Origin of the sequence: Flavobacterium aquatile LMG 4008 = ATCC 11947, from assembly GCF_000757385.1 — a bacterium.
Classification (GTDB): Bacteria; Bacteroidota; Bacteroidia; order Flavobacteriales; family Flavobacteriaceae; genus Flavobacterium; species Flavobacterium aquatile.
Map to the genome: position 1 here is coordinate 230686 of NZ_JRHH01000001.1, position 57671 is coordinate 288356.

At 33.6% G+C, this 57671-nt stretch carries 51 protein-coding genes and 1 riboswitch (1 of these 52 running past the window's edge); of the genes, 40 read left to right on the forward strand and 11 right to left on the reverse strand.

What is annotated here, in order from left to right; genetic code table 11:
• From LG45_RS01000 to LG45_RS01015, 4 genes are all read right to left on the reverse strand, one after another.
• On the reverse strand, positions 1-634 hold the 5' portion of the coding sequence (locus LG45_RS01000; protein WP_035123533.1) for a thymidylate synthase. It extends 191 nt beyond the left edge of the window; only the first 634 of its 825 coding nucleotides appear in the window; its start codon is at positions 632-634; its stop codon lies beyond the left edge, outside the window.
• 145 nt (positions 635-779) lie between these two features.
• Entirely contained in the window at positions 780-1409 is a 630-nt protein-coding gene (locus tag LG45_RS01005; RefSeq protein WP_035123535.1) for a bifunctional nuclease family protein, read from the reverse strand.
• 274 nt (positions 1410-1683) lie between these two features.
• Complete coding sequence (locus tag LG45_RS01010) at positions 1684-2652, reverse strand: electron transfer flavoprotein subunit alpha/FixB family protein (protein ID WP_035123537.1); 969 nt, start codon at positions 2650-2652, stop codon at positions 1684-1686.
• A gap of 75 nt (positions 2653-2727) precedes the next feature.
• Positions 2728-3474: an electron transfer flavoprotein subunit beta/FixA family protein gene (locus tag LG45_RS01015; RefSeq protein WP_035123539.1), complete on the reverse strand. Its 747-nt coding sequence runs from the start codon at positions 3472-3474 to the stop codon at positions 2728-2730.
• Between the two features lie 263 nt (positions 3475-3737).
• Between LG45_RS01015 and LG45_RS01020 the strand changes: the two genes are divergently transcribed.
• The 3 genes from LG45_RS01020 to LG45_RS01030 all read left to right on the forward strand — a co-directional run bounded on the left by LG45_RS01020 (position 3738) and on the right by LG45_RS01030 (position 8021).
• Positions 3738-4715, forward strand: a complete 978-nt coding sequence (locus LG45_RS01020; RefSeq protein ID WP_035123541.1) for a pyruvate dehydrogenase complex E1 component subunit beta — start codon at positions 3738-3740, stop codon at positions 4713-4715.
• 80 nt (positions 4716-4795) lie between these two features.
• Complete coding sequence (locus tag LG45_RS01025; protein ID WP_035123543.1) at positions 4796-7282, forward strand: DUF5686 family protein; 2487 nt, start codon at positions 4796-4798, stop codon at positions 7280-7282.
• A gap of 145 nt (positions 7283-7427) precedes the next feature.
• Positions 7428-8021 (forward strand): DNA-3-methyladenine glycosylase family protein, encoded by a 594-nt coding sequence (locus LG45_RS01030; RefSeq protein WP_035123545.1) that lies wholly within the window; start codon positions 7428-7430, stop codon positions 8019-8021.
• 1 nt (position 8022) lies between these two features.
• Here the strand turns inward: LG45_RS01030 and LG45_RS01035 are convergent, their stop codons facing one another.
• Positions 8023-8466 (reverse strand): DoxX family protein, encoded by a 444-nt coding sequence (locus tag LG45_RS01035; protein ID WP_035123547.1) that lies wholly within the window; start codon positions 8464-8466, stop codon positions 8023-8025.
• 200 nt (positions 8467-8666) lie between these two features.
• On the opposite strand from LG45_RS01035, the gene LG45_RS01040 reads away from it, so the two are divergent.
• The 6 genes from LG45_RS01040 to LG45_RS01065 all read left to right on the forward strand — a co-directional run bounded on the left by LG45_RS01040 (position 8667) and on the right by LG45_RS01065 (position 18295).
• Positions 8667-9200 (forward strand): inorganic diphosphatase, encoded by a 534-nt coding sequence (locus LG45_RS01040; RefSeq protein ID WP_035123549.1) that lies wholly within the window; start codon positions 8667-8669, stop codon positions 9198-9200.
• A 102-nt stretch (positions 9201-9302) separates the two neighbouring features.
• Entirely contained in the window at positions 9303-11777 is a 2475-nt protein-coding gene (locus LG45_RS01045) for a sodium-translocating pyrophosphatase (protein WP_035124243.1), read from the forward strand.
• 97 nt (positions 11778-11874) lie between these two features.
• Positions 11875-14148, forward strand: coding sequence for a glycoside hydrolase family 20 protein (locus LG45_RS01050; RefSeq protein WP_035123551.1), 2274 nt, complete (start codon positions 11875-11877; stop codon positions 14146-14148).
• A gap of 12 nt (positions 14149-14160) precedes the next feature.
• Complete coding sequence (locus LG45_RS01055) at positions 14161-15153, forward strand: isoaspartyl peptidase/L-asparaginase family protein (RefSeq protein WP_035123552.1); 993 nt, start codon at positions 14161-14163, stop codon at positions 15151-15153.
• Positions 15153-15821: a copper homeostasis protein CutC gene (locus LG45_RS01060; protein WP_035123553.1), complete on the forward strand. Its 669-nt coding sequence runs from the start codon at positions 15153-15155 to the stop codon at positions 15819-15821. Before LG45_RS01055 ends, LG45_RS01060 begins: the two co-directional genes overlap by 1 nt.
• Entirely contained in the window at positions 15818-18295 is a 2478-nt protein-coding gene (locus LG45_RS01065; protein WP_089046961.1) for a beta-mannosidase, read from the forward strand. Before LG45_RS01060 ends, LG45_RS01065 begins: the two co-directional genes overlap by 4 nt.
• A 160-nt stretch (positions 18296-18455) precedes the next feature.
• Here LG45_RS01065 and LG45_RS01070 read toward each other — a convergent pair whose 3' ends face one another.
• Together LG45_RS01070 and LG45_RS01075 are read right to left on the reverse strand one after the other, a co-directional pair.
• Positions 18456-19070 (reverse strand): deoxynucleoside kinase, encoded by a 615-nt coding sequence (locus LG45_RS01070; RefSeq protein WP_035123554.1) that lies wholly within the window; start codon positions 19068-19070, stop codon positions 18456-18458.
• Positions 19070-19858: an NHL repeat-containing protein gene (locus LG45_RS01075; protein ID WP_035123556.1), complete on the reverse strand. Its 789-nt coding sequence runs from the start codon at positions 19856-19858 to the stop codon at positions 19070-19072. The genes LG45_RS01070 and LG45_RS01075 overlap by 1 nt, the downstream gene beginning before the upstream one ends.
• 126 nt (positions 19859-19984) lie before the next feature.
• On the opposite strand from LG45_RS01075, the gene LG45_RS01080 reads away from it, so the two are divergent.
• Both LG45_RS01080 and LG45_RS01085 read left to right on the forward strand, forming a co-directional pair.
• Positions 19985-20899 (forward strand): GLPGLI family protein, encoded by a 915-nt coding sequence (locus LG45_RS01080; RefSeq protein ID WP_035123558.1) that lies wholly within the window; start codon positions 19985-19987, stop codon positions 20897-20899.
• Positions 20900-20938: 39 nt separating this feature from the next.
• Positions 20939-23641, forward strand: a complete 2703-nt coding sequence (locus LG45_RS01085) for a carboxypeptidase-like regulatory domain-containing protein (RefSeq protein WP_035123560.1) — start codon at positions 20939-20941, stop codon at positions 23639-23641.
• Between the two features lie 217 nt (positions 23642-23858).
• On the opposite strand, the gene metK is transcribed toward LG45_RS01085, so the two are convergent.
• The gene (gene metK / locus LG45_RS01090) at positions 23859-25109 is read right to left on the reverse strand and encodes a methionine adenosyltransferase (RefSeq protein WP_035123563.1); all 1251 of its coding nucleotides are present in this window, start codon (positions 25107-25109) and stop codon (positions 23859-23861) included.
• Positions 25110-25399: 290 nt separating this feature from the next.
• Between metK and LG45_RS15950 the strand changes: the two genes are divergently transcribed.
• The 10 genes from LG45_RS15950 to LG45_RS01140 all read left to right on the forward strand — a co-directional run bounded on the left by LG45_RS15950 (position 25400) and on the right by LG45_RS01140 (position 38162).
• The gene (locus LG45_RS15950; RefSeq protein WP_052087433.1) at positions 25400-26320 is read left to right on the forward strand and encodes a T9SS-dependent choice-of-anchor J family protein; all 921 of its coding nucleotides are present in this window, start codon (positions 25400-25402) and stop codon (positions 26318-26320) included.
• A 523-nt stretch (positions 26321-26843) separates the two neighbouring features.
• On the forward strand, positions 26844-28136 hold the full coding sequence (locus LG45_RS01100; RefSeq protein WP_035123565.1) for an O-acetylhomoserine aminocarboxypropyltransferase/cysteine synthase family protein: 1293 nt from the start codon (positions 26844-26846) through the stop codon (positions 28134-28136).
• A 2-nt stretch (positions 28137-28138) separates the two neighbouring features.
• Complete coding sequence (locus LG45_RS01105; protein ID WP_035123566.1) at positions 28139-28597, forward strand: OsmC family protein; 459 nt, start codon at positions 28139-28141, stop codon at positions 28595-28597.
• Positions 28598-28733: 136 nt separating this feature from the next.
• A complete protein-coding gene (locus tag LG45_RS01110) occupies positions 28734-29729 on the forward strand; it encodes an alpha/beta fold hydrolase (protein ID WP_035123568.1) in 996 nt (331 codons plus the stop codon).
• Positions 29716-30816, forward strand: a complete 1101-nt coding sequence (locus LG45_RS01115; protein ID WP_035123570.1) for a homoserine dehydrogenase family protein — start codon at positions 29716-29718, stop codon at positions 30814-30816. Before LG45_RS01110 ends, LG45_RS01115 begins: the two co-directional genes overlap by 14 nt.
• A 120-nt stretch (positions 30817-30936) precedes the next feature.
• Positions 30937-31041, forward strand: a riboswitch (SAM riboswitch).
• Between the two features lie 307 nt (positions 31042-31348).
• A complete protein-coding gene (locus tag LG45_RS01120) occupies positions 31349-32341 on the forward strand; it encodes a homocysteine S-methyltransferase family protein (protein WP_035123572.1) in 993 nt (330 codons plus the stop codon).
• 75 nt (positions 32342-32416) lie between these two features.
• Entirely contained in the window at positions 32417-35086 is a 2670-nt protein-coding gene (metH, locus tag LG45_RS01125) for a methionine synthase (protein WP_035123574.1), read from the forward strand.
• 71 nt (positions 35087-35157) lie between these two features.
• On the forward strand, positions 35158-36114 hold the full coding sequence (gene metF / locus LG45_RS01130; protein ID WP_035123576.1) for a methylenetetrahydrofolate reductase [NAD(P)H]: 957 nt from the start codon (positions 35158-35160) through the stop codon (positions 36112-36114).
• A gap of 193 nt (positions 36115-36307) precedes the next feature.
• Positions 36308-37399, forward strand: coding sequence for an acyloxyacyl hydrolase (locus tag LG45_RS01135; protein ID WP_035123578.1), 1092 nt, complete (start codon positions 36308-36310; stop codon positions 37397-37399).
• 10 nt (positions 37400-37409) lie between these two features.
• The gene (locus LG45_RS01140) at positions 37410-38162 is read left to right on the forward strand and encodes a head GIN domain-containing protein (protein ID WP_035123580.1); all 753 of its coding nucleotides are present in this window, start codon (positions 37410-37412) and stop codon (positions 38160-38162) included.
• A 168-nt stretch (positions 38163-38330) separates the two neighbouring features.
• Here the strand turns inward: LG45_RS01140 and gldA are convergent, their stop codons facing one another.
• Positions 38331-39236, reverse strand: coding sequence for a gliding motility-associated ABC transporter ATP-binding subunit GldA (gene gldA / locus LG45_RS01145; protein ID WP_035123582.1), 906 nt, complete (start codon positions 39234-39236; stop codon positions 38331-38333).
• A 324-nt stretch (positions 39237-39560) separates the two neighbouring features.
• On the opposite strand from gldA, the gene LG45_RS01150 reads away from it, so the two are divergent.
• The 17 genes from LG45_RS01150 to kynU all read left to right on the forward strand — a co-directional run bounded on the left by LG45_RS01150 (position 39561) and on the right by kynU (position 53384).
• A complete protein-coding gene (locus LG45_RS01150; protein WP_052087434.1) occupies positions 39561-40442 on the forward strand; it encodes a prephenate dehydratase in 882 nt (293 codons plus the stop codon).
• 67 nt (positions 40443-40509) lie between these two features.
• Positions 40510-41658 carry a pyridoxal phosphate-dependent aminotransferase gene (locus tag LG45_RS01155; RefSeq protein WP_035123584.1) on the forward strand — a complete coding sequence of 383 codons (1149 nt, stop codon included), beginning with the start codon at positions 40510-40512 and terminating at the stop codon, positions 41656-41658.
• On the forward strand, positions 41655-42494 hold the full coding sequence (locus tag LG45_RS01160) for a prephenate dehydrogenase (protein ID WP_035123586.1): 840 nt from the start codon (positions 41655-41657) through the stop codon (positions 42492-42494). The genes LG45_RS01155 and LG45_RS01160 overlap by 4 nt, the downstream gene beginning before the upstream one ends.
• Before the next feature lie 72 nt (positions 42495-42566).
• Positions 42567-43652 carry a bifunctional 3-deoxy-7-phosphoheptulonate synthase/chorismate mutase type II gene (locus LG45_RS01165; protein ID WP_035123588.1) on the forward strand — a complete coding sequence of 362 codons (1086 nt, stop codon included), beginning with the start codon at positions 42567-42569 and terminating at the stop codon, positions 43650-43652.
• Between the two features lie 75 nt (positions 43653-43727).
• Positions 43728-44252 (forward strand): hypothetical protein, encoded by a 525-nt coding sequence (locus LG45_RS01170; protein WP_035123590.1) that lies wholly within the window; start codon positions 43728-43730, stop codon positions 44250-44252.
• 100 nt (positions 44253-44352) lie between these two features.
• The gene (rsgA, locus tag LG45_RS01175; RefSeq protein WP_035123592.1) at positions 44353-45333 is read left to right on the forward strand and encodes a ribosome small subunit-dependent GTPase A; all 981 of its coding nucleotides are present in this window, start codon (positions 44353-44355) and stop codon (positions 45331-45333) included.
• A 48-nt stretch (positions 45334-45381) separates the two neighbouring features.
• Entirely contained in the window at positions 45382-45834 is a 453-nt protein-coding gene (dtd, locus tag LG45_RS01180; protein ID WP_035123600.1) for a D-aminoacyl-tRNA deacylase, read from the forward strand.
• Between the two features lie 162 nt (positions 45835-45996).
• Entirely contained in the window at positions 45997-46590 is a 594-nt protein-coding gene (locus tag LG45_RS01185; protein WP_035123602.1) for a Panacea domain-containing protein, read from the forward strand.
• 1 nt (position 46591) lies between these two features.
• Positions 46592-47026 (forward strand): hypothetical protein, encoded by a 435-nt coding sequence (locus tag LG45_RS01190; RefSeq protein ID WP_035123604.1) that lies wholly within the window; start codon positions 46592-46594, stop codon positions 47024-47026.
• Between the two features lie 174 nt (positions 47027-47200).
• Positions 47201-47707 (forward strand): hypothetical protein, encoded by a 507-nt coding sequence (locus LG45_RS01195; protein ID WP_035123606.1) that lies wholly within the window; start codon positions 47201-47203, stop codon positions 47705-47707.
• Positions 47708-48151: 444 nt separating this feature from the next.
• Positions 48152-48292: a hypothetical protein gene (locus tag LG45_RS16415; protein ID WP_165570780.1), complete on the forward strand. Its 141-nt coding sequence runs from the start codon at positions 48152-48154 to the stop codon at positions 48290-48292.
• Positions 48252-48695, forward strand: coding sequence for a hypothetical protein (locus LG45_RS01200; protein ID WP_035123608.1), 444 nt, complete (start codon positions 48252-48254; stop codon positions 48693-48695). The genes LG45_RS16415 and LG45_RS01200 overlap by 41 nt, the downstream gene beginning before the upstream one ends.
• Before the next feature lie 12 nt (positions 48696-48707).
• Positions 48708-49034, forward strand: a complete 327-nt coding sequence (locus tag LG45_RS01205; RefSeq protein ID WP_035123610.1) for a nucleotide pyrophosphohydrolase — start codon at positions 48708-48710, stop codon at positions 49032-49034.
• Between the two features lies 1 nt (position 49035).
• Complete coding sequence (locus tag LG45_RS01210) at positions 49036-49362, forward strand: DMT family transporter (protein WP_035123612.1); 327 nt, start codon at positions 49036-49038, stop codon at positions 49360-49362.
• The gene (gene aroA, locus LG45_RS01215) at positions 49362-50606 is read left to right on the forward strand and encodes a 3-phosphoshikimate 1-carboxyvinyltransferase (protein WP_035123614.1); all 1245 of its coding nucleotides are present in this window, start codon (positions 49362-49364) and stop codon (positions 50604-50606) included. Before LG45_RS01210 ends, aroA begins: the two co-directional genes overlap by 1 nt.
• 159 nt (positions 50607-50765) lie before the next feature.
• Complete coding sequence (queA, locus tag LG45_RS01220) at positions 50766-51815, forward strand: tRNA preQ1(34) S-adenosylmethionine ribosyltransferase-isomerase QueA (protein ID WP_035123616.1); 1050 nt, start codon at positions 50766-50768, stop codon at positions 51813-51815.
• A 294-nt stretch (positions 51816-52109) separates the two neighbouring features.
• A complete protein-coding gene (kynU, locus tag LG45_RS01225; protein WP_035123618.1) occupies positions 52110-53384 on the forward strand; it encodes a kynureninase in 1275 nt (424 codons plus the stop codon).
• Between the two features lie 109 nt (positions 53385-53493).
• Here the strand turns inward: kynU and LG45_RS01230 are convergent, their stop codons facing one another.
• Positions 53494-55305 carry a hypothetical protein gene (locus LG45_RS01230; protein ID WP_035123620.1) on the reverse strand — a complete coding sequence of 604 codons (1812 nt, stop codon included), beginning with the start codon at positions 55303-55305 and terminating at the stop codon, positions 53494-53496.
• A gap of 160 nt (positions 55306-55465) precedes the next feature.
• On the opposite strand from LG45_RS01230, the gene LG45_RS01235 reads away from it, so the two are divergent.
• Both LG45_RS01235 and LG45_RS01240 read left to right on the forward strand, forming a co-directional pair.
• The gene (locus LG45_RS01235; RefSeq protein WP_035123630.1) at positions 55466-56551 is read left to right on the forward strand and encodes an agmatinase family protein; all 1086 of its coding nucleotides are present in this window, start codon (positions 55466-55468) and stop codon (positions 56549-56551) included.
• Positions 56552-56621: 70 nt separating this feature from the next.
• Complete coding sequence (locus LG45_RS01240) at positions 56622-56873, forward strand: hypothetical protein (RefSeq protein WP_035123632.1); 252 nt, start codon at positions 56622-56624, stop codon at positions 56871-56873.
• An 82-nt stretch (positions 56874-56955) separates the two neighbouring features.
• On the opposite strand, the gene LG45_RS01245 is transcribed toward LG45_RS01240, so the two are convergent.
• Complete coding sequence (locus LG45_RS01245; RefSeq protein WP_035123635.1) at positions 56956-57330, reverse strand: helix-turn-helix domain-containing protein; 375 nt, start codon at positions 57328-57330, stop codon at positions 56956-56958.
• Between the last annotated feature and the right edge of the window lie 341 nt (positions 57331-57671).

Below are 57671 nucleotides of genomic sequence, written 5' to 3' on the forward strand. Positions count from 1 at the left end.
TGTGAATGAATTCGCCAACTTGCAAATCACAAACTTGTGCAATCATCATTGTAAATAAAGCATAAGAAGCAATGTTAAATGGAACGCCAAGAAATATATCGGCACTTCGTTGGTACAATTGACACGATAATTTTCCATCTGCAACATAAAACTGGAAGAAAGCGTGACATGGAGGCAAAGCTACTTTTCCGTTTTCTATATTTTCTGCAAATGATTTTGATGTGTCTGGTAAAACCGATGGATTCCAAGCAGAAACTAACATTCGTCTGCTGTTTGGATTTGTTTTTAAAGTATCGATTAATTCAGTGATTTGATCTATTTCTTCACTATTCCAATTGCGCCATTGGTGACCATAAACCGGGCCTAAATCACCATTTTCATTCGCCCATTCGTCCCAAATTCTTACTCCGTTTTCTTTTAAGTAACCAATATTAGTATCGCCTTTTAAAAACCAAAGCAATTCGTAAACGATTGATTTTAGATGTAACTTTTTAGTTGTTACCATTGGAAAACCTTCTGCTAAATCAAAACGCATTTGGTAGCCAAAAACACTTTTGGTTCCGGTGCCAGTTCTGTCGCCTTTTTGAGTTCCGTTTTCTAAAACGTGTTTTACTAAGTCGTGGTATTGTTTCATGTCATTGCGAGGAACGAAGCAATCTTAAAATTGTATCGTTTTTTTAGTTATACTTTCTAAATAAATTCCCTTCGACTTTAGTTTATGCTGAGCGAAGTCGAAGTGCTCAGGGTGACAAATCTGTAATCTGCAAACTGCAATCTTTTTAAGATTCTCTTTTAGAAATTTCGTCTCTAATTCGTGCTGCTTTTTCATAGTCTTCTTCTTGAACTGCCATTTCTAGAAATTCATGAAGTTCTGATAAACTAAATTTATTGTATCCATCATTCGATTTTTGATCGTCAGATTCTAAGCCAAAAGTTTCTGGTGTAGATAAAACGCCGTCATCATCTGGATTTTGACCTTCTAATTCTGATGGATTGGCATTTAAATAAATTCCGGCTTTATCAAGAATGTTTTTATAAGTAAAAATTGGAGCAGAAAAACGCAATGCCAAAGCAATAGCATCTGAAGTTCTCGCATCAATTATTTCTTCAATTTTATCTCTTTCGCAAATAATACTTGAGTAGAAAACACCGTCAACTAATTTGTGAATAATAACTTGTTTTACGACGATGTCAAATCTATCGGCGAAACTTTTAAATAAATCGTGCGTTAATGGACGTGGCGGTTTTATTTCTTTTTCTAGAGCGATTGCAATAGATTGTGCTTCGAAAGCTCCAATTACTATGGGAAGTTTTCGTTCACCATCAACTTCGTTCAAAATCAATGCATAAGCACCATTTTGTGTTTGACTATAAGAGATTCCTTTTATTGTTAGTTTTACTAAACTCATATTATATTGTTTTGCCGCAAAGGCGCAAAGTCACTAAGTTTCTTGTTTTTATGAAAGTGTATTGAAAACAGATTTCTATTCAATACAGATTACAATTTAGCCCTGATAGCAGTGGAAATCCTTGCTTTTTTATTTAAAAAAGCAAGATTGCAACGGATAGCAGGAATTGCGACTGCAAAGTAACAAAAAAGTTTCGCTTCTAAAAATTCATTTATAAAAAAAGCTACCTAAAATTACTTTAGATAGCTTTTTCAAATTTGAGTTAGTTCTATTTCTAGTGATTGCTAGCTTTAAATTCTTTTAATTTCGCAGTCAAACGAGGTACGATATCGAAAGCGTCGCCTACAATTCCGTAATCAGCCACTTTAAAAAATGGTGCTTCTGGATCGGCATTGATAACTACTTTTACTTTAGAAGAGTTGATTCCTGCAATGTGTTGGATTGCTCCAGAAATTCCTACAGCGATGTATAAATTGGTTGCCACTGGTTTCCCTGTTTGTCCAACGTGTTCGCTGTGAGGACGCCATCCAAGATCTGAAACTGGTTTAGAACATGCTGTTGCAGCTCCAAGAACTGATGCTAATTCCTCTAGCATACCCCAATTTTCTGGACCTTTTAATCCGCGACCACCAGAAACTACAACGTCTGCATCGGCAATGGTTACTTTACCTGTTGTTTTTTCTACAGATTCTACTTTTACGTTAAAATCGGCATCATTTAATGTTGGAGCGAAATCTTCTTCAGATAATGACGAAGAAGTTTCTACTAATCCGAAAGAGTTTTTACCAATTGCAACAATTTTCACGTCAGTTGAAATTTCTGTGATATTGAAAGCTTTGTTAGAAAAAGCTGTTCTTTTTACTTGAAATGGTGCAGTTGAAAGTGGTAAGCCAACAACATTTGATGCAAATCCAGCTTCTAATCCTACAGCAACAATTGGCGCAAGATATAAACTGTCTGTTGTAGAAGAAAGTACAATTACTTTTGCACCTTCTTTTTGTGCTGCTTGTTTTACAACATCGGCGTAAGCTTTGGCATTGAAATTGGCTAATTTATCATTAGTTACTTTCAAAACTTTGTCTACACCATATTTTGATAATTCAGAAACATCTGATGTGTTTACAGTTACTGCTGTTACAGTTGTGCCAAGAGATTCGGCTACTTTTTTTGCATACGATGCTAATTCAAAAGCTACTTTTTTGAATTTTCCATCGGCTGATTCTGCGTATATTAATAATGACATAATTTTTTATTTTAAATTTTGAATTATAAATTTTGAATTAATTTAAAATTCAGAATTTATAATTTATAATAATTTTTAGATAACTTTCGCTTCATTGTGTAATGCGCTAACTAATCCGTCTAAATCGTCTGCAGAGAATAATTTTACTGCCGATTTTGGGGCTGGTTTTTCAAATTTTACCGCTTTAGTTTCTACAGAAGCCGTAACTGGTTCAAGAACTGTTAATGCTTTAGTTCTAGCAGTCATAATTCCTCTCATATTTGGAATACGTAAATCTTTTTCTTCAACTAAACCTTTTTGTCCACCAATTACTAATGGAAGTGAAGCTGCAATGATTTCTTTTCCACCATCAATCTCTCTTGATGCTTTTGCAGAAGTTCCGTCAACTTTAAGTTCTGTGCAAGAATTTACAAAGTTGTAGTTCAATAATCCAGCAAGCATTCCTGGAACCATTCCACCATTGTAATCTAATGATTCTTTTCCGCAGATTACTAAATCGTAATTTCCAGATTTTACAACTTCTGCTAATTGTTTAGCAACATAAAAACCATCAGTTGCAGCAGCGTTTACACGAATTGCCTCGTTTGCTCCAATTGCTAATGCTTTTCTTAGGGTTGGTTCAGTATCGGCACCGCCAACATTTACAACAGTAACGGTTGCTCCTTGTTGTTCTTGAAACCAAATCGCTCTTGTTAATCCGAATTCATCATTTGGATTGATAACATATTGAACGCCATTGGTGTCAAATTCTGAATCGCCATTGACGAAGTTGATTTTTGAAGTAGTATCAGGTACATGACTGATGCAAACTAATATTTTCATTTTATATAAATTAAAAGATTTTTCAGATTGTAAAAGTATAAAATATATTTCTAATATTTATATGCGTGCATACTATTTTTTTAAAAAAACATCAGTATTATATCGATTTCGTAGCTATATGTAATTTCATTGCAACAGATTTAACTTTTGTTGAATTGAAAAAACAAACTATTAACATTGATTATTTACACTTTAATATGTTTTTTTGTCGTTTTAAATTTTTATTTTTGCATTTCAAAAATCCGAAGTAATACATATTATATATGAGAACGATACAATTTAGAGAAGCTATTGCCGAAGCTATGAGTGAAGAAATGCGTCGCGATGAAGCAGTATATTTAATGGGTGAGGAAGTTGCCGAATACAATGGTGCTTACAAAGCATCGAAAGGTATGCTTGACGAATTTGGTCCAAAAAGAGTTATTGATACTCCAATTGCTGAATTAGGTTTTGCTGGAATCGCAGTTGGATCTGCTATGAATGGTTGTCGTCCTATTGTAGAATACATGACGTTTAACTTTTCATTAGTTGGAATTGACCAAATTATAAATAATGCTGCTAAGATGCGTCAAATGTCTGCTGGACAATTCCCTATGCCGATGGTTTTTCGTGGACCAACAGCTTCAGCAGGACAATTAGGAGCAACTCACTCACAAGCTTTTGAAAACTGGTTTGCAAATACGCCAGGTTTAAAAGTAGTAGTTCCATCAACAGTTTATGATGCTAAAGGTTTGTTGAAAGCTGCTATTCGTGATAATGACCCAGTTATTTTCATGGAAAGTGAGCAAATGTATGGCGACAAAGGTGAAGTTCCAGATGGAGAATATATCATTCCGCTTGGTGTTGCCGATGTAAAAAGAGAAGGTACCGATGTGACTATAGTTTCTTTCGGAAAAATTATCAAAGAGGCATTTGCTGCAGCAGATGAATTGGCTAAAGAAGGAATTTCTTGTGAAATTATAGACTTAAGAACCGTTCGTCCAATGGATTATGATGCAATTATCAATTCTGTTAAAAAAACAAATCGTTTGGTAGTTCTTGAAGAAGCTTGGCCATTTGCAAGTGTTGCTTCAGAAATTGCATATATGGTTCAAGATAAGGCTTTTGACTATCTTGATGCGCCAGTTCAAAGAATCACAACTGCCGATACGCCAGCACCTTACTCACCAACTTTATTGAAAGAATGGTTGCCAAATGCAAACGATGTTGTTAAAGCTGTGAAAAAAGTAATGTACAAATAATATAAACTATTATATTTGAGGCTTCATCAGAGAAATTTTGATGAAGCTTTTTTTTTCTAAAATTTCAATGTTGTAAGCACATGTTTAAAAAATTGTTTTTTCCGATTTTAGTATTCGCCCTATTCTCAAGTGCTGTTTTTTCGCAAACAAAGATCAGCGGAATTGTTGTTGATAAAAAAAACCAACCCATTTCTTTTGCAAGTATCGCTTTTAAAAACTCTAGTGAAGGTGTTGTGAGTAATGAAGACGGACGGTTTTATCTAGAATCAAATAAAACCTATGAAGCCTTCTTCGTAGCATTCGATGGTTATAGTTCTAGAGAAGTTGAAATCACAAAATCGGTGATGTACGACTTGAAAATTGTTCTTAATGCTGAAGAAGTTTTGCAGGAGGTTAAAATCTTTAGAGGAAAAACATCCAAAAAAAATAATCCTGCTTTAGACATTTTGAGAAAAATTTGGGAACGTAGAAGAAAAAACGGACTCAAAATGTTCAATCAATACCAATATGAAAAGTACGAAAAAGTAGAATTCGATTTAAATACAATCGATAGTGCTTTTATGAAAAGCAAGATATTTAAAGGAATGGAATTTGTTTTCGATCAAGTCGACACTTCCAAAGTTACCGGTAAAACCTATTTGCCAATGTTTATAAACGAAGCTATTTCTGACGTTTATGGAGATAATAAAAAAGGTAAAGTTAAAGAAATTTTAAAAGCCAATAAAAACTCTGGACTAACAAATGGTGATGGTGTAAATACCTTTATAAAAGACTTATATAACGACTATGACATCTATGACAATTATCTAAATTTCTTCGATAAAAGTTTTACAAGTCCACTTTCTCGAACAGGAATTGATGTTTATAATTACGTGCTTTCAGACAGTACTTTTATAGATAATAAATGGTGTTACAATATTATTTTCTATCCTAGAAGAAAGAATGAACTAACTTTTAAAGGTGATTTTTGGGTAAACGATACCACATTTGCCATTAAAAATATTAATATGGCAGTTACAAAAAGTGCTAATATTAACTGGGTTAAAGAAATTTATATCGAACAAGAATTTGAAGTATTAAATGATTCTGTATTTTTATTAACGCGCGATCATATGATGTCTGATTTTGCACTCAATAAAAAAGAATCTTCTAAAGGTGTTTATGGTAAACGCACAACATTAATTAGAAACCACAAATTCAACGAAGAAAAACCTGATAAATTCTACAAACAAGAAGTAAACTTTATTGATAATGCGGTCTATGCAAGGTCTGATGATTATTGGAATGAAAACCGATTTGAAAAACTCAATAAAGACGAACAAGGAATTTACAAAATGCTCGACACGTTAAAAACGGTTAAGAAATTCAAGCAGATGTATAATCTAGTTTCCATCTTGGGAAGCGGTTACATAGAAATAGGAAATTTTGATTACGGTCCAATTTTCTCTACAGTAGGTTTTAATGAAGTAGAAGGAATCCGACTTCGAGTTGGAGGACGAACTTACTTTGGTCCAAATGATATTTGGAGATTGCAAGGTTACACGGCTTATGGTTTTGACGATAATAAATTTAAATATGGTTTATCAGGAAAATGGATGGTCGATAAGAAAAACCGAGTAATAATCTCCGGAGGAAATCGACGCGATATTGAACAAATTGGCGCCAGTTTAACTACTACAAATGACGTTCTAGGTCGAAGTTTTGCCTCATCAAGTTTATTTAGTTCTGGAAGTAACGGAAAATTAACCAACATCAATTTAACCACAGCGGCTATCGAATTTGAACCAGTAAAAAACTTAACTTTTCAAACCGGTTTTTCATACAGAACTTTAGAATCTGCGTCCAATACTTTTAGCTTAGATTATTATACAGATAACACGTTTACCACAACTAAAAGTGAAGTAAAGCAATCAGAAGTAAACCTTCAAATAGAATACACACCAGGTAGAAAAACTATTGGTTACGGAGTAGAAAGACGCGAAGTCGATAGTCCGTACAGTCGCTTTTTTATCAATTACAGCCAAGGATTTAAAGGATTAATTGATAGCGATTTCGATTACCAAAAAGTACAATTGTATTATCGACAACCCATCACAATTGGACCACTTGGAAGAACCAATTTAACAATGGAATTAGGTAAAACTTTCGGTAAAATTCCACTCGGATTAATGAGTGTTGTGCCAGGAAACCAAACTTATTTCATCATAGGAAACACCTTCAGTAACCTGAATTTCTACGAATTTGTAACCGACGAATATGCCACTTTTCAATGGGAACATAATTTTCAAGGACGATTATTATCAAGAATTCCGTTCATGAGAAAATTAAATTGGAGAGAAATTGTAGGACTTCGAGGCGTTTACGGAACCATTTCTGATGAAAACAGACAATTAAACGCATCAGGATTAACGTATCTCGCACCCGAAAAACCCTACTGGGAATACAGCGCAGGTATCGGAAATATTTTCAAAGTTTTCCGTTTAGATTTCGGTTGGAGAGCCAATTATAGAGACGTTCCAGATGCAAGTAATTTCACTGTTAAAGGCTCGTTTGGATTTTATTTCTAGAAGCCAATCCTGCTATCCATTACAAGTCCTCGCTAAAAAAAGTGTTTTTCTACACTATAAAAAGAGCTTCCGTTGGTCGCTTTTTTACAGCAAGAAAAACTACTTTTTTTAGCTCCGGGCTTTTCATTTCTATCAGGGCTAATCCATGAAGCAAGCAATAACCCATTTAGTTTCCAAAGACGAAATACTAAAATTCATTCTCGATAATTTTGGAAATCCCATCATTCAAAAACGAAAAGAAGGATTTGCTTCCATGTGCCATATTATACTCGAACAACAAGTTTCAATTGCATCGGCAAAAGCTTGTTATGTAAAAATTGAAAATCTTCTAGGCAAAATATCGCCAAGTACAATTTTAAATGCAACTGATGAACAATTAAGATCATGCGGAGTTTCTCGACAAAAAATAATTTATTTAAAAGATTTAGCACAAAAAGTAGTAGCTAAAGAAATAGACTTTAAAAGTTTCGCAACAAAATCCGAAGAGCAAATTCGTGCCGAACTAATCACCATAAAAGGAGTAGGTAATTGGTCAATAGAAGTATACTTAATGTTTTGTCTTCAATCACAAGATATCATTCCTTTGGGCGATATCGCAATTAAAAACACATTAAAAGAATTATATAAATGCCAAACTCATGAAGAAATGCAAATGCTATCTGATAGTTGGAAACCATTTAGAACATTTGCATCTTTCACTATTTGGCATTATTATTTAAAGAAAAGAGGTAAAATCTAAATTACTTTCTTAAAAGTTTAGCATCTAAACTATATTTTCCTGCGCCAGTAAAAAACAATCCTAAGTAAATTATAAAGTAAGTAAAAGCAGTATTAAATTCATATCCATTATCTCCTTTGTTTAGTATAGAACCAGGGAAAATTACTAGAAAGATATACGCCATACAAAACAATAGAAAAAACGAGCTCACTCGAGTAAACAATCCTACTATTAAAAGTAAGCTACACAAAAATTCAGCAAAAACAGTCAAAGCCAAAGGTACTGCTCCTTTCATTCCAAGAAAACTCACTTCTTTTGCCCAAAAATCTGAATTGGCCATTTCATTAAAATGAATTAATTTTTCATAGCCAATAAAAGCCATTAAAGCGCCAATTATTACTCTAATTAATAGTAACCCAAGATCCATGTTGATCGCTTGTCCCGAAAATAATTTTAGTTTATTCATACAGTTTTTAGTTTTTTTAAAGTCCAAAATCCAGACTTAATTGGTTAGTAATTATACAAATATAGTTTTTTTTGGTAATTGTAAAATCAAGATTGTTATCGAAAATAAAAAACTGCCAAAAACCGCTATAATTTTCGTGATTTTTTATTGTAAAACTTTAATGTTTACGTACTTTTGCACTCGAAAAAATAAAGAATAAAATGACTGCAGATAAATTAAAAACGTTCGATGTTTTAATCGAAATTCCAAGAGGAAGTAGAAATAAATATGAATACGATTTTGCTATAAAAAGAATGCGTTTTGATAGAATGTTATTTTCATCAATGATGTATCCAGCAGATTACGGATTTATTCCTCAAACATTAGCATTAGATGGCGATCCATTAGATGTTTTAGTTTTAATTAACGAGCCAACTTTTCCTGGTTGTGTAATTGAAGTGAAACCAATTGGAGTGTTCCATATGGCAGATGACAAAGGTCCAGATGAAAAAATAATTTGCGTTCCAGTTTCTGACCCAATTTGGAATTCATTAGAAAATTTATCAGACATCAATCAACACTTATTAAAAGAAATTGAGCACTTCTTTCAAGTATATAAAGACCTAGAAAACAAGAAGGTAGATGTGGAAGGTTGGGGTGATGTTAAAGAAGCATACCGAATCATTAAGGAATGTATAGATCGTTTTGAAGCAATTCCTGATAGACCAAAAGGATTATTCAGCATAAAAAGTTAATAACATTATTAATAAAAGACAATCTTGATAAATTAAGATTGTCTTTTTTTTTATATGTTTGTTTTATTAACAAATATTAACAACCTATCTAATCAGTTTATTATGAATGAATTTATGATTTATGTGCCAATAATTATGGCAATAATCGGTCTGCTTTTTATGGCAGCCAAAAGAGCTTGGGTTTTAAAACAAGATGCCGGCGATGGTAAAATGAAAGAGATTTCAGATTACATCTACGAAGGTGCATTAGCTTTCCTAAAAGCCGAATACAGATTATTAGCAATATTTGTAGTTTTAGCAAGTATTGTATTAGCTGGAATTTCATTTGTAGTTCCAACTACTCATATATTAATAGTAGTAGCTTTCGTTTTCGGAGCATTTTTCTCGGCTTTAGCTGGAAATATGGGTATGAAAATCGCTACAAAAACGAATGTTAGAACAACACAGGCTGCGCGAACAAGCTTGCCTCAAGCATTAAAAGTTTCATTTGGTGGTGGAACAGTTATGGGATTAGGAGTTGCAGGTCTTGCAGTTCTTGGTTTAACTGGTTTCTTTATTATCTTATTTCAATTTTTCATGAAAGGTGTTTGGACTTCAACCGAAGACATGACTATCGTTCTTGAAACTTTAGCTGGTTTCTCTCTTGGAGCAGAATCAATCGCTCTTTTCGCAAGAGTTGGTGGTGGAATTTACACAAAAGCGGCTGATGTTGGTGCCGATTTAGTTGGTAAAGTTGAAGCAGGAATTCCAGAGGATGATCCAAGAAATCCTGCAACAATTGCAGATAACGTTGGTGATAACGTAGGTGACGTTGCTGGAATGGGCGCCGATTTATTTGGTTCTTATGTAGCAACAGTTTTGGCTGCAATGGTTCTTGGTAACTACGTTATTAAAGATATGGGCGGAAATATTCAAGACGCTTTTGGCGGAATTGGACCAATTTTATTGCCAATGTCAATTGCAGGTTTCGGAATTCTATTCTCTATCATCGGAACAATGTTAGTTAAAATTTCAAGTGATGATGCTAAAGAAAAACAAGTTCAAGGTGCATTAAATGTTGGAAACTGGGTTTCTATTGTTTTAACTGCAATCTCTTGTTATGCTTTAGTAAAATATATGCTTCCAGAAGTTATGCAAATGGAATTCTACGGTGAAGGATTAAAAGAAATTTCTTCAATGAGAGTTTTCTATGCAACAATTGTTGGTTTAGTGGTTGGTGGAGTTATCTCTTCAGTAACCGAATATTATACAGGTTTAGGTACAAAACCAGTATTAGCAATCGTTCAAAAATCGTCAACCGGTGCTGGAACAAACGTAATCGCTGGTTTAGCTACGGGTATGATTTCTACTTTCCCAACAGTATTATTATTTGCTGGTGCAATTTGGGCTTCTTATGCTTTTGCAGGTTTCTACGGAGTTGCTCTTGCTGCTTCAGCAATGATGGCTACAACAGCAATGCAATTAGCAATTGATGCTTTCGGACCAATTTCTGATAACGCTGGTGGAATTGCCGAAATGAGTGAATTACCAAAAGAAGTTCGTACTCGTACAGACATCTTGGATTCAGTTGGTAACACAACTGCTGCAACAGGAAAAGGTTTCGCAATCGCTTCTGCAGCATTAACATCCTTAGCATTATTTGCTGCTTATGTAACATTTACAGGAATTGATGGTATCAATATTTTCAAAGCTCCAGTATTAGCAATGTTATTCGTTGGTGGAATGATTCCTGTAGTTTTCTCTGCATTAGCAATGAACTCTGTAGGTAAAGCTGCAATGGATATGGTATATGAAGTACGTCGTCAGTTCAAAGAAATTCCAGGAATTATGGAAGGAACTGGAAAACCTGAATATGGTAAATGTGTAGAAATTTCTACTAAAGCTGCTTTACGCGAAATGATGTTGCCTGGAGTTTTAACAATCGGTTTCCCAATTGCAATTGTACTTTTAGGTAAATTAGTGTACGGAGATAATAACCAATTAATAGCCGAAATGTTAGGTGGATATATGGCTGGAGTTACCGTTTCTGGTGTACTTTGGGCTGTGTTCCAAAACAATGCTGGTGGTGCGTGGGATAATGCTAAAAAATCTTTCGAAGCTGGAGTTATGATTAACGGTGAAATGACATACAAAGGTTCTGATGCGCATAAAGCAGCAGTAACTGGTGATACTGTTGGTGATCCATTTAAAGATACTTCTGGTCCATCGATGAATATCTTAATCAAATTAACATGTTTAATTGGTTTAGTAATTGCGCCAATTTTAGGAAATGGTCATTCAGATGAAGCTAAAAAAGCATCTTGTTGTACTGAAATGTCAGCTCAATGTTTTTCGATGTCTAAAGAAGAATGTATCGCTAAAGGTTGTACTAGCACAACTTGCGAACACATGAATGATGCAACAACTGAAGTTAAAAAAGAAATTACTAAAGAAGTTGCTATCGAAAAAGTAAATGTTGATGGTAAAGTTAAAGCTACAATCACAACTACTTCAAATGATGGTGCACCAACTACTGAAACATTTGAAGGAACTGAAGCAGAAGTTTCAGCAAAAATAGAAGAGTTCAAAAAGAAATAAGTTTTTCTTTTTTACTAAATATAAAATGCCTTACGAAAGTGAGGCATTTTTTTATGGTTTTTTATGTAAATTTAGCCATTGATAATTACGAATATTTATGTCTAAAAAACTCACATTTTTATTATTTCTAATAGTTTCTGTTTCGTTTTCTCAGAATCAATTGCCGTTGATTCCTCAACCTCAATCTTTAAAATTGGAAAGCGGAAATTTTATTTTAAATGAAAAGACAGTAATTTATTCCAATCGAAAAGATTCTTTTGAAGCAAATTATTTGAAAGTAGTCATAAAACAACAGACAGGTTTTGATTTAAAAATTGTATCGAATTCTAAAGAAAGTAATGAAATTTCATTACAACTTTTTGATGATCAAAAACAGTTTTTAGCAGATGAAGCTTATCAATTAAATATCAAAAAAAATGTAATTTTTATTGTCGCAGATAAAAATAAAGGTCTTTTCTACGGAATTCAAACTCTTTCTCAACTGCTTCCATTAGAAAAATCATCCGAAATTAAACTTACTTGTTTAACTATAACAGACGAACCCAAATACGCGTGGCGCGGTATGCACCTCGATTGTGCCAGACATTTTTTCCCGAAAGAGTTCGTTAAAAAATACATCGATTATCTCGCCATGTACAAAATGAATACCTTTCATTGGCATCTTACAGACGATCAAGGTTGGCGTATCGAAATTAAAAAATACCCAAAACTTACCGAAGTTGGTGCATGGCGAAATGGTTCCATGATTGGACATTATTCCGACCAAAAATTTGATGATAAACGATACGGCGGATTTTACACTCAAGATGATATTAAAGAAATTGTCGCTTACGCAAATCAACGGCACATCACCATAATTCCAGAAATAGAAATGCCTGGTCACGCAGTTGCGGCATTGGCATCGTATCCTGAATTTTCATGCACAGGAGGACCATTTGAAGTTGGGAAAATTTGGGGTGTTTTAGATGATGTTTTTTGTCCAAAAGACGAAACTTTTACGTTTTTAGAAAATGTTTTATCCGAAGTAATAGTTTTGTTTCCATCTAATTATATTCATATTGGTGGTGATGAATCTCCAAAAGTGCGTTGGAAAGTCTGTCCAAATTGCCAAAAACGAATCAAAGACGAAAACTTAAAAGACGAACACGAATTGCAAAGTTATTTTATTCAAAGAATCGAGAAATTTGTAAATTCTAAAGGTCGAAAAATAATTGGTTGGGATGAAATTCTCGAAGGCGGATTGGCTCCAAACGCAGCAGTCATGAGTTGGCGTGGAACCGAAGGCGGAATTGCAGCTGCCAAACAAAAACATTTTGTTGTAATGTCTCCAGGTTCACATTGTTATTTTGATCATTATCAAGGTGAGCCAAAAAACGAACCAATTGCTTTTGGCGGATATACAACGGTTGAAAAAGTCTATTCGTTTAATCCAACTCCAAAAGAATTATCAGCAGATGAAGCCAAATATATTCTCGGCGCACAAGCCAATCTTTGGACCGAATACATAGAAACTCCAAGTCATGCTGAGTATATGATTTTTCCGAGAATGTTGGCGTTGTCTGAAGTTGTTTGGGGAACTTCAAATCCAGAAAAGTTTGCCGATTTTCAAAATAGGATGATTCAACATTTTGATGTTTTCGATAAAAAAGGAATCAATTATAGTAAATCGATTTTTGAAATTACTACAAAAGTAAATCCTTCTACTTCTGGAAACGGAGTAGGATTCGAATTAAAATCGGCCAATAACTCTAACGGAATTCGATACACTACCGATGGTTCGACTCCAAATTCAAGTTCAATTCAATATTTCAATCCAATTGAAATCACAAAGGGTCAAACTATAAAAGCAGCATTATTTGAAAATGAAAAACAGAAAAGTGCGGCAATTGAACAGCGATTTTATTGGAGTAAAGCAGTTGGAAAAAAGATAACTTTAGTAAATCAACCACATGAAAATTATAGTATCGGTGGCGCATTAACTTTGGTTGATGGAATTATTGGAAATCGAAGTAAATTCGGTCGTGATTGGCTAGGTTTTTCAGGTAAAGATTTGAATGCTGTAATTGATTTAGGTGAAGCACAAACTATATATAAAGTCAAGCTTTGCGTTTTAGAAAGTCAAGGAAGTTGGATTTATTTTCCAAAGAAAATTGAAGTTTTAATTTCTTATGATGGGCAAGATTTTGAAAGTGTTGCCCAAATCAATTCATCAGAAATTAAAGATGTAAAAGGTGAAGTTGTGTTGAAAGTTAAATCAAAGAAAGCTCAGTTTATAAAAGTAATAGCAACTAATTTAGGTAAGATATCAGATGGAAATCCAGGCGCAGGCTCAGATGCTTGGTTGTTTGTTGACGAAATTGGTGTAGAATAAAAAAATAAAAGTATGGCAAATCGTAGAGATTTTATAAAAACCGCTGCAATTGGTTCGGTGGCAATGGCTTTAAATTCGTTCAAATCTAACGAAGATGAAATTCCATTTTTTGATGGAAAAGTAAATAAACCAATCGTTATTTCTACCTGGAATTTTGGAGTCAAAGCCAATGGCGCAGCTTGGGAAATTCTAAAAAATAACGGTCGCGCACTCGATGCTGTAGAAGCTGGAGTTAAAATTCCAGAAGGCGATCCAACAGAAAGAAGCGTTGGTTATGGCGGCCGACCAGACAGAGATGGACGAGTTACTCTCGACGCTTGTATTATGGACGAAAATGCTAATATTGGTTCAGTCGCATGTTTAGAACATATTAAGCATCCTATTTCTGTGGCGCGAGCTGTGATGGAAAAAACACCACATGTAATGTTAGTAGGTGATGGCGCATTACAATTTGCACTTTCTCAAGGATTTCAAAAAGAAAATTTACTAGTTGAAGATTCAGAAAAAGAATGGAAAGAATGGCTCAAAACCAGTCATTACAAACCCATTGCAAACATTGAAAATCACGATACAATTGGAATGATTGCACTTGATAGTTCAGGAAACTTGTCTGGCGCGTGTACCACAAGTGGCATGGCTTTTAAAATGCACGGACGCGTTGGTGATTCGCCAATTATTGGAGCTGGATTGTATGTTGATAACGAAATTGGAGCAGCAACTGCAACTGGTCACGGCGAAGAAGTGATAAGAATTTCGGGTTGTCATTTGGTTGTAGAATTGATGCGTCAAGGAAAATCACCTCAAAAAGCGTGCGAAGAAGCGGTTTCCAGAATTGTAAAACTGACGAAAAATAGAGGTAAAAACCTTAAAGATATTCAAGTTGGTTTTATCGCTTTAAATAAAAAAGGTGAGTATGGTTCGTATTGCATTCAAGGTGGATTTAATTATGCTGTGAACCAAACTTCTGGAAATAAATTGGTCGATGCTGATTACTTTTTAAAATAATGAACCAACTAGAGATTGCTTGCTTTAATGTTGAATCTGCTGTAATCGCCCAAGAAAATGGAGCCGATAGAGTAGAACTTTGCGCTTCAATTGAAGTTGGCGGCACTACACCAGATTTTGAAATTACCAAAAAAATAAAAGAATTAATTAACATCGATTTGAATGTGATGATTCGACCACGAGGTGGAAATTTCGTTTATTCTGATGCTGAATTTAATCAAATGAAACTAGAAGTAATCGAATTCAAAAAGCTAAATGTAAACGGATTTGTTTTCGGGATTTTGAATGAAGATAATTCGATAAATATCATTCAAAATACAGAATTAGTGAATCTGGCCAAACCATTTACGTGTACTTTTCATCGTGCTTTTGATGAAGTTTCACATGTTTTTCAATCGCTAGAAGAAATTATTGAATGTGGATTTCAAACCATTTTAACTTCAGGACAAATGCCAAATGTTGTTGAAGGTGCAAATAGATTAGCAGAATTAGTTTCTAAAGCAAATAAACGAATAACGATAATGCCTGGCGGAGGTTTACGTGCTTCAAATCTTAATTCTATTCAAGAAAAGACAAGAGCAGCTTTCTATCATTCTTCTGCTATTACAAACGGATCTGAAACTGCAAATCCCGATGAAATTACAGCATTAAAATCAATTTTGAAATGAAAAATATTTTGATGAAATCGTTATTTTTATTTCTTATTCCATTGCTTTTATGGTCTCAAAATAGCGAACGTAATTTAAGTTTAGAAAACTGGAAATTCCAAAAAAAAGGCGATTCTAATTTGCTTCAAGCGACAGTTCCTGGAACAGTTCACACCGATTTATTAGCCAATAAAATAATTCCAGATCCATTTTTGGGAACAAATGAAAAGCAATTACAATGGATTGAAAACGAAGATTGGGAATATGAAACTACATTTTCTTTATCAGAATCGGAATTAAAAAATCAAAATATCGATTTGATATTTGAAGGTTTAGATACTTATGCAACAGTTTTTTTAAACGGAAAATTACTTTTAGAAACCGATAATATGTTTCGAACTTGGAACACATCTGTAAAAAACAAATTGCAAAAAGGAGAAAATCATCTTAAAATAGTATTCAAATCGGCAGTGAATTTTGGAAAAGAAGAAGCTAAAAAATTGCCGTATGTTTTACCGGGCGACGAGAAAGTTTTTACAAGAAAAGCGCAATATCAATACGGTTGGGATTGGGGTCCGAGATTTGTTACTGCTGGAATTTACAGACCAATTAAACTTCATTTTTGGAATAATTTAAAAATTGAAACTATTCGCTACGAGCAAAATAGTTTAACCGATGAATTGGCAAAACTCAATTTTATAATCACGCTGAATTGTCAAAAAGATGGAGATTATAATTTGAAAATCAATGATGAAACTTCGCGTTTTAATTTGAAGAAAGGTATAAATAAAATTCAATTTCCTTTTGAAATTTTAAATCCAAAACGTTGGTGGACGAATGGTTTAGGTGAAGCTAATTTGTATTCTTTTCAAATTAATGTTTTGGAAAATGATAAAATTGTTGATAGTAAAAAGTTAAATATCGGCTTACGAACTATTGAATTAATTCAGGAAAAAGATAAAATCGGAACTAGTTTTTACATAAAATTAAACGGAATTCCAGTCTTTATGAAAGGTGCGAATTACATTCCGCCAGATAGTTTTTTACCAAGAGTTTCTGATTCTGTTTATAAAAATATTGTGAAAAATGCCGTCGATGTAAATATGAATATGCTACGAGTTTGGGGCGGAGGCGTTTATGCAGAGGATATATTTTATGATGAATGTGATAAAAACGGAATACTAGTTTGGCAAGATTTTATGTTTGCTTGCGCGATGTTTCCGGGTGATGAAAAGTTTATTGAAAATGTAAAAAATGAAGTTATTGATAATGTAAACCGTTTGCAAAATCACGCCAGTATTGCACTTTGGTGTGGTAATAACGAAAGTGACGAAGGTTGGAAAAATTGGGGTTGGCAAAAGCAATACAAGTATTCGGTACAAGATTCTACTAAGATTTGGAACGATTACGGCAGATTATTTCATGACGTAATTCCAAAAACTTTAGACAGTTTACTTTCTAAGGAAAAGAATATTTATTGGCCATCATCGCCATCGATTGGTTGGGGAAAAAAGGAAAGTTTACTGCAAGGCGATTCGCATTATTGGGGAATTTGGTGGGGAAAAGAACCGTTTGAAAACTACGAGAGAAAAGTGGGTCGATTTATGAGTGAATACGGTTTTCAAGGAATGCCCAATTTGAAAACGTTTAAAAAATTTGCATCAAATGAAGAGTTGAATTTGACTTCAGAATCTGTGAAATCACATCAAAAACATGGAACTGGATATGAAACAATTAATGAATATATGGTACGCGATTACAATGTTCCGAAATTATTTGAAGATTATATTTATGTTTCGCAATTGCTACAAGCGGATGGAATGAAAACAGCAATTGAAGCACATCGACGAGCCAAACCTAATTGTATGGGAACTTTATATTGGCAATTGAATGATTGCTGGCCAGTTACTTCATGGAGTTCGGTGGATTATTTTGGAAATTGGAAAGCTCTTCATTATCAAGTGAGAAAGAGTTTTGAGAATTTGTTGATTTCTGTTGATGAAGACGAATTGAATTATAAAATTTATCTAGTAAATGATTCTCTTGAAAATTTTGGTGGAAATTTTTATTTTGATTTACTTGACTTCAATGGAAACAAATTATGGAGTTCAAATGTCGTCGCTGTTGTTCCAGCCAATTCTTCTTTGATTCATTTTGAGATTTCTAAGAAAGCATTTGAGGCGTTTAATTTGAAGGAAGTTTTACTTTCTGTTCATTTTAATTCACAAGACAAAATAGTTAATTCGCTTTACTATTTTGTGAAACCCAAAGACTTGAAACTTACAAAACCATCAATTAAAATCAATAAAATTGACGATGTAACTATTGAGGTTTCAAGTGATGTTTTGGCTAAAAATGTTTATTTATCTAGTGATGAAAATACTTTTTTTAGCGATAATTATTTTGATGTTTTACCAAATGAAAAAGTGATTGTAAAACTCTCGAAACCAGTTAAAAATATTGTTGTAAAATCGTTATTTGATACTTTAAAATAAAGGTGTTTGGAACTTTGATATTTACAAAAGACATTGGCTAATATAGCCCTGATTGCAGTGGAAATAAAAAATGTCCCAATTGTTTTGGGACATTTTTTATTGCAACGGAAAGCAGGAAAATGGACAACAAAAATGCCCAAGCCATTCGCTTCTAAATATTTTAAAATAAACCGTTTAATTCGGCGTCAATTCTATTGATTATCATTCCTAAATCTTCAGGATTGTTTACAAAATCAATATTGTCAACGTCAATAATTAATAGTTTTCCTTTGGTGTATGTGGTAATCCAAGCCTCGTAACGTTCGTTCAATCGACTTAGGTAATCGATAGAAATGGAGTTTTCATATTCGCGTCCGCGTTTGTGAATTTGCCCAACTAAATTTGGAATAGAACTACGCAAATAAATCAGTAAATCTGGCGCTTCAACTAAGCTTTCCATTAATTCAAAAAGTGATGAATAGTTCTCGAAATCGCGGTTGGTCATTAATCCCATGGCGTGAAGATTGGGTGCGAAAATGTGCGCATCTTCATAAATTGTTCGGTCTTGAATGATTTTTTTTCCGCTTTCGCGAATTTGTAGCACTTGACGAAAACGACTGTTCAAGAAATAAATTTGTAGGTTGAACGACCAACGCTCCATTTGATGGTAAAAATCGTCAAGATACGGATTGTCAACTACGTCTTCAAAATGAGGTTCCCATTTAAAGTGTTTGGCTAAAAAACGCGTAAGAGTTGTTTTTCCAGCACCAATATTTCCTGCTACAGCTATATGCATTATGGTAAAGTAATTTTATAATTTGTAATTCCTTGGTCGGTAAAAATAGATAAAATTTGGTCTTTGTAATAAAATTTTTGGAACGTTTTCTCAACAATTTCTATTTCGTAGGTTTTGTTTGTGCTTAGGTCACTCAAATAGAGCTTGTCATCTTTTGAGAAGAGCATTTTGTTTTCGCTGATGAATTTGGATTTTGTAGCAAATTCTGTTTTTCCGTTAGCAATTATTCGTCCGAAAATCGTGCAAGTAAACCAATTGTTTTGTTTGTCAATCCAATGAAAATAGTTGAAATCGGTTTGATAGTATTGGAATCCGTCGTTAATTGGAATTCCGAGATTTTGATATTGATTGGTTGTTAAATCATACAAGCCAATTTGCTGATTTAAGGTATTGAAAAGCCATAATTTATTTTGCCCAGAAATTCCCATTGCGCTTGTTACAACTGGAGTTTCAAGGTTGGAGAATTCAATTTTTTGTATTTCGTTAAGGAAGTTATCGAGTATGATTACTGCGTTGAATTCTTCGTAAAAAACGATAACTTTCAACGGATTTAGAATGTCGACTTTGGCTATTTTTCCTAAGGCAAGATTTTGATATTGAAGCAATTCAACATCTGTTTTTTTATAAATTACATTGTCTTTTATGTAAAAGTAATTTCTAAAGGAATCAAAACCAACAAATTCGGTAGCGTTTAGGGTAACAAAATCTTTTTTTTCAATTGTAATTTTTTGAGCAAATACAATTGAAAACGATAGAAACGATAAAATTGCCAACCCTTTTTTAAACATAATGCTAAATTACATTAAACCTTTTAAATTTTAAGAAGTCATACCAATTATTTTAACATCAATTTGGTAACAAAATAGGTTTTCAATCGTCATATTTGTTACGTCGTATTTAAAAATCAACTTCTTATGAAAAAAATATTCTTTTCGGTTAGTATGATACTAACATTTATTGTTTCGCATGCGCAAAAAGATTTTCAAGGCATGGCGGTTTACGAATCTAAAACAAGTACTTCCGATTTTAAAGCTCAAATGTCTGGAAATAGAGATATTACGCCAGAGATGCAGAAAACTATAGAAGAACGAATGAAAAAAATGTTCGAAAAAACATTCATTTTAAATTTTGATAAACAAGCTTCTATTTATAAAGAAGAAGAAAAATTAGACGCGCCAGGTCAAGGCGGCGGAATGCGAATGATGGCTTCTATGATGGGCGGCGGCGGAACGTATTACAAAAATGTAAAAGACAAGTCGTATGCGGTTGATAAAGAATTTATGGGAAAAGAATTTCTTATAAAAGATTCTTTAACGACTTACAAATGGAAAATGGAAGGTGAAACACGTCAAATAGGTGGTTACACTTGTTACAAAGCAACAGCGGTAATTCCGGCAAGTAAAACCGATTTTAGAAATTTCAGACCTAAAAAAGAAGAAGACAAAAAAGCAGACGAAAAGAAAGCTGCAGAAGCGAAAGCAGCCGATGGAAAAGCAAAAACAACTAGCTTTTTTGACGAATTAGATATGCCTAAAGAAATTACAATTACAGCATGGTATACAATGGATATTCCTGTAAATCAAGGTCCAGAAGGATATTGGGGTTTGCCAGGATTAATTCTTGAAGTGAACGATGGTAAAACAATAATATTATGTTCAAAAATTGTTTTAAATCCGAAAGATAGAGTTGAAATAAAAGCACCTAATAATGGAAAAGTAATTTCACAAAAAGATTACGACGAAACAATTATCAAAAAAATGGAGGAGTTTAGATCAATGAATCAAGGTCAAGGCGGAAGAGGTGGAATGCAAATGAGAATGAGTAGATAATTTTTTCACAAACAAACAAAAATAACCACAATCTAATCGATGAAAAAAATACTTTTATTCGCTCTTTTATTTACTTATACAATTTCACTTTCACAAACTATTCGTTTTGAAGGTAGCGTTTTAGAATCGGGTAAAACTCCTCTTGAAATGGCTAATGTTATGGCGGTAAATCAAGCCACAAAAGCGGTTGACGCCTACGGAATTACCAATGACAAAGGTAAGTTTGTTTTAAATTTAAACAAAAACGCAACTTATAACGTCAAGATAAGTTATCTCGGAATGCAAAATAAGGAGATAACTATAACTACACAATCTGAAAATATTACTCAAAATATTACTTTGGAACCTGGAGGAATTGAACTTGAAGGTGTAGAAATTGTTCGTGAAATGCCAGTTTCTATAAAAGGTGATACCATTGTTTACAATGCAGATTCATTTAAAACTGGAACCGAAAGAAAACTAGAAGATATCTTAAAAAAACTTCCCGGAGTTGAAGTAAATGCTGATGGTGAAGTAGAAGTTGAAGGCAAGAAAGTTACCAAATTGATGGTGGAAGGAAAAGATTTCTTCGATGGTGATACCAAATTAGGGGTTAAAAATATTCCTGCCGATGCGATTGATAAAGTACAGGTTTTAAGAAATTACAACGAAAACTCGATCTTAAAAGGTGTTGAAAACAATCAGGATAATATTGCGATGAATATCAAACTAAAATCTGGAAAGAAAAACTTCTGGTTTGGTGATATGACTGCAGGAATTGGTGTTGGTCACGACGAAGAACGCTATTTAATCAATCCAAAATTATTCTATTACAACCCAAAATACAGCATAAATATCATCACTAATTTTAATAATATTGGTGAGTTGCCATTGACAATCCAAGATTATTTTAAATTCACAGGCGGTTTTAGAAACATGATGGGAAAAGGTGGTTCTAGTTTTAATGTTTCTTCTAATGATTTAGGAATTTCGCTTTTAAGAAACAATCGAGCTAAAGAAATTGAAACCAATTTTGGAGCAACAAATTTCTCTTATAATGTTACTAAAACATGGAGTTTAAGCGGATTCGGAATTATATCTTCATCAATAACCGATTTAGAAACGAAATCACAAACTAATATTTTTGTTCCAAATTCATCCGAAGTTGCTACTACAGAAAATAGAGAAGAAGTTGCACACCAAAAAAGTAGTTTAGGATTATTCAAATTGAGTTCGAGTTATAAACCAAGTGCACGATTTCAATTTGATTACGATGTTTTAGGAAAAATTTCAAAGCAAGACGAAAACAACAATTTGTTACGAGAATCAATTGTTTCAGGAACGTCAGATACAGAAAATATTTTTACTTCTAAAAAGCAAGATCCAACTTCGTTAAATCAGAATTTGAGCGCCTATTACACACAAAGTGACAAGAACATTTTTGCTTTCGAAATGCAACATTTGTATCAAGATGAAGATCCGTTTTACAATGCAAATTTAGAAACGCAACCTTTTAATTTACTAGGTTACACTTCAGGAGAAAATAGAAACGATATTAATCAAAGTCGTTTTGTTAAGACCAACAAAATCGATGCGAAATTAGATTATTATTACATGGTTACACCTAAAAGTAATATCAATGTGACTTTAGGAAATACCTATTCGCACCAAACTTTCGACTCGTCAATTTACCAAGTTTTAGACGATGGTTCTGTAAATGATTTAGACAATCCTACTAATACAAATGATGTAACTTATAATTTTAATGACGCCTTTTTAGGACTGCATTATAAAATTCTTTCAGGAAAATTCACGTTCACACCAGGAGTTAGTTTTCATAGTTATGATATGACCAACACACAATTGGGTTCTAAATTCAATATGAATTTCTTTAGAATTTTACCGGATTTTCTAGCTATTTATCAAATAAAAAAATCAGAAACATTAACGTATAACTTCGGATTAACAAATAATTTTACAGATATTAATCGTCTTGCGGAAGGTTTTGTTTTAAACGGATACAACAGTTTGTCGCGAGGTTCAAGAACATTAGAAAACTCTACAGTTCAGTCACATTCGCTTACTTTTAGAAAATTTAATATGTTCAATTTCGAGAACATAAACGCCAATATTAACTACACAAAATCAGTGGATGCCGTTAAAACGCAATCGGTTTTTGATGGAGTAAATCAATCCTCTTCTCCATTTAATTCAGATTTTGCAGACGAATCAATTTCGGGTTTTGCAAGCTACGGTCGTTCTTTCTTGAAAAACTACAAAGCTTCTTTCAACACAAGATTGAACTGGTCTAAATTTAATAATATTCAAAATACTATTTTGGTTACAAACGAAAGTTTTACACAAGTGCATTCACTTTCTCTTTCTACAAATTATAAAAATTTACCAAACTTAGAAGTTGGATATAGCTTAACAATAAATGATTATGCTGGTTCTAAATTCTATACTGATAGACCATCAGCAAGATTGGATTATTACTTTTTAAAGAGTTTTTCTTTTGTTTCCGAGTATGAATTTTATCATTATTATAACGCCGATAAAACTGTTGAAAACGAGTACGATTTCCTTTCAGCAAGTTTAATTTATCAGAAAAAAGACAGTAAATGGGAATACAAAGTTGCGGCAACCAATTTGCTAAATACAACTTCGTTAAATGATGATAGTTTCTCGCAATTCTCAACAAGAACATCACAATATACAGTGCAACCAAGATACATTATTCTTAGTTTAAAATACAATTTGTAATAAGAAGCTAATCCAGCTTTCCATTGCAAGTCTTCAACAAAAATGCCATTTTTCTACGCAACAAAAAGAGCTTCCGTTGGTCGCTTTTTTGTTACAAGAAAAATTGGCATTTTTTGTTTTCAGAGCTTTCCATTCCAGTCTGGGCTAAAAAAAACCTGACTAATTGAAGCTAGGTTTTTGTATAATGTCATTCTGAATTTATTTCAGAATCTAAAGATTAAATCCCAAAAGCGGCTTTCACTTGATCAACAAAATCTAATTTCTCCCAAGTAAACAATTCAACTTCAACAGTTTTTGTAAGTCCACCTGGAGCGTGAAAAGTTTTTGTAACCGTTTGTGGCGTTCTTCCCATGTGCCCATAAGCTGCAGTTTCGCTGTAAATAGGATTTCTCAATTTCAAGCGTTGCTCAATAAAATACGGACGCATATCAAAAATAGCTTCTACTTTTTTACTAATTTCTCCATCAGTCAAATTCACTTTCGAAGTTCCATAAGTAACTACATTTATAGAAGTTGGTTTAGCAACTCCAATAGCATATGAAACCTGAACCAAAATTTCATCAGCAACTCCAGCAGCAACCAAGTTTTTCGCAATATGACGTGTTGCATAAGCTGCACTTCTATCCACTTTACTTGGATCTTTTCCAGAAAATGCACCACCACCATGAGCACCTTTTCCTCCATAAGTATCCACGATAATTTTTCTTCCTGTCAATCCAGTGTCTCCGTGTGGTCCACCAATTACAAATTTCCCAGTTGGATTGATGTGATACGTAATATTGTCATTAAATAAATGAGCATATTGAGGATATTTTGCCTTGACTCTCGGAATCAAAATAGAAACTAAATCCGATTTAATTTTTGCCAACATGGTCGCTTCTTCATCAAAATCGTCGTGTTGTGTAGAAATTACAATCGCATCAATTCGTTGCGGTTTATTATCATCAGAATATTCTAGAGTAACTTGCGATTTAGCATCTGGACGTAAATAAGTAATTTCGTTATTTTCTCTTCTCAAAGTTGCCAATTCTCTCAACAAAGCATGAGATAAATCCAATGCCAATGGCATGTAATTTTCAGTTTCATTTGTTGCATAACCAAACATCATTCCTTGATCTCCAGCACCTTGTTCTTCTTTGCTAGCTCTATCAACACCTTGGTTAATATCTGCCGATTGCTCGTGAATTGCAGAAAGAATTCCACAAGAATTTGCTTCAAACATGTATTCACTTTTGGTATATCCAATTTTTCTAATTACTTCTCTAGCAATGTGTTGAACGTCAAGATACGTGTTTGATTTTACTTCACCAGCAAGAATAACTTGACCAGTTGTAACTAGCGTTTCACAAGCCACTTTCGATTCAGCATCAAATGCTAAAAAATTATCGATTAATGCATCAGAGATTTGATCTGCTATTTTGTCTGGATGTCCTTCACTAACTGACTCTGACGTAAATAAATAAGCCATAATATAATTTAATTTTAAATTAATTTTTGTGAAGAAAAATTCGAATTGCGGGAAAAAAGGCTAAAGGAGAGTTTCTGCTTTAGCATTTTTTTACGAGGTTGCAATCAGTTCAAATTTTTCCTCTTTATTTCGAGTGCAAATATATAAAATGTATTTTTAAATGATTTCAAATTTTTCAAAATTCTTTAATTACTTTTTACGTAGGACAAGATGTTAAAATAGTGAGCATTAAATTTTTTGTACTATTTTTTTTATAGCTTTGTGATAAATCAATTTTAAAACATTTAACTATGAAAAAAACTTTACTTTCTTTATTATTAATTCCATTTTTTGGAATAGCGCAAAATCAATTCTCTTTTGGATTTGATGGAACTACTGCGGCTATGATTTCAGCTGGATGGCAATCTACTAATCAAAGTTCACCTGTTGGTGCTTCTACATGGAATAATGCAACTTTCACAGTTCCTCTTGCAAATGCAATTTTCGGAAGTGGAAATACCACTACTGTTCCTATTGGGCAAGCTGGTGGAAATAATTCTTTTGCATTAGTCAACTTCAACAGTACAACTGGAGCAGGAACAATTAGCAATTGGTTAATTACGCCAAATATTACTGTTGAAAATGGTGATATTGTTACTTTTTATTCTAGAAAAGGTACAGATGGAACTACTGATTATCCAGATCGTTTAGAGCTAAGAATGAGTACAGCAGCTACAACTGTTTTGCCATCTGGAGCTTTAGATGTCGGAAGTTTTACAACTCTTGGGGTTAGTGTAAATCCAACTTTGGTAAATGGATTTGTATATCCTAAAGTATGGACGCAATATACATATACTGTTGCTGGATTAACTGGGCCAACTCCAGTGAAATTTGCATTCAGATATTTTGTTACAAATGGTGGTCCAAGTGGTGCTAATTCTGACATTATTGGTATTGATACATTTTCTGTTGACAGAACTTTAAGCACAGATGATTTCTTTAAAAACAACTTTGCAGTTTATCCAAATCCTGCTACTGATATAATTAATATTTCAAATGTTAACAGCCTTGAAATTTCTGCAGCTACAATTACAGATATCAACGGTAGAATTGTAAAAGAGTTTAGATCTTCTATAGAATCTATAAATATTTCTGATTTAAATTCAGGAGTTTATTTCTTGAAAATTAGCACATTAGATGGTTCTGGAACTACTAAAATTGTTAAGAATTAATCAACAGATAAGTCATTCTAAACCCACTTTTTAAGTGGGTTTTTTTATTTACAAAAATGTTAAAATTTAAATTTTATTTTTTTTATTCAAAATAACTTCAGAAGTTTGCTCCATCAAAAAAAAGAAAAAATGAATTTAACAATGTGCAATATGTGTCGTATGATGTGGAAACTTCCGCAGAGCACTTCTATTGCATAATTTTAAATTTTTAAAATATATTCAAATGAAACCTCTGCAAACCGCAGAGGTTTTTTTATTTAAACAAATTTGTCACACTGAGCGCTGTCGAAGTGCTTTTTTAAAAATAACAATTTCGAAATGAACGTAATAGCAAAAAATATGATGATGTCTTGTATGATGATGCGCACAATGTGTTGTATCGACATCAGCTATTACCATAAACGGAAAACATAAATGAAATCTACATTTCTATTGTAAAAGTCCTTTTGGTAAGCCATCCAAAGGGACTTTTTTTATTTCAAAAATCTTAATACTTAATACTAATATCTTAATACTAAAAATCATGAGCACACAAAAATTTTCAACCAACGCACTTCATGCAGGACACGATGTTACTAAAAACGCAGGAACTAGAGCTGTCCCAATTTACCAAACATCATCGTATGTTTTTAACAATTCAGATCACGCAGCCAATCTTTTTGGACTTGCCGAAGCCGGATTTATCTACACCAGATTAAACAATCCAACCAACGACATTCTAGAACAACGTTTGGCAAAACTAGAAGGCGGAATTGGAGCTGTCGTTACAGCATCTGGAACTGCAGGAATTGCAACAACATTTTTAACATTACTAAAAGCTGGCGATCACATCGTTGCATCCAACAGTTTGTATGGAGGAACTTACAATTTGCTAAAAGTAACTTTACCAAGATTGGGCATCACAACTACCTTCGTTGACCCATCAAATCCTGAAAATTTCACAAAAGCATCGCAACAAAATACAAGAGCCTATTTTGTAGAAAGTTTAGGAAATCCGAAACTTGATGTGTTGGATTTAGAAGCCATTTCTAAAGAAGCAAAAGCCTATAAAGTTCCGTTTATTGTGGACAATACCGTTGCAACTCCGTTTTTGTTAAACCCAATAAAATATGGAGCCGACATCGTAATTCACTCACTGACAAAATACATTACCGGAAACGGAACATCACTTGGTGGTGTAATTATCGATGCAGGAAACTTCGATTGGAGCAACGGTAAATTCCCTGAATTCACAGAACCATCAGCCGGATATCATGGCTTGAAGTACTACGAAGCACTTGGCGCAGCATCATTTATTGCCAAAGTTCGAATTGAAGGATTGCGTGATTTTGGTGCAGCTTTAAGTCCCTTTAACGCTTTTCAAACCATTCAAGGATTGGAAACTTTAGAAATCAGAATCAAAAAGCATTCTGAAAATGCTCTTGCTTTAGCCAAATGGTTGCAATCTCAAGAAGAAGTAGCTTGGGTAAATTATCCAGGTTTAGAAACTTCAAAATATAAAGAATTGGCCGATAAATATCTACCAGAAGGAAAAAGCGGCATCGTAACTTTCGGATTAAAAGGCGGATTTGAAGCAGCCAAAAAAGTTGCTGATGGAACCAGATTGTTCTCGCTTTTAGCCAACATCGGCGATACTAAATCATTAATAATACATCCGGCAAGCACAACGCACCAACAATTATCTGATGCGGAACAAGAAACCACAGGAGTCTCCAAAGATTTAATCCGTCTTTCTGTTGGTTTAGAAGATATCGATGACTTGAAAGCTGATTTAAAAGAAGTTTTTGAAACTATTAAAAATTCGCAAAAAGTCTAATCATGAGTCAGAAAATTGTAAACGTAGTCGGATATGCAAAACAGCAAAATCAATTTGTAGTCAAAGCTCAAAACTTTGATGTCCGAATTAGTAAAAACGATGATTTTCCAGAATTAGAAGGTCCAAGTCCATTAGAATATATTCTCGCCGGTTACGCTGGATGCATTAATGCTGTTGGAAAAATTGTTGCCAAAGAACACGGAATTATTTTAAAATCACTTCAAGTAGAATTATCTGCCAAATTAAGTCTAGACAAATATCAGGGAAAAATTAGCAATGAAAGAGCTGGCTTTAGTTCTATTGAAGTGATTGTTAAACCAACTTCTGACGCTAGCTTGGAACAACTAAAAGATTGGCTAATAGAAATTGAAAATCGATGTCCGGTTCAAGATAATTTGGTAAATCCAACGCCAGTTTCGGTAGTTTTATTTAAAGATTTACAAGCTGTGGAAGCGGCTTAATAAAAATTTTGTTTAGGTTTTTGTTTGTTGAAACTGTCTTCAATGTCGCGATTGAAGGCAGTTTTTCAAAAATGAATTAGAAAATAAAATCAAAACTCAATTTTCTTAGTGCCATAATGGTTTAAAAAAATATAAAATGTTACAAAAAATAGAAATTCTAAATTTCAAATTAGAAAATGGAAAAGTTTTAACCAAAACTCCATTGTTCTATCAAACTTTTGGTCAACCAATTGGAAATGCTCCTATCGTGATTGTCAATCATGCGTTAACCGGAAATTCATATGTTACTGGAGAAAACGGCTGGTGGAACGATTTAATCGGAATTGATAAAATTATCGATACCAATAATTTTACGATAATCGCATTCGATATTCCAGGAAATGGTTTTGACGGAAATCCAGAAAATCTAATCACGAATTACAAGGATTTTACTGCGAAAGACATTGCCAGTATTTTTTTAGAAGGAATTAATGTTCTTAAAATAGAATCTGTTTTTGCTTTAATTGGCGGAAGTTTAGGTGGCGGAATTGCTTGGGAAATGGCAAATTTGCAACCAGATAAATTTCAAAATCTAATCCCAATTGCAACCGATTGGAAAGCTTCCGATTGGGTAATTGCTAATGTTTTAGTGCAAGATCAAATTCTGAATAATTCGGATAATCCAATTGTCGATGCGCGACTTCATGCGATGCTTTTGTACAGAACGCCACAATCGTTCAAGAAAAAATTCAACAGAAATAAAAAAGCAGATTTAAATGATTTTCAAATAGAAAACTGGCTCGTGAATCACGGACTCAAATTACAGAACCGCTTCAAATTAGCTGCATACAAACTCATGAATCATCTGCTAAAAACCATTGATATAACAAAAGAAACCAATGATTTTGCAGTTTCAGCTCGTAAAATCTCAGCCAACATTCACATAGTTTCAGTCGATACCGATTACTTTTTTATTCCAGATGAAAATCGGGAAACCTTTGAAATTTTAGAACCAATAAAGCAAAATGTTTTCTATCACGAAATAAAATCCATCCATGGTCACGATGCTTTCTTGATTGAATTTGACCAACTAGCACAAATTTTAGAACCTATTTTTAATAAACAAAAACATCAAAATTATGTCAACGCTTAGAATAAATGTAATCCTTTTCGGAATCGGAAATGTGGGAAGCACTTTAATAAACCAAGTCATCGAAAGCCAGAAATTCTTCTTGGAAAAAAGAAATATCGATTTGAGATTTCCAATAATCACCAATTCAACACTAGCTTTTTTCGAAAAAGAAGGCGTTAAAAATCAATGGGAAGCCAATTTTGCACAATCGGCAATTCCATTCAGAATCGAAGATATTATTGAATATGTAAAAGAACAACAATTCGAAAACCTAATCGCGGTCGATGCCACTGCAAGTTCCGAAATTGTAAACAGCTACATTCCATTAATCCAAAACGGATTTAATATTGTGACTGCCAATAAAAAAGCCAACACATTAGATTTAAATTTCTACAACGAATTAAGAGAGAATTTAAAAGTCTTCGATAAAACGTTTCTTTATGAAACAAATGTTGGAGCAGGATTGCCTGTAGTTCAAACCATCAACGATTTACACTTTTCAGGCGAAAAAATCACAAAAATTAGAGGTGTTTTCTCGGGTTCATTAAGTTATATTTTCAACAGATTTTCATCCGAAGAAACTACATTTTCCAAAATTCTAGCCGATGCCGAAAAAAACGGATACACCGAACCTGACTCACGCGAAGACTTATCAGGAAACGATGTTGCCAGAAAATTATTAATTCTAGCAAGAGAAATCGAACAGAAATTTGAATTTTCCGACATCAAAATCGCATCACTTTTGCTACCAGAATTAAACGAACAACATTCCAAAGCACAATATGCAATCAACAAAACGCTATTCGATAAACCGTTTAACATTGCCAAAATAACCCAAGCTCAAAATCACGTTTTACGATACGTTGGCGAACTTGATGTAATCACTCAAAAACTCGAAGTCAAACTCATTTCTGTCCCAAAATCAACCGCATTAGGTCAGCTAAAAGGTGCCGATAACTTGATAGAAATCTACACAAAATCCTACGGCGAAATTCCAATTGTCATTCAAGGTGCAGGCGCAGGAAAAGAAGTAACAGCTCGCGGCGTATTGACCGATATTCTAAAAATAGCCGATAAAATAAAAATTCAAGAAGCTGTTTTTCAATAATTTACAACCAACCCAACCCAAAAACCTACAACACTATATCGTTGTAGGTTTTTATTTTTAACAAACACTTGCAAAATAAATTTCTATGTCATTACTTTGCACTGTTCATAAACTTATTGACTGTTATCACGAAAGCTGGAGAGATTAGACTCGATGAAAGCTTAGCAACCCTACAACTGTAGAAGGTGCTACATTCTATTCCGATTTATCGGAAACAGATAACCCCGAGAATTTCCTCTCACTTTCACAATAACATAAATAATTTTTAAACCAACTTGTCATACTGAACTTGTTTCAGTATCAAGAGCGAATGGCTTGCGCATTTTTGCAATCCATAATCCTGCTTTCCGCTATATTTTTTATTTTTTAAAGAAAAAAATAAAAAGATACCGCTGTAATCAGGGCTAAAAAGTAATTCATTTTTGTAAAAGTCTAGTTTCAAAAAGAAGTATTTCTTAAAAAAAAACTTAACTCACTTAATGGTTAAAAAAAATTAAACTTAGTGACTTAGCGCCTTCGTGGCAAATAAATTATGTCAAAAATAAACCAAGCAATAAAAGAAAGAATCCTAGTTCTAGACGGAGCAATGGGAACCATGCTGCAACGTAATAATTTCTCCGAAGAGGACTTCCGTGGTGAACGTTTCAAAGATTTCCCACATCCATTAAAAGGAAACAACGATCTACTTTCCATTACGCAACCCCAAGCAGTAATGGAAGTACATCGTCTGTATTTTCAAGCTGGAGCAGATATTGTAGAAACCAACACATTCTCTGGAACAACCATCGGAATGGCAGATTACCACATGGAAGATTTAGTTTATGAACTAAACTACGAATCCGCCAAAATAGCAAGACAAGTAGCCGACGAATTTACAGACAAACCACGTTTCGTAGCAGGTTCAATCGGACCAACCAACAGAACAGCATCAATGTCACCAGACGTAAACGATCCAGGTTATCGCGCCGTAACTTTTGACGATTTAAGAATCGCCTACAAACAACAAGTTGAAGCGTTAATCGATGGCGGTTGCGACGTTTTATTAGTAGAAACAATATTCGATACTTTAAACGCAAAAGCTGCACTTTTCGCAATCGAAGAAGTAAAAGAAGAACGCAATCTAGACATTCCTGTAATGGTTTCAGGAACAATTACAGATGCTTCAGGAAGAACACTTTCTGGTCAAACGGTTGAAGCATTTTTAATATCAATTCAGCATATCGATTTGTTAAGTATCGGTTTCAATTGTGCACTTGGCGCAGATCAGTTAAAACCGTATTTAAAAAGATTGGCACACAACACACAACTAAATATTTCGGCACATCCAAATGCAGGTTTGCCAAATGCATTCGGACAATACGACCAAACACCAATCGAAATGCAAGCTTTAATTAAAGAATATTTGCAAGATAATTTAATCAATATAATTGGCGGTTGTTGCGGCACAACACCAGAACACATTAAAGCAATTGCAGATATTGCATCACAATTCAAACCAAGAAAATCAGAATTAGTAACAAATTAAAATCTGTAAAAATCCATTTAATCTGTGGCTAAAAAAACTTTGAGTCTTCGTGCCTTCGCGGCAAAATAAAATAACATGTCAAGAACAAACAAAATAAATTTACAACTTTCAGGTCTAGAACCGCTTTTCGTTACCGAAGAATCCATTTTCGTAAACGTCGGCGAACGCACCAATGTAACAGGTTCGCGTAAATTTCTAAGATTAATAAAAGAAGAAAAATACAACGAAGCACTTTCTGTTGCAAGAGAACAAGTAGAAGGTGGCGCACAAATAATAGACGTCAATATGGACGAAGGAATGCTCGATGGTGTTTATGCCATGACCAAATTCCTAAATCTAATTGCTGCCGAACCAGATATTGCCCGAGTTCCAGTTATGATTGATAGTTCCAAATGGGAAATCATAGAAGCCGGATTGAAAGTTGTACAAGGAAAAGCCGTTGTAAATTCCATTTCACTTAAAGAAGGTAAGGATACTTTCATGAATCACGCCAAATTAATTAAACGATATGGAGCAGCAGTAATCGTGATGGCATTCGACGAAGATGGTCAAGCCGATACTTATGAAAGACGTATTGAAATCTGTAAAAGGAGTTATGATATTCTTGTTAATGAAGTAGGTTTTCCAGCGCAAGACATCATTTTTGATCCAAACATTTTTCCGGTTGCAACAGGAATGGACGAACATAAACTGAATGCCTTAGATTTTTTCAGAGCCACAAAATGGATACGTGAAAATCTTCCTTATGCCAATATTTCTGGTGGTGTAAGTAACGTTTCGTTTTCGTTTCGAGGAAATGATACCGTTCGTGAAGCGATGCATTCGGCATTTTTGTATCACGCCATTCAAAACGGAATGACCATGGGAATTGTTAATCCGGAAATGCTTGAGATTTACGATGAAATCGACAAAACACTTTTAGAACACGTTGAAGATGTTCTTTTAAATAGAAGAGAAGACGCAACCGAACGATTATTAGATTTAGCAGAAACCTTCAAAGGTGATTATAAAGTAAATGAAAAAGCAATTGCCGAATGGAGAAATGGTTCGGTTCAAGAACGATTAACTCATTCGTTAGTAAAAGGAATCGACGAATTTATCGAAATTGATGTCGAAGAAGCACGATTACAATCTGAAAAAGCAATCGAAGTTATCGAAGTAAACTTAATGGCCGGAATGAATGTCGTTGGTGACTTATTCGGAAGTGGAAAAATGTTTTTACCACAAGTTGTAAAATCGGCTCGTGTAATGAAAAAAGCAGTTGCTTATTTATTGCCGTTTATCGAAGCACAGAAAGACGGAAAATCATCTTCGGCAGGAAAAGTATTGATGGCAACTGTAAAAGGTGACGTTCACGATATTGGAAAAAATATTGTAGCTGTAGTTTTAGGTTGCAATAATTTTGAAATTATTGATTTAGGAGTTATGGTTCCGCCAGAAAAAATTATTCAAACAGCAATTGAGCACAATGTAGATATTATAGGATTGAGCGGATTGATTACGCCGTCACTCGACGAAATGGTTTATTTGGCAAAAGAATTAGATAAATTAAATATCAAAATTCCAATTATGATTGGTGGAGCGACAACTTCTCGTGCGCACACAGCCGTGAAAATTGCACCAGAATATAAGCAAACCGTTGTTCACGTAAACGATGCTTCGCGTGCCGTAACGGTTGCTAGTAATTTATTGCAAGCCGAAACCAAAGAACGTTACGTGAAAGCAATTCGTGAAGAATACGACAAGTTACGTGATGGTTATTTGAATAGAAGTCGCGACAAAAATTTTCATTCGATTGAAGATGCCCGCAAAAATAAACTAAAATTAGATTGGGATAATTTCACACCAATAACACCAAATTTTATCGGAACAAAAACCATTGAAGTGGAACTTTCTGAATTGGTTGATTTTATAGATTGGACGCCATTTTTTAATTCATGGGAATTGTACGGAAAATATCCTGCGATTTTAACGGATGAAATTGTTGGAGAACAGGCCACCAATTTATTTGCCGACGCGCAAGAAATGTTACAACAGATCGTTTCAGAAAAATGGTTGACTGCAAAAGGAATTCTAGGAATCTTTCAAGCAAATACAATTAATGATGATGATATTGAAGTTCAGGCTCAATTCACAACCAAATTTCTAACGCTACGCCAACAATCACAGAAAACCGCCGGCGCACCAAATATTGCTTTAGCCGATTTTATTGCTCCAAAAGATTCAGGAAAACAAGATTACATAGGATGTTTTTGTGTAACAACTGGTTTTGGAGTAGATGAAAAAGCTGCTGAATTCGAAAAACAATTAGACGATTACAATTCGATTTTAGTAAAAGCACTCGGCGATCGATTTGCGGAAGCATTTGCCGAATATTTACACTTAAAAGTTCGTAAAGAAATTTGGGGTTACGCATCGGATGAAAATTTATCCAATCAAGATTTAATTTCTGAAGAATATGCTGGAATTCGTCCAGCACCAGGTTATCCAGCTTGTCCAGACCATTTAGAGAAACCAACAATTTGGAAGTTGCTAAATGTGGAAAAAGAAATAGGAGTAACGCTTACCGAAAGTATGGCAATGTGGCCAGCAAGTTCCGTTTCTGGATATTATTTTGCCAATCCGCAAAGCAAGTATTTCGGACTCGGAAAAATAAAAGAAGATCAAATAATCGATTATGCCAAACGTAGAGGAATTTCTACCGAAATGGCAACCAAATGGCTTTCGCCGAATATAGCAGATTAAAAAAAAAGTCGTCAGTTATCAGTTTTCAGTTTTTTTGGAAACAGATAACGGACAACAGACAACTAAAAATTATGAAAGTAACAGAACACATAGAAAACGCCAACGGAAAATCATTATTTTCTTTTGAGATTCTTCCGCCATTGAAAGGACAAAATATTCAATCTATTTTTGATAGTATTGATCCGTTGATGGAATTTAATCCGCCATTTATTGACGTAACCTATCATCGTGAAGAATATGAATTTAAGGAATTACCAAGTGGTTTGTTACAAAAGAAAATTGTAAAAAAGCGTCCTGGAACAGTTGGAATTTGTGCTGGAATTCAGAATAAATATGATGTTGATGCCATTCCGCATATTCTTTGTGGCGGATTTACAAAAGAAGATACTGAGAATTTATTGATTGATTTGGATTTTCTTGGAATCAATAATGTTGTTGCGCTTCGTGGTGACGCCTTGAAAAACGAAACGTATTTCAGACCGGAACGTGAAGGAAATGAGTTTGCAACCGATTTGGTTTTGCAAATAGATAACCTAAACAAAGGAATTTATTTGGATGAAGATTTACAGAATTCGGCTTGTACTAATTTCTGTATTGGTGTTGCGGGTTATCCAGAGAAACACATGGAAGCTCCAAGTTTGGACAGTGATATTCACTTCTTGAAGCAAAAAATAAAAAATGGAGCCGATTATATTATTACTCAAATGTTTTTTGACAATAAAAAATTCTTTGATTACGTTGCCAAATGTCGTGCTGCTGGAATTACAGTTCCAATTATACCTGGATTGAAACCTATTGCAACTAAGAAACAACTGAATTTAATTCCGCATCGTTTTTCATTAGAATTACCAGACGATTTAATTATGGCAGTTGTAAAAGCAAAAGACAACGACGCTGTAAAACAAATAGGGATTGAATGGTGTACGCAACAAAGTAAGGAATTGGTTGCTGCAGGAATTCCGGTTTTACATTATTATTCTATGGGAAAAGCTGAAAATATTAAGGCAATTGCAAAGGATGTTTTTTAATTCTGATTTTATAAAATACAATTACAACCTAGCCCTGATAGTAATGAAAATAAAAGACCTCCATTGTTTGGAGGTTTTTTATTGTAATGGATAGCAGGAAAATGGAAACCAAAAACACCCAAACCATTCGCTCCAAATTAAATTTATAAATCCTAAAGTTATTCTGCTATATTTGTGAACTTAAAATTTTAGGATGAGGAAATTGTACTTTTTGGTGGTTTTGTTTTCGGCAACACTTTTTGCACAAGAAACTAAAGAAACCAATGCGGTTGATGTTACTTTTTTAAGAGGAAATGTTTTGCCTCATACAGATGATTTGTATCATTTGGTGACGGGTCATCCCGAAGGTGTGATGATTAATTTTTCTAAACAAACTCACGGTAGCAAAGAGTGGCATAAGATTTTTGGTTATCCAGATTATGGTGCTTATTTCTTGTATCAAGACTTTAAAAACGAAATTTTAGGTAAAAGTTATGCAGCCGGAATGCATTATGATTTTTATTTTTTAAACAGGAATCTGGTGTTTAAATTGGCACAAGGAATCGCCATAACAACCAATCCGCATGATAAGGAAACCAACAGTAAAAACAGCGCTTTTGGCTCTAAACTTCTAGGAAATACTAACTTCGGACTGACTTATAAAAAAGATTATCTTGTTGATAATTTCGGACTTCAAGCCGGAATATTATTTACTCATTTCTCTAACGGAAGAATGAAAGCACCCAATAGTGGTATTAATACATATTCGTTAAGTGTTGGTGTAAATTATAATTTTGAAGAGAAAGTTAAGCGTGAAAAAGATACAGCTAAAGTTGATTTAACTTTCAAAGAGCCAATTCGTTACAATATTATTCTTCGAACAGGTGTAAACGAAAGTCCAATAATCGGAAGCGGTCAACATGCCTTTTATCATCTAGGTTTTTATGCCGATAAACGTCTTAATAGAAAAAGCGCTGTTCAACTTGGATCCGAACTTTTTTTGTCTAATTTCTTTAAAGATTTCATAAAATACCAATCGGTTGCTTATCCTGAAAAAAACCTTGATCCAAATACAGACTTTAAACGAGTAGGCGTTTTCGTTGGTTATGAGTTATTTATTAATAAAATTTCACTCGAAGGACAAGTAGGTTATTATGTTTACCAACCTTATAAATACAACATCCCGGTTTATGACAGAGTTGGAATGAAGTATTATTTCAATAAAAAAATCTTTACAGGATTGTCAATTAAAACCCATGGATTTCTAGCCGAAGCAATGGAGTTTGCAATTGGCGTTCGTTTATAAAATTATAAATATGAAGAAAATTATACTAATTGTTATTGTCTTGCTGTCTTTTGTAAACTGCTCTAAACCGTCAGATTGCATTGAATCGACAGGCAATATAATCACTAAAAATTTTGAAGTTCTAGAAGCCAACTATTTCCACACAATTTACGTTGAAAAAGGTGTAGGATTGGTTGTAAAACAAGGAACAGAATATAAAGTTGAAGTGCGAACAGGCGAAAATTTAATAGATAATATTTCGGTCGAATTCAAGAACGACGGATTGTTTTTAAAAGATAATTCATCTTGCAATTGGGTGCGCGATTATGGTCAAACAATAGTTTATGTCACCACGCCAACGCTCGATTTTTTAAATATAACTTCAAGAACCGAGCAAGACATCAACTCAGATGGAGTGCTCACTCATGAAATAGTTAGACTCAATGCCTTAGATTTAGGTCCGGGCGCAGGAACAAATGATTTTCATATTCAAGTAAATAACAGTCAATTAGTTATAGAAAATAATAACGTTTCAAGATATTATATTTCGGGTCAAACAGACGAAGCTTTATTAAATTTTTACGAAGGAAACGGAAGAATTGAGGCCGAAAATCTAACGGCTCAAAATATCAAAGTTTTTCATCGCGGTTACAACGACATGACGGTTAGACCAATTCAAAGTATCACTGGAAAAATTGTGAGCACCGGAAATATTATCTTAAAAAACAATCCAGTTTTAGTTGATGTTGAAGAATTATATCAAGGAAAATTGATTTATAATTAGAAGCTAATCCAGCTATACGTTGCAAGTTGGCTTGTAAAATTATATTTTTCTAAGAGCTAAAATGCGCTTCCTTTGGTCGCAATTTTACCTCAAGAAAAATTATAATTTTCCTTCACCAAGCTTTCCACTGCTATCTGGGCTAAATCTCGCATTTCGTAAATTGTACTTCTAACTTTTTTTACTCGTTTTCTCTCTAAAAATCTCTTCCAAGTTTTTACTTTTCAAAGACAATTGAAGCGCACGTAAACCATTATTTTGAGCAAAATCAAAAACTGCTGGGCGTTTGTCCTCTTCGGTTTCAAAAGTCAATTCCCAAACATTATCGTGTGTGTTTTTAGTAGATTTTAAATCAGAGAAAGCGGTAAATAATGCTTCATTTACAACTTTGTCAAACTCAACTTCAATCACTTGTTCCACAATATCCGAAACTAAGTTGTCTAGTTTTTTATCGGTAACAATTTTTCCGTTATTGATGATAATTACTCTATCACAAATGGCTTCCACTTCTTGCATAATGTGTGTAGAAAGAAAAACCGTTTTGTTTTTACCAACGTTTTTAATCACATTTCTAATTTCTACCAACTGATTTGGATCCAAACCTGTAGTGGGTTCATCCAAAATTAAAACATCTGGATTGTGTAGCAATGCTGTTGCCAATCCAACTCTTTGGCGGTAACCTTTAGATAATTGACCAATTTTTTTATGACTTTCTGGTGTTAATCCAGTCAATTCAATTACTTCTTCAATTCGTGATTTAGCAACTTTATAAACATCAGCATTAAATTCTAAATATTCACGAACATACAAATCCAAATACAACGGATTGTGTTCTGCTAAATAACCCACAGAAAGTTGTACCGCTTTTTGGTTGGTGTTAACATCATTTCCATTTACAGAAGCCGTTCCTTCATCAGAATTAATATAAGTAGTCAAAATTTTCATCAACGTAGATTTTCCAGCACCATTCGGACCAAGAAAACCAACGATTTCACCTTTTTTAACAGAAAATGAAACATTATCCAATGCTTTTTGAGCACCATAACTTTTTGAAATATTTTGAACTTCTATAGACATAATATGATATTTGTAGCAAATGTAATAAATACTAAAGGAAATATAAACTAGTAATTGAATAACGTTTAATTGTTTTGTTTATGATTTTACGAAAACGATTAAGTAACTTTTTTTAAATAAATTATACTTGTGTAACATTTTTTGTTACTTTAGCAAAACATAAAAACAACAATGAGCACAATTTTCGCAACATATTATAACAATTTTTCTTATTTCTTTTTTTGGAAGAAACAGGGATTGTTATTGTGTTATGTAAAAAAGTAATTTATATAAAAAACATAAATAGTAATCCCGATGTAAATCGGGATTTTTTTTTTGACCAAAATGAAAGAAAAAGTAGCCATACAAGGAATAAAAGGATCGTTCCACCATCAAGTTGCCCTAGAATATTTTCAAGAAAATGTTGAGGTTGACGAATGTTTATCGTTTGAAGCATTGACGGATAGTTTGTTAAACAATCAATCGCAACTTGCTGTAATGGCAATTGAGAATTCTATTGCAGGTGCGATTATCCCAAATTATGCCTTAATTGACAAGAACAATTTGCACATTATTGGCGAGTATTATTTAGATATAATTCAGAATTTAATGGTCTTAAACGGACAAAATTTAGATGAAATTCAAGAAGTACATTCGCATCCAATGGCGTTATTGCAATGCATGGATTTCTTGAAAAAGCATCCAAGTATTAAATTAGTTGAAGATAAAGATACTGCCGAAACAGCAAGAAGAATTCATCAGAATCAAATAAAAAGCATCGCAGCAATCGGAAGCAAAGTTGCTGCAAAAATGTATGATTTAAATATAATTGCACCCGAAATTCAAACTGTTAACAATAACATGACCCGATTTTTTATTTTAAGTAAAGAAGAAAGTCAAGTGCCAAAAGAAGAAATAAATAAAGCATCGTTAAAATTTGAATTAGACGACACGCCAGGAAGTTTGGCAACAGTTTTAAATGTGATGACCAATTGCAAATTAAATCTAACCAAAATTCAGTCAATGCCAATTATAGAAACGCCTTTTCAATATTCATTTTTTGTAGATGTAGTTTTTGAAAAGTACAAACATTATGAAAAAGCCACTAAAATTTTACAAATAATGACCAATCATTTTAAGGTTTTAGGTGAATATAAAAACAAAAAACAAAAAGCAATAACAATTTCAAAAGTCAATTTCAAAAATCAATTTCAAAAAAAACAATAGCGAAATTCAATTATTGAAATTTTAAAAAGTAGGAATTCGTGATAATTCGTGCAATTCGTGTAAAAATATGATTACAACAGCAAAAAGATTAGAAACCGTACAAGAATACTACTTCTCAAGAAAATTGAAAGAAGTAAGACAACTCGCGTCCGAAGGAAAACCAATCATCAATATGGGAATTGGAAGCCCAGATATGGCACCACATTCTTCTGTGATTGAAGCCATTCAAAACGCAATGTTTGATGACAAAGCACACGAATATCAAAGTTATCAAGGATTGCCAGAATTGCGTCAAGGTTTTGCTAATTTCTATAAAAATCAATTTGATGTTAACCTAGATTTTAATCTTGAAATGTTACCATTAATGGGTTCTAAAGAAGGAATTATGCATATTTCATTAGCTTTTTTAAACGCAGGCGACGAAGTCTTAATTCCAAACCCAGGTTATCCAACATACGCTTCTGTGACCGAATTGATTCAAGCAAAGTCGGTTTATTACGATTTGAAAGAAGACAACAATTGGCAACCCGAATTTGAAGCATTAGAAAAAACTGATTTATCAAAAGTGAAATTAATGTGGGTTTGTTATCCACATATGCCGACAGGCGCAAACGGAACTTTAAAATTGTATAAAAAGCTAATTGATTTTGGAAAAAAACACGACATTTTAATTGTAAACGACAATCCGTACAGTTTTGTTTTAAACGATAATCCAATATCAATTTTACAAGTTGAAGGCGCAAAAGAAATTGCTTTAGAACTGAATTCATTGAGCAAAACATTCAATATGGCTGGTTGGCGCGTCGGAATGGTTTTGGGAAATTCAAAATTTATTGATGCCATTCTAAAAGTAAAAAGCAATATGGATTCGGGAATGTTCTACGGAATTCAAAAAGGCGCTATCGAAGCATTGAAATTAGGAAAAGAATGGTTTGAAAGTCAGAATGAAATTTATACCAAAAGAAGAAATTTAATCTTTCAATTGGCAGAAAAATTAGGATGTACGTTTGATAAAAATTCGGTCGGATTATTTGTTTGGGCAAAATTACCTGCTGGAATTCAATCAGAAGAATTCATTGATAATTTATTATATGAAAAACATTTATTTATAACGCCAGGAACAATATTTGGAAGCAACGGCTCAGGATATATTCGGTTTTCATTGTGTGTGAAAGAAGAAAATATTCTTGAAGCAATAAAAAGATTTAAGTCATGAAAATATACATAATAGGAATCGGATTAATCGGCGGATCAATGGCGTTAGACATAAAATCAATTTATGACGATGCAAGGATTTTCGGAATTGACGCCAACGAAAAGCATTTGGACGAAGCAATTCAACTTGGATTGATTGACGAGAAAGCGTCTGAAAATGATTTAATTAACGCAGATTTGATAATTGTTTCTGTTCCAGTTGATGTGGGTTTAGTAATTTTGCCTAACATTTTAGATAAAATAGGAGAGCAAACCTTAGTTTTTGATGTTGGTTCAACCAAATCCCCAATCTGTGAAGCGATTGCAAATCATCCGAAAAGAAGGAATTTTTTAGCATGTCATCCTATTGCTGGAACCGAATTTTCTGGACCAAAAGCAGCAGTAAAAGGATTGTTCGAAGGAAAAACTAACATCATTTGCGAAGTTGAGAAAACAACATTTAAATTGCAAGAGAAAGCAATGGATTTATTTAAAAAACTCGGAATGCGAATTCGATACATGGATCCAAAATCGCACGATAAACATATTGCTTACGTTTCGCATTTATCGCACATAAGTTCGTTCATGCTTGGGAAAACAGTAATTGAAAAAGAAAAAGACGAGCAAGATATTTTTGACATGGCAGGTTCAGGATTTGAAAGTACCGTTCGTTTAGCCAAAAGTTCACCAGCTATGTGGACACCAATTTTTAAACAAAACAAAAAACAAGTAGTAAAATCGTTAGAAGAATACATTCATAATTTATCTAACTTCAAAAAATTATTAGAGGAAGATAATTACGATGAGGTTTTTAACGAAATGCAGAATACTAATAGAATTAAAGAGATATTAAAATAGCATGAAGTTAGAAGATGGAAGCGGGAAGATTGACTTCCAACTTCCAACTTCCAGCTTCCAACTCAAAGAAAAATGGAAAATAAAAAAGAAATGAGAACGTGGTTAAATGATTTCAATTTGCCACATCCAATAGTAATTGCTGGACCTTGTAGTGCAGAAACAGAAGAACAAGTATTGAAAATTGCTCACGAATTAAAAAATTCTGATGTATCAATTTTTAGAGCCGGAATTTGGAAACCTAGAACGCGTCCAGGAGGATTTGAAGGCGTTGGTGCAATTGGATTAAAATGGCTGCAAAAAGCAAAAGCCGAGACTGGTCTGTTAATGGCGACTGAAGTTGCAAATGCTGCGCACGTAAAATTAGCGTTAGAACACGATATTGATGTTTTATGGATTGGTGCGCGTACCACAGTAAATCCATTTGCAGTTCAAGAAATTGCTGATGCTTTGCAAAACACCGATAAAATTGTATTGGTAAAAAATCCTGTAAATCCAGATTTGGCACTTTGGATTGGTGGCGTTGAGCGTTTATACAATGCAGGAATTAAAAAATTAGGTGTTATTCACAGAGGTTTTTCAACCTACGAAAAAACCAAATACAGAAACATTCCAGAATGGCAAATTGCTATTGAGTTACAAAGTAAGTTTCCAGATTTGCCTTTAATTTGTGATCCGTCGCACATTACTGGGAGAAGAGATATGATTCAAGAAGTTTCGCAACAAGCTTTAGATTTAAACTATGATGGTTTAATTATTGAAACACACACTGATCCTGATAATGCTTGGAGTGATGCAGCGCAACAAGTTACTCCAACAGTTTTAAAACAAATTTTTGAAGATTTAAAAGTCAAAAAAACATCGTCTAACGAAGAAGATTTTAATACAGAAATGATTAAACTTCGTGCAAATATTGATGTTGCGGATGCTAAACTGCTAGAGATTTTAGGAAATAGAATGAAAGTAGCAGAGCAAATTGGAGCATTAAAAAAAGCCAAAAATGTAGCTGTTTTACAAAACAAAAGATGGAATGAAATTCTAGGTAAAATGATTCTCGACGGAGAGGAAAAGGGATTAAGTGAAGAATTTATTTTAAGATTATTTAAAGCAATTCACCAAGAAAGTATTAGTCACCAAGAGAAAGTTATAAATAAAATTTAAATACGAAGTTTTACGTATACTAATTTAACAAAAAAATTGTATAATTGCAGTCAATTTAAACAAAATCTTAATACAATGAAAAAAATTATTTTAGTTCTTGCAACAATTTTTAGTTTTGGAGTTGCAAATGCACAAGTTGACGTTATTACAAAACACAGTGGAGAAACTGTTGAAGGTAAAGTGATTAGATTAGACGAGTACACAGTTGTATTCAAATATGATGGTGAAGATGCTGAAAATACCATCGGAAAATATGCAGTTGAAAAAATTGTATATGGTAAAACAAAAAGAGTAGAAGATGTAACAGAAAAAATCGTAGTTAGCAGTGAAGCAGATTGGGAAAAAGTGGTTATCCTTGAAGAGAAATCATACATCGCTGGTTTGAAAAAAGTTGGTGAAGTACGTGGTAAAACAGGTTTAATTAATTTCCAAACAGGAAACACAGGAGATAAAAAAGCTCAAAAGAAATTGAAAATGGATGCTGCAAAACAAGGTTGTCCTTTCGTTTTATTAACTGCAGATAAAACTACAGTTGGTGCAAATTCTAATGCTCTTGGAGGTTCACAAGCAATCAAAACTGGTGTAGCTTACAAATACTAAGATTTTCCAAATACTAAAAAAGGCTGTTTATTAATTTAAACAGCCTTTTTTTTGTTTGTCAAAATCTAAAATCTAAAATCTAAAATTGTAAATTTGCCAAATGACAGGAACAGTATATAAATCTACCGGAAGTTGGTATACCGTAAAATCGAATGAAGGCGATTTTATGGAATGCCGTATTAAAGGAAAATTCCGTATTAAAGGCATCAAAAGTACCAATCCCATTGCCGTTGGCGATATTGTAGATTATGATTTGGATGAAACTTCCGATACTGTAACCGGAACGATTCATAATATTCACGATAGGAAAAATTATATCGTAAGAAAATCGGTGAATCTTTCACATCAAATGCACATCATTGCTTCCAATTTAGATTACGTTTTTCTGTTGATAACAGTAAATAATCCACCAACAACATTCAATTTTATTGATCGATTTCTTGTTACTGCCGAGGCTTATGGAATCGAAACTATTTTGGTTTTTAATAAAATCGACACTTTAGATGATGCTACTTTAGATGAGCAACTTTATATGCAACACGTTTACCAACAAATTGGTTATAAATGTTTGCGAGTTTCCTCTACTGAAGGAAAAGGAATTGAAGAATTAAAAGAGTTAATGATTGGTAAAACCACCATGTTTTCTGGACATTCAGGCGTAGGAAAATCTACATTAGTCAACGCATTGGAACCGACTTTGCATTTAAAAACCAAAACAATTTCTGAACAAAGCATGCAAGGACAACATACAACGACTTTTGCAGAAATGTATGATTTATCTTTCGGCGCCAAAATTATTGACACACCAGGAATAAAAGGTTTCGGAATTGTAGATATGGAAAAAGAAGAAATCAGCGGTTATTTTCCAGAGTTTTTTAAATTAAAAGATCAATGCAAATTCAATAATTGCCTTCACAAAGAAGAACCCAAATGCGCCATTAAAGAAGCATTAGAAAAAGATGAAATTTCTTGGACGCGTTACAACAGTTATTTAAAAATTTTAGAAGGCGATGAAGATAATTATAGAACAGACATTTACAATGATGATCGAATCGCCAGTGATGCAACGAGGAACAAGTAGTGTTAAGTTCTAAAATCCAAAATCGTCATTCTTCAATCGTTAATCAACATGAAAGCAGTAATCCAAAGAGTTTCATCATCGTCTGTAACAATTGATTCTAAAATTGTAGCCGATATTCAACATGGATTATTGATTTTAATCGGAATTGAAGATGCCGATAATCAAGAAGACATCAATTGGTTAACCTCTAAAATAGCCAATCTCCGAATATTTCCAGACGAAAACGAGGTCATGAATCTTTCTGTAAAAGATTCTAATGGAGATATAATTGTGGTTTCGCAATTTACACTTCACGCTGCAACCAAAAAAGGAAATAGACCAAGTTATATAAAAGCATCCAAACCCGAAATTGCCATTCCGCTCTACGAAAAGTTTATTAGTCAAATGGAACTTGAAATGGGTAAAAAAGTACAAACCGGGCAATTTGGAGCCGATATGAAAGTTGCACTTGTAAATGATGGTCCAGTTACTATAATTATTGATACAAAAAATAAAGAGTAACATTTTTTTGATTTGTAAAAATTACAATTATTTGGTAAAACTTGCGCTTATATGGTAAATATTCCATACTTTTAATAAAAGTTAGCGCAAATGGTATTATCTTTGCACTCCTTAATTAGTTTATGTTTTTGTAAATCAACATGTTAACTATTTTATTAAACCATGACTATCAACAATAAATATTACCACGAACAAATAGATAAATTAGGCAATGCACTTGTTTATTTAATTGAGCAAATGGGTTCTCTTCCAAAAACTAGTTTACTAAAATTAGTTTACATAATTGAAGAAAAATCCATTGAAAAACGTAGTATGCCTTTTTTTAACCTTGACTTTGAGGTTTGGAAATTTGGTCCTGTTTGTCAAAATCTTTACGTTGAATTTACCGAAGAGCCAACAATTTTAAAGGATTACATCAAAAAAAGAAACACTAGAAGTGGTTTCGTTTTTGATAAAGTAAATCATTTCAATGATGATGAATTTTCAGATTCAGATATTGCATTGATGAATGAAATAATCAATGAATTTTCCGGCGCAAATTGTGGCGATTTAGTAGAATATACGCACCGAGAAAATTCGCTTTGGTACAATGCAGCTAAAGAAAATGGAGTTTTAGAATTACTTTTGAGCGAAGAACTTCCTACTACCAATATTAAAATTGATTTTACAGAATTAATTAAAAACGATTCGTCAAAGTTGGATTTCTACAATGAACACAAAGAATTTCTAAGTTTTGTTTCTTCATTAAAGCACTAACATGTTTGAAGAAAGGAATTTATTGTACTTTGACGAGTATTATTTTGAAAACGGAAATCCGGCCAAACCAAAATACTTTCTAGTTTTAAAAGCTGACTCTGATGGTATGATACTTATATCGTTGCCAAGTTCCAAAGATTATATACCTTCAACTATTGAAAAAAAACATGGCTGTATCAATATTCCTGAAAAGCAAATTGGTTGTTACTTCTTTCAAAATAATGTTCCTATAACCGAATGTGATTTTTCATTTCCTTTAGATACGTATGTGTACGCAGGTTTAATTACAAATCAATCAATTACAACAATTCAATATATATACAAACCAAAAGATTATAAGTTGGTTGGAAAATTGAAACCAAACGAACATCAAGATATTTTAAATTGTTTGAAGAACTCTCCAAATATTAGAAACAAATACCGAAAATTACTATAAAACACTTCAGTTGAAGTGTTTTTTTATTTCCAATTTTCTCATAAATATTCAAAAAAAACAAAGAGTAGCGTAGTAAAAGTTCTACTTATGAAGTAGTGATAGTTCGACGCAATAAATCGATAATATGCTGTAGGTTTGAGTTTTAACAATAGTATTAACTTAAATCTTTTTATTATGCCTTTTGATAATTTAAACAACGTTCACTACACAGCTACAGAAAAAACGGCTGCTGCCGATGCCATTACAGCACTAGAAACTGCTTTATCAGAAAAATTTAGAAATCTTACAGCCGAAGAGCGCAAACGCTACGGAAGCATCAATGAACAAAACAAACTTATAGTTAACAAAGCATTAGACTACAGAATCAATCAGCCAGCATTGAGTAGTGCCGATGTAGATTGGGTAGAGTTTCAAAACGATTTCGACTCGAGATCTTTTATTCAAGCTACGATTGCTAAGTTGCAAAATATCATTGACGGATTAAACAACAACAAGATTTTGCACGACTTTGACAATTACCAAGCAGCACTTACCGATTATGGTTTCAGCCAATACAAAGCAAGTACTAAAGCTGCAGGATTTGAAACTAAAGTAGCCGATATGGCACAGTTTTTTAACCGAACAGGAGCCACTACAACGCCATCAACAGAAACGCCAACAGCTGGCGAACCAACATCGTAGTTTTCTATTTTTTTTGTCATTCTGAGGCACGAAGAATCACACTAGCAATCACACAAAGCAAATTATGATGCGATGTTTCCTTAGTCAACATGACAAAAAAAGGCGAAGTTTTCTTCGTAAGTAGAATTAAAACAATACAAAAACCCTTTTAGAAAATCTAAAAGTGTTGTTCATTATAAAAAACTCCCAAAAACGCCATCCTTTACGCAAGCAACGCCAAGTTTGGCATCTGTAACGCCAATGTTGGCATCACTAACGTAAATTTTGGGGTAGGCCTACGCCAAATTTGGCATCAAGAACGTCAAATTTGGCATCAACAATGCCATCGTTGGGGTTCATCACGCCATCGTAGGCGTTTTTAGAGAAAATCGTTACCAATTCACAATTTATAATTCACAATTATATTTATATTTGTTTTCTTAACTAATCGTTACCCTAAAAACTATGAGTCTTTACGAAAAACTACAGAAAGCAACAAGCGAAGAAGACGTTATAGACGCTTACATAAAAGCACTTGGACTAACAGAATACCAAAAAAATCAGTATGTATTACAAACAACAATTATTCGATATTATTTTCAATGAGAATCCAACTTCTTTTATTAAATGGTTAACAAAGCAACCGTTAAAAGAGCAAGTTGTAATACTAAGAGAATTTAAGCAAATGGTGTTGCAAAATATGTTTAAAAGTCAAAATTTTAGCATCGCAGATACCGTAAAAGCATTGTCTAAAACAATAGACGAATATGAAAAAGAAGTTCTAGCAGAACTAGATGCCGAAGCACAACATAAAGAAGCCTTAGAAGAACAAGAAAAAGCAATGCAACAAATAGAAACTACTACTGTGGGAATAAAACAGTATGTGTTGAGTTGTATTGTAAACAATGAACCCAATGCTGCCGAGATGAAAGAATTGGCACAAAAAATTATTGCATTAGAAAAAGAACAAGGTACTCACAATCCCGATTTTTGGGAAGCAATTCTTTAATTCAAACATAATATGAACCTAAAAAACTCCCAACTAGAAGTAGACAACTGGATAAAAAACCATGGTGTTCGTTACTTTAACGAATTAACCAATATGGCGCAACTTACTGAAGAAGTAGGTGAAGTTGCTCGAATAATTGCACGACGCTACGGAGAACAATCTGAGAAAGAAAGCGATAAAAATAAAGACCTTGGCGAAGAATTAGCCGACGTGGTTTTTGTAGTTTTGTGTCTTGCTAATCAAACAGGAATCGATCTTCAAGCGGCATTTGATAAAAAGTTGGATTTAAAAACCAACCGCGATCACGACAGACATCACAACAACGACAAATTAAAATAAATTGAACTGGATACTATTAATAATCGCTGGCTTGTTCGAAGTAGCATTTGCAACATGTCTTGGAAAGGCTAAAGAATCATCTGGAAATACCATGATTTTTTGGTATGCCGGATTTTTGGTTTGCCTTACAATCAGTATGGTTTTACTTGTAAAAGTCACTAAAGAACTACCAATTGGAACGGCTTACGCTGTCTGGACAGGAATCGGCGCTGTTGGTAGCGTACTCGTTGGGATTTTTATTTTTAAAGAGCCAGCTACTTTTTGGCGCGTTTTCTTCATCAGCACATTAATAATTTCAATTATAGGTTTAAAAGTAGTCACAAAATAATGAATCTTCAATTACAAAAATCAACATACAAAAATCAAAATTCAACTTTAAAAATCACAGGTTCCAAATCTGAAACCAACAGATTATTATTGTTGCAAGCATTATATCCAAATATAACTCTTGAAAACACCTCCAATTCTGATGATTCAGAAGTTATGGCCGGTGCACTAAATTCACAATTCACAATTCACCATTCACAATTAATAGACGTTCACCACGCTGGAACAGCTATGAGATTTCTTACAGCTTTTTTTGCTATTCAGGAAGGAAAAGAAGTAGTTTTAACTGGTTCTTCGCGAATGAAAGAACGTCCAATTAAAATTTTAGTAGAAGCATTGCAACAACTCGGAGCTGAAATAACTTACGAAGAAAACGAAGGATTTCCTCCGATAAAAATCATCGGAAAAAAATTGACTCAAAGTAAAGTTTCGCTTCCAGCAAATGTAAGTAGTCAATACATTTCGGCTCTTTTATTAATCGCGCCAAAACTTGAAAATGGATTAGAATTAACGCTCGAAGGCGAAATAACTTCTATTCCTTACATCAAAATGACGCTGCAATTACTAAACGAAATTGGTGTAGAAACTTCTTTTGAAAATAATAAGATTACAATTTGTCATGCTGAACTAGTTTCAGCATCTAATTTAACCATTGAATCCGATTGGAGTTCAGCATCGTATTGGTATTCCATAGTTGCACTTTCCCAAATAGGAACTCAAATAACACTTTCAAGTTATAAAGAAAACAGTCTTCAAGGCGATTCAGCACTAGTAGAAATCTATAAAAATTTTGGAGTTGAAACCGTTTTTGAAAATAATTCAATAACAATTTCAAAAACTGCAATCTGCAATCTGAAATCTGTTAACTGCAATCTGCAATCTTCACCCGATATCGCTCAAACCATAGCTGTAACGAGTTTCGGATTAGGAATTGGATGCCACCTTACAGGTTTGCACACTTTAAAAATCAAAGAAACCGATAGATTAGAAGCCTTGAAAATAGAACTTTCTAAACTTGGAGCAACTATTTCTATAACAAATGATTCGTTAACAATAGAACAATCTAATAATCTAAATTCTAATGTAACAATCGCGACCTATCAAGACCACAGAATGGCAATGGCATTTGCACCGCTGGCTTTAAAAGTTTCAATAATTATTAAAGATGCTGAGGTAGTTTCTAAATCATATCCAACTTTTTGGGAGGATTTAGAAAGTATTGGTTTTCAGTTAGAAAAAAAATAAAAAACTCCGTTAATTGGCGTCTTTGTGGCAATGTCAAAAATAAAAGGCAAAACACTTGACAACGCCTATCTCACAATCGTATATTTGCACTCTGAATTTTAAATGTCTATAGGAAACAACCTTAAACTTTTAAACTCTTAAACTTTTAAACTCTCTTAAATGAAATTATCTCATTTTCAATTCAATTTACCAACAGAATTATTAGCTGAATATCCTGCAGAAAACCGTGACGAATCTCGTTTAATGGTAATCGACAGAAAAACAGGAACAATAGAACACAAAATGTTCAAAGACATCATCAACTATTTCGACGATGGCGATGTGATGATTCTTAACAATACCAAAGTTTTCCCTGCAAGAATGTTCGGAAATAAAGAAAAAACGGGTGCAAGAATTGAAGTTTTCTTACTTAGAGAATTAAATGCAGAACAACGCCTTTGGGATGTTTTAGTAGATCCAGCTCGTAAAATCAGAATTGGAAATAAATTATATTTTGGTGACGACGATTCTCTAGTTGCCGAAGTTATCGATAATACAACTTCTCGTGGTAGAACATTACGTTTCTTATACGACGGTTCGTACGAAGAATTCCGCAACAAACTTACAGAACTTGGTGAAACGCCAATTCCAAAATACATCAACCGCGAAGTAAACGAAGACGATGCGGAGCGTTACCAAACGATTTATGCAAAAGAAGAAGGCGCTGTTGCCGCTCCAACTGCTGGTTTGCACTTCTCAAAACACCTTTTAAAAAGATTAGAAATTAAAGGAATAAACTTTGCCGAAGTTACACTTCACGTAGGTTTAGGAACGTTCAATCCAGTAGAAGTTGAAGATTTGTCGAAACACAAAATGGATTCGGAAGAGCTAAAAATCAATCAAGAAGCTTGCGATATCGTTAATGACGCTAAAGCCAAAAAGAAAAGAATTTGCTGCATCGGAACAACTTCAATGAGAGCAATTGAAAGCGCAGTTTCATCGCAAAGAACACTAAATCCATTCGACGGTTGGACTAATAAATTCATTTTTCCACCTTACGATTTCAGCATTGCAGATTGTATGGTAACCAATTTCCACACACCAAAATCAACATTATTAATGATGATTTCAGCGTTCTGCGGACACGATTTAATGAAAAAAGCCTACGAAGAAGCCATCAAAGAAAAATATAAATTCTACTCTTACGGCGACGCGATGTTAATCATCTAATAAAACAATATCAGTCTAAATACAATCCCAATCTTGTGAAAACTTGATTGGGATTTTTTTTTGAGCGAATCACTACGCATTTCTACAAACCCTATTCCTGCTGCTGGAACTCGCTTCCCGAAAAATCGGGAGAGCTCAAACAATTCCAGCATCAGGGCTAGCTTGCTATCGTCTTACATAAAATCATTTTTCCAGTGCACTAACTTTTAAACTTACAAGCCCTGAATTTATTTCAGGGTAAACTTTTAAACTTTTAAACTTTTCTCTACATTTACACCACAAACAAAACACACAATGACATTCCAAAATACACTTCAATTCGCCCAGCAATTAGATCAACAAGACGAATTAAAAGACTACAGAAACCAATTCATTTTTCCGCAACACAACGGCAAAAACGTAATTTACTTCACAGGAAATTCACTAGGTTTACAACCAAAATCTGCAAAAACATTCGTAGACGAAGTAATGTCCGATTGGGCAACGCACGCCGTAGAAGGACATTTCTATGTAGAAAAACCTTGGTGGGATTACCACGAACGTTTTGCAGAACCATTAAGTAAAATCGTCGGTGCAAAACCGTCAGAGGTTACAGTAATGAACACGTTAACAGTCAATTTACACTTGTTGATGGTGTCGTTTTACCGTCCTACGGCAACGCGTTACAAAATTATCTGTGAGGAAAAAGCATTTCCGTCAGATCAATATATGTTTCAATCGCAAGTCAATCACCATGGATATAAACCAGAAGATGCCATTGTAGAAATTAAAAGACGAGAAGGCGAACACAACATTCGTCTAGAAGATATTTTAGCAAAAATTGAAGAAGTTGGCGACGAACTAGCATTAGTATTATTTGGCGGAGTAAATTACTACACAGGTCAAGTTTTCGACATGAAAACCATCACCGAAGCCGGACATAAAGTAGGAGCAATAGTAGGTTTCGATTTAGCGCACGCAGCTGGAAATATCAAATTAGAACTCCACGATTGGAACGTAGATTTCGCCGCATGGTGTTCGTATAAGTACATGAATTCTGGACCAGGAAACGCTTCGGGTTGCTTTGTTCATGAAAAACACCATCATTCCGATTTGCCACGATTTGCAGGTTGGTGGGGACACAATAAAGAACGCCGTTTCAAAATGGAACCATCATTCGATCCAGTTCATGGTGCCGATGGTTGGCAAGTTTCTAATTTACCAATTTTATCTTTAGCTCCATATTTAGCATCAGTAGAAATGTTTGCCGAAGTAGGAATGGAGAAACTAATCGCCAAAAGAAACCAAATTACATCGTATCTAGAATTTATTCTGCACGAAATAGACAAAGAAGTCAACAGTACTTTCGAAATAATAACGCCATCAAAACAAGAAGAAAGAGCGTGTCAATTATCGGTTTTTCTTCATGGTGAAGGCCGCAGTTTATTTGATTACTTAATGAAAAATGGAGTAATCACTGATTGGCGCGAACCTAACGTAATTCGTCTTGCTCCAGTTCCGTTATACACGTCGTATGAAGATATGTACAACTTTGGACAGATTTTAAAACAAGGAATTTTAAATCATTAAATAACAAACAGGTTTAATTAGAAAAAAGGAATCTCGCTACATCAATAACGAGATTCCTTTTTTTAATGGGTGTAAATCTGTAAAATCCGTTTAATCTGTGGCAAATAAACTACGCCATTACCAAACTCGGAATTTCAATTTCAATCAATCCCAATCGATAATCCTCCAATTGTTTTTGAATTTTTACACTATCATTTTTAAAAAAATCTATTGTAGAAAAAAGGTATTTATAATATTCAATTCCTTCCAATAAATTATTTTTAAACGAATTCCATTTCTTAATTTGACCAGTAGAAATCTCGGTAGAATAATCTGAAATTTCGTTTCTTAAATAGTCAACATACATTTTTAATTCCTTTATAAATACATTTGGTCGGTTGGCGTCGGTCATTACATTGGTATTTCCATAAATATGTTTTACCATATCGGCTAATGAAATTTCGCTATCAAAATAAGCCAAATTCGGTCCAGGACAAATTACAATTCCTTGTTGTTGTCCTTTTATTTTAATGTCGTTTTCTAAATAAGCAGCATTAACCAAACCAACGCAAAGACAGGCCTTTTCAGTAATTTTATTTTTCAGTTTATCAAATTCTGATGATGAAATTTCATCTTTTTTAACTTCTAATTCTTCCAGTTTTATATCCTGATATTTCTTTGAAGCCATACAAAGTCCTTTATCATCATGTTCTTTACTCAAAGCTAAAAGTCGTTTCGGACAAGAACTTCCGGCATTGTTTTCGTCAATTCGTTTTTGTTTCCAATATTCATTAGAAGTTCCCTTAACCGAATTAAACGGAACACCAAGTGGAGAAATATTGCTCAAATAAAAATCCTCTTCTTTTGCATTTGCCAATAAAGTTCTAGTTTCGGCATCGACCGAAGTCGCTTCGGGAACCAATAAAAAAGGCGAACCCCAACCTACAGAATCAACTTTGTAATAATCCAATAAAAAGTCATGTTCTTCGGCAGTTCCAATGCCGCCTTGCGCTGTAATTTTTAATTCCAATGGATTTTCTGGAACTGGCATTTCTTTCTGACTCAAAGCTTTCACCATTAAATCATGTGCCGATTGAATCAATTGGTCTTTCTTTTCTTTGAATTCTTTCAAAATTGGTCCGAGTAAAAAACCATCCGTTGCAAAAGCATGTCCTCCACAATTCAATCCCGATTCAATTCGGTATTCCGAAACCCAAAGTCCTTTTTTAGCCAAGAAATTCCCTTGAATCATCGCCGAACGAAAATCACTAACTTTCAAAATAATTTTCTTCTTCAAATTCGAATTTGCATCTGGAAAAAAATCTTTAAAATTCTCAAAATAACTGTACAACCTAGGATTCATTCCTGCAGAAAGCACTACTGATGATGTCAAATTACTATTTGCAAATCCGCGAAGTGCTGCATGCGCATCATTGAATTCCACTGGCAATTGATTGTTTTTATCAAAATTATCTTTATCGACTTTCGTCATAATATTGACATCAATTTCACCTGCAAATAAATGTTCTTCCAAGTAATTTTTAATGGTTTCTTTAATCGTAATTCCTTCGTCAATAAAGTGTTGCAATCCTTTTTTTAAATCCGATTTATTAGGCAACAGCGCAATATAATTTTCTAAAGAAGTTTTGCTCTCTGCCAATTCGTTTTTAAAATTTTCAAACTTTTCGGTTACAATTGTATCTACTAAGTTTAAATAATGTGTAATTCGTTCAGCTCTATAATCGTGGAATTTTTGAGTAATTTCTTGATAGGGAATGCTAAATTTTTCGCTGTAGAAAGCCCTCATTTTTTCGATTACTTCATCATCTGTAATCGAAACAACCGACGAAATTCCGTAATGTGCCACACGAATCGGACTATCAATGGTGTAAGCCAATCCCATCACCGGAATATGAAACGTATGTACTGATTCTCTTTTCATACCTAAATATTTATTAATAATTGTAATCGCCAAAGATGTTAGTTTTGAAGCGCTAAAAAAATGACAATTATCATATTAAGAATTTGATTTGTAGAAAAAATAGTTTCAAAAAATTACATTAAACACTAACTTTGTGCTTTTCAAATTTGAATCTACAACCATGACAAAACAAGAAATCATAAACACTTTCGATCCTTCGCAACCAGGATTAGCCGATGCAACTATTTTCGGATTACCATTTTCATCAGAACAATCAGAAATAATTATAATTCCGGTGCCATGGGAAGTTACCGTGAGTTATGGTGCTGGTGCATCAGAAGGTCCAGAAGCTATTCTTGATGCTTCATTTCAAGTAGATTTAAATCATCAAGATTTTCCAGAATTGTGGAAACTCGGGATGTACTACGCCGAAATTCCAGAAACATGGAAAACCTATTCCGATAAATACAAAGCCTTAGCGCAACCTATTATCGAAGCTTTAGAAGATGGTCAAGATGTAAATCAAATTCCAGCCTTGAAAACCGATTTAGATGCAATAAATACTGTTTGTCGCGACTTGCACACGCAAGTAAAAGAAACTGTTTTGCATTGGATGAACCAAGGTAAAAAAGTCGTTCTTCTTGGTGGCGATCATTCTACACCGCTTGGATATTATGAAGCATTAGCTACAAAACACGATAATTTCGGAATTTTACACCTCGATGCCCACATGGATTTGCGTATTGCCTACGAAGGGTTTACCTATTCGCATGCGTCAATTATGTACAATGCGTTGCAAATTTCTCAGATTTCCAAAATCGTTCAAGTAGGTATTCGTGATTTTTGCGAGCAAGAAGTTGATGTTGTAAATGCAGAAAATGGAAGAGTTTTAGTACACACCGATTCTGATTTGAAAAAAGAAACTTTCGAAGGAAAAACTTGGGCAGAGCAATGTGACGCCATTATTGCTTCGTTGCCACAAAAAGTATGTATTTCATTTGATATTGACGGCATGTATCCATGGTATTGCCCAAACACAGGAACACCAGTGCCAGGCGGATTTTCATTTGAGCAAGCTACCTATTTGTTCAATAAATTAGCCGAAAGCGGTAAAGAAATCATTGGTTTCGATTTAGTAGAAGTTGCTCCAGGCGAAAACGACGATTGGGATGGAAACGTTGGTGCCCGAATGTTGTTTCACATGTGTGGTGTTCTAGCCAAAAATAACGGTTTACAAACAGGAACAAAAATCAAATTTCCTAGATAATATGTAACCCATAATTTAGTTTATCCTAAGTTGCCTACATTTTAAAAAAAAAAACAAACAACCAACTCAAATGAAAGAAAAAAACCTATCAGAATTAACAGATCAAGAATTGTTGCAAGAAGCCAAAAAGATGAAATCAACTAAAATCACTAATGCGGTATTAATTGGTTTTTTATTTGGAGTTATATTTTATAGTGTTGTAAAAAACAGTTATGGTTTTCTAACTTTAATTCCCTTGTTTCTTGCTTACAAATTGATAAATAATTCGAAAACCGATACCAAAGAATTAGAAGCTATTTTAAAAGAACGAAATTTGAAGTAAGCTTTAAATTCTCATCCCATTATCACAATACAACTAAACTGCAAGCCCAAAACTTGCAGTTTTTTTATAAACTTAAATTCTTCTATTCATTATTCTTCATGATAGCCTCAATTTCTTCTATGGTTTTATTGGCAAGCCAATTGGTTATTGAAACCACTTTTTCGGGTTCAAATTTCTTTAAACTTTGTAATGCATGATGGTCTGGCAACGCTAAATCTCGGGTTGCCAAAATATCGTTGGGTGTGCAATTTAGTCCTACGCACAAAGAAGTCAGCTGACTAAAAGTTAGTTGCGTTAGCGTACCATTCAACATTCTTTGCGCTGCATTACCACTCACGCCATTTTTTCTTAAGTAAGTGTATTTTGTTTTTATGTTTCTAGTAGCCATAATAGGCTCTAAATTTAGCACAATACTACTTTGATTCATCGTAATTGAAGGTCGTCTTTTTCTGATCATAGTTTCTTATTTTATAAAAAATGTTTTTTTACTTAAATCACTTATTGCTAATCATAAAATAATTATAACAATACATATAGTAGTTATAACATCAACAAAAGTAGTTATAGCGAGAGTAAAAGTAGTAATAACAGATACAAAAGTAGTTATAACATGACAATAATTAGTAATAACAAATACAAAAACTCTTATAACGGGTACAAATATAGTTATTCCAGTAGTTTTTGAGTGAATTTTATAAGTTTCTTAGCTTCATAACATCTTTTTATTTTACTTAACTTTTCTAGAGAAAATTGAAATTATTGTCAGATAAAATTGAAATTATCTCTCAATATTAATAT

Bases quoted from the DNA above. Each gene is read 5' to 3' on its own strand.
- LG45_RS01065 (WP_089046961.1), top strand. From the start codon at position 15,818: ATGAAAAATATTTTGATGAAATCGTTATTTTTATTTCTTATTCCATTG.
- LG45_RS16415 (WP_165570780.1), top strand. From the start codon at position 48,152: ATGAGTCTTTACGAAAAACTACAGAAAGCAACAAGCGAAGAAGACGTT.
- metF (WP_035123576.1), top strand. From the start codon at position 35,158: ATGAAAGTAACAGAACACATAGAAAACGCCAACGGAAAATCATTATTT.
- LG45_RS01045 (WP_035124243.1), top strand. From the start codon at position 9,303: ATGAATGAATTTATGATTTATGTGCCAATAATTATGGCAATAATCGGT.
- LG45_RS01050 (WP_035123551.1), top strand. From the start codon at position 11,875: ATGTCTAAAAAACTCACATTTTTATTATTTCTAATAGTTTCTGTTTCG.
- LG45_RS01155 (WP_035123584.1), top strand. From the start codon at position 40,510: ATGATTACAACAGCAAAAAGATTAGAAACCGTACAAGAATACTACTTC.
- LG45_RS01205 (WP_035123610.1), top strand. From the start codon at position 48,708: ATGAACCTAAAAAACTCCCAACTAGAAGTAGACAACTGGATAAAAAAC.
- LG45_RS01150 (WP_052087434.1), top strand. From the start codon at position 39,561: ATGAAAGAAAAAGTAGCCATACAAGGAATAAAAGGATCGTTCCACCAT.
- LG45_RS01010 (WP_035123537.1), bottom strand. From the start codon at position 2,652: ATGTCATTATTAATATACGCAGAATCAGCCGATGGAAAATTCAAAAAA.
- LG45_RS01085 (WP_035123560.1), top strand. From the start codon at position 20,939: ATGAAAAAAATACTTTTATTCGCTCTTTTATTTACTTATACAATTTCA.
- LG45_RS01165 (WP_035123588.1), top strand. From the start codon at position 42,567: ATGGAAAATAAAAAAGAAATGAGAACGTGGTTAAATGATTTCAATTTG.
- gldA (WP_035123582.1), bottom strand. From the start codon at position 39,236: ATGTCTATAGAAGTTCAAAATATTTCAAAAAGTTATGGTGCTCAAAAA.
- LG45_RS01120 (WP_035123572.1), top strand. From the start codon at position 31,349: ATGTCAAAAATAAACCAAGCAATAAAAGAAAGAATCCTAGTTCTAGAC.
- LG45_RS01115 (WP_035123570.1), top strand. From the start codon at position 29,716: ATGTCAACGCTTAGAATAAATGTAATCCTTTTCGGAATCGGAAATGTG.
- LG45_RS01030 (WP_035123545.1), top strand. From the start codon at position 7,428: ATGAAGCAAGCAATAACCCATTTAGTTTCCAAAGACGAAATACTAAAA.
- LG45_RS01245 (WP_035123635.1), bottom strand. From the start codon at position 57,330: ATGATCAGAAAAAGACGACCTTCAATTACGATGAATCAAAGTAGTATT.
- LG45_RS01200 (WP_035123608.1), top strand. From the start codon at position 48,252: ATGTATTACAAACAACAATTATTCGATATTATTTTCAATGAGAATCCA.
- LG45_RS01005 (WP_035123535.1), bottom strand. From the start codon at position 1,409: ATGAGTTTAGTAAAACTAACAATAAAAGGAATCTCTTATAGTCAAACA.
- LG45_RS01195 (WP_035123606.1), top strand. From the start codon at position 47,201: ATGCCTTTTGATAATTTAAACAACGTTCACTACACAGCTACAGAAAAA.
- LG45_RS01140 (WP_035123580.1), top strand. From the start codon at position 37,410: ATGAAGAAAATTATACTAATTGTTATTGTCTTGCTGTCTTTTGTAAAC.
- LG45_RS01080 (WP_035123558.1), top strand. From the start codon at position 19,985: ATGAAAAAAATATTCTTTTCGGTTAGTATGATACTAACATTTATTGTT.
- LG45_RS01015 (WP_035123539.1), bottom strand. From the start codon at position 3,474: ATGAAAATATTAGTTTGCATCAGTCATGTACCTGATACTACTTCAAAA.
- kynU (WP_035123618.1), top strand. From the start codon at position 52,110: ATGACATTCCAAAATACACTTCAATTCGCCCAGCAATTAGATCAACAA.
- LG45_RS01110 (WP_035123568.1), top strand. From the start codon at position 28,734: ATGTTACAAAAAATAGAAATTCTAAATTTCAAATTAGAAAATGGAAAA.
- LG45_RS01105 (WP_035123566.1), top strand. From the start codon at position 28,139: ATGAGTCAGAAAATTGTAAACGTAGTCGGATATGCAAAACAGCAAAAT.
- LG45_RS01185 (WP_035123602.1), top strand. From the start codon at position 45,997: ATGACTATCAACAATAAATATTACCACGAACAAATAGATAAATTAGGC.
- LG45_RS01075 (WP_035123556.1), bottom strand. From the start codon at position 19,858: ATGTTTAAAAAAGGGTTGGCAATTTTATCGTTTCTATCGTTTTCAATT.
- LG45_RS01055 (WP_035123552.1), top strand. From the start codon at position 14,161: ATGGCAAATCGTAGAGATTTTATAAAAACCGCTGCAATTGGTTCGGTG.
- LG45_RS01190 (WP_035123604.1), top strand. From the start codon at position 46,592: ATGTTTGAAGAAAGGAATTTATTGTACTTTGACGAGTATTATTTTGAA.
- queA (WP_035123616.1), top strand. From the start codon at position 50,766: ATGAAATTATCTCATTTTCAATTCAATTTACCAACAGAATTATTAGCT.
- LG45_RS01135 (WP_035123578.1), top strand. From the start codon at position 36,308: ATGAGGAAATTGTACTTTTTGGTGGTTTTGTTTTCGGCAACACTTTTT.
- aroA (WP_035123614.1), top strand. From the start codon at position 49,362: ATGAATCTTCAATTACAAAAATCAACATACAAAAATCAAAATTCAACT.
- LG45_RS01070 (WP_035123554.1), bottom strand. From the start codon at position 19,070: ATGCATATAGCTGTAGCAGGAAATATTGGTGCTGGAAAAACAACTCTT.
- metH (WP_035123574.1), top strand. From the start codon at position 32,417: ATGTCAAGAACAAACAAAATAAATTTACAACTTTCAGGTCTAGAACCG.
- LG45_RS01100 (WP_035123565.1), top strand. From the start codon at position 26,844: ATGAGCACACAAAAATTTTCAACCAACGCACTTCATGCAGGACACGAT.
- LG45_RS01160 (WP_035123586.1), top strand. From the start codon at position 41,655: ATGAAAATATACATAATAGGAATCGGATTAATCGGCGGATCAATGGCG.
- LG45_RS15950 (WP_052087433.1), top strand. From the start codon at position 25,400: ATGAAAAAAACTTTACTTTCTTTATTATTAATTCCATTTTTTGGAATA.
- LG45_RS01060 (WP_035123553.1), top strand. From the start codon at position 15,153: ATGAACCAACTAGAGATTGCTTGCTTTAATGTTGAATCTGCTGTAATC.
- LG45_RS01235 (WP_035123630.1), top strand. From the start codon at position 55,466: ATGACAAAACAAGAAATCATAAACACTTTCGATCCTTCGCAACCAGGA.
- LG45_RS01040 (WP_035123549.1), top strand. From the start codon at position 8,667: ATGACTGCAGATAAATTAAAAACGTTCGATGTTTTAATCGAAATTCCA.
- rsgA (WP_035123592.1), top strand. From the start codon at position 44,353: ATGACAGGAACAGTATATAAATCTACCGGAAGTTGGTATACCGTAAAA.
- LG45_RS01035 (WP_035123547.1), bottom strand. From the start codon at position 8,466: ATGAATAAACTAAAATTATTTTCGGGACAAGCGATCAACATGGATCTT.
- metK (WP_035123563.1), bottom strand. From the start codon at position 25,109: ATGGCTTATTTATTTACGTCAGAGTCAGTTAGTGAAGGACATCCAGAC.
- LG45_RS01020 (WP_035123541.1), top strand. From the start codon at position 3,738: ATGAGAACGATACAATTTAGAGAAGCTATTGCCGAAGCTATGAGTGAA.
- LG45_RS01230 (WP_035123620.1), bottom strand. From the start codon at position 55,305: ATGAAAAGAGAATCAGTACATACGTTTCATATTCCGGTGATGGGATTG.
- LG45_RS01240 (WP_035123632.1), top strand. From the start codon at position 56,622: ATGAAAGAAAAAAACCTATCAGAATTAACAGATCAAGAATTGTTGCAA.
- dtd (WP_035123600.1), top strand. From the start codon at position 45,382: ATGAAAGCAGTAATCCAAAGAGTTTCATCATCGTCTGTAACAATTGAT.
- LG45_RS01025 (WP_035123543.1), top strand. From the start codon at position 4,796: ATGTTTAAAAAATTGTTTTTTCCGATTTTAGTATTCGCCCTATTCTCA.
- LG45_RS01170 (WP_035123590.1), top strand. From the start codon at position 43,728: ATGAAAAAAATTATTTTAGTTCTTGCAACAATTTTTAGTTTTGGAGTT.